44 protein-coding genes (2 of these 44 only partly in view) are annotated in these 57,671 nt (G+C 42.3%); 18 read left to right on the top strand and 26 right to left on the bottom strand.

The genetic code is table 11. From position 1 onward, the window contains the following. Positions 1 to 196: the 5' end (the start) of a ferredoxin--NADP reductase gene (locus tag Q0788_RS03550; protein WP_201566849.1), read on the bottom strand. 578 nt of this gene lie to the left of the window's left edge; the window shows 196 of its 774 coding nt (coding positions 1-196); it begins with the start codon at positions 194 to 196; the stop codon falls past the left edge of the window. A gap of 426 nt (positions 197 to 622) precedes the next feature. On the opposite strand from Q0788_RS03550, the gene tsaA reads away from it, so the two are divergent. The 8 genes from tsaA to gspK all read left to right on the top strand — a co-directional run bounded on the left by tsaA (position 623) and on the right by gspK (position 8,670). Continuing rightward, positions 623 to 1,480, top strand: a complete 858-nt coding sequence (tsaA, locus tag Q0788_RS03545; RefSeq protein ID WP_298807919.1) for a tRNA (N6-threonylcarbamoyladenosine(37)-N6)-methyltransferase TrmO — start codon at positions 623 to 625, stop codon at positions 1,478 to 1,480. Positions 1,481 to 1,539: 59 nt separating this feature from the next. Further along, positions 1,540 to 3,327 (top strand): GspE/PulE family protein, encoded by a 1,788-nt coding sequence (locus Q0788_RS03540; RefSeq protein ID WP_298807917.1) that lies wholly within the window; start codon positions 1,540 to 1,542, stop codon positions 3,325 to 3,327. 158 nt (positions 3,328 to 3,485) lie between these two features. Next, entirely contained in the window at positions 3,486 to 4,274 is a 789-nt protein-coding gene (locus Q0788_RS03535) for a TatD family hydrolase (RefSeq protein ID WP_298807916.1), read from the top strand. Positions 4,275 to 4,507: 233 nt separating this feature from the next. Next, positions 4,508 to 5,191 (top strand): TetR/AcrR family transcriptional regulator, encoded by a 684-nt coding sequence (locus tag Q0788_RS03530; protein WP_057759351.1) that lies wholly within the window; start codon positions 4,508 to 4,510, stop codon positions 5,189 to 5,191. A gap of 307 nt (positions 5,192 to 5,498) precedes the next feature. Then, a complete protein-coding gene (locus tag Q0788_RS03525; RefSeq protein WP_367179707.1) occupies positions 5,499 to 6,197 on the top strand; it encodes a prepilin-type N-terminal cleavage/methylation domain-containing protein in 699 nt (232 codons plus the stop codon). A gap of 38 nt (positions 6,198 to 6,235) precedes the next feature. Then, entirely contained in the window at positions 6,236 to 6,706 is a 471-nt protein-coding gene (gene gspI / locus Q0788_RS03520; RefSeq protein WP_298807914.1) for a type II secretion system minor pseudopilin GspI, read from the top strand. Next, positions 6,703 to 7,554: a type II secretion system minor pseudopilin GspJ gene (gene gspJ / locus Q0788_RS03515; RefSeq protein WP_298807911.1), complete on the top strand. Its 852-nt coding sequence runs from the start codon at positions 6,703 to 6,705 to the stop codon at positions 7,552 to 7,554. Before gspI ends, gspJ begins: the two co-directional genes overlap by 4 nt. A 48-nt stretch (positions 7,555 to 7,602) precedes the next feature. Next, the gene (gspK, locus tag Q0788_RS03510) at positions 7,603 to 8,670 is read left to right on the top strand and encodes a type II secretion system minor pseudopilin GspK (RefSeq protein ID WP_298807909.1); all 1,068 of its coding nucleotides are present in this window, start codon (positions 7,603 to 7,605) and stop codon (positions 8,668 to 8,670) included. Between the two features lie 10 nt (positions 8,671 to 8,680). Here gspK and Q0788_RS03505 read toward each other — a convergent pair whose 3' ends face one another. The 4 genes from Q0788_RS03505 to ychF form a co-directional block, all read right to left on the bottom strand. After that, positions 8,681 to 9,361: a TetR family transcriptional regulator gene (locus Q0788_RS03505; RefSeq protein ID WP_057759356.1), complete on the bottom strand. Its 681-nt coding sequence runs from the start codon at positions 9,359 to 9,361 to the stop codon at positions 8,681 to 8,683. Between the two features lie 104 nt (positions 9,362 to 9,465). Next, on the bottom strand, positions 9,466 to 10,881 hold the full coding sequence (locus tag Q0788_RS03500) for a deoxyguanosinetriphosphate triphosphohydrolase (RefSeq protein WP_298807906.1): 1,416 nt from the start codon (positions 10,879 to 10,881) through the stop codon (positions 9,466 to 9,468). 273 nt (positions 10,882 to 11,154) lie between these two features. Next, positions 11,155 to 11,784: a hypothetical protein gene (locus Q0788_RS03495; protein ID WP_298807903.1), complete on the bottom strand. Its 630-nt coding sequence runs from the start codon at positions 11,782 to 11,784 to the stop codon at positions 11,155 to 11,157. A gap of 129 nt (positions 11,785 to 11,913) precedes the next feature. Continuing rightward, positions 11,914 to 13,005, bottom strand: a complete 1,092-nt coding sequence (gene ychF, locus Q0788_RS03490; RefSeq protein ID WP_201547425.1) for a redox-regulated ATPase YchF — start codon at positions 13,003 to 13,005, stop codon at positions 11,914 to 11,916. A gap of 410 nt (positions 13,006 to 13,415) precedes the next feature. Here ychF and Q0788_RS03485 point away from each other — a divergent pair, with 410 nt between their 5' ends. The 3 genes from Q0788_RS03485 (at position 13,416) to Q0788_RS03475 (ending at position 17,624) form a co-directional block, all read left to right on the top strand. Beyond that, entirely contained in the window at positions 13,416 to 15,620 is a 2,205-nt protein-coding gene (locus tag Q0788_RS03485; RefSeq protein ID WP_298807897.1) for an ATP-dependent helicase, read from the top strand. 343 nt (positions 15,621 to 15,963) lie between these two features. Then, positions 15,964 to 17,211 carry an FAD-binding oxidoreductase gene (locus Q0788_RS03480; RefSeq protein ID WP_298807894.1) on the top strand — a complete coding sequence of 416 codons (1,248 nt, stop codon included), beginning with the start codon at positions 15,964 to 15,966 and terminating at the stop codon, positions 17,209 to 17,211. 74 nt (positions 17,212 to 17,285) lie between these two features. Then, the gene (locus tag Q0788_RS03475; protein WP_055124581.1) at positions 17,286 to 17,624 is read left to right on the top strand and encodes a RidA family protein; all 339 of its coding nucleotides are present in this window, start codon (positions 17,286 to 17,288) and stop codon (positions 17,622 to 17,624) included. A gap of 190 nt (positions 17,625 to 17,814) precedes the next feature. Here the strand turns inward: Q0788_RS03475 and Q0788_RS03470 are convergent, their stop codons facing one another. Then, the gene (locus Q0788_RS03470) at positions 17,815 to 18,627 is read right to left on the bottom strand and encodes an enoyl-CoA hydratase (protein WP_298807891.1); all 813 of its coding nucleotides are present in this window, start codon (positions 18,625 to 18,627) and stop codon (positions 17,815 to 17,817) included. Between the two features lie 232 nt (positions 18,628 to 18,859). Next, entirely contained in the window at positions 18,860 to 19,360 is a 501-nt protein-coding gene (locus Q0788_RS03465) for a lactoylglutathione lyase family protein (RefSeq protein ID WP_201566832.1), read from the bottom strand. A 107-nt stretch (positions 19,361 to 19,467) separates the two neighbouring features. On the opposite strand from Q0788_RS03465, the gene Q0788_RS03460 reads away from it, so the two are divergent. Continuing rightward, positions 19,468 to 20,337, top strand: a complete 870-nt coding sequence (locus tag Q0788_RS03460; protein WP_298807886.1) for a LysR family transcriptional regulator — start codon at positions 19,468 to 19,470, stop codon at positions 20,335 to 20,337. A gap of 111 nt (positions 20,338 to 20,448) precedes the next feature. Here the strand turns inward: Q0788_RS03460 and Q0788_RS03455 are convergent, their stop codons facing one another. The 8 genes from Q0788_RS03455 to ppsA all read right to left on the bottom strand — a co-directional run bounded on the left by Q0788_RS03455 (position 20,449) and on the right by ppsA (position 29,067). Beyond that, positions 20,449 to 21,585, bottom strand: a complete 1,137-nt coding sequence (locus Q0788_RS03455) for a glycerate kinase (protein WP_298807883.1) — start codon at positions 21,583 to 21,585, stop codon at positions 20,449 to 20,451. 112 nt (positions 21,586 to 21,697) lie between these two features. Continuing rightward, the gene (locus Q0788_RS03450) at positions 21,698 to 23,056 is read right to left on the bottom strand and encodes a GntP family permease (RefSeq protein ID WP_298807880.1); all 1,359 of its coding nucleotides are present in this window, start codon (positions 23,054 to 23,056) and stop codon (positions 21,698 to 21,700) included. A gap of 467 nt (positions 23,057 to 23,523) precedes the next feature. After that, on the bottom strand, positions 23,524 to 23,763 hold the full coding sequence (locus Q0788_RS03445; protein ID WP_179798876.1) for a hypothetical protein: 240 nt from the start codon (positions 23,761 to 23,763) through the stop codon (positions 23,524 to 23,526). A 354-nt stretch (positions 23,764 to 24,117) separates the two neighbouring features. Then, positions 24,118 to 24,624, bottom strand: coding sequence for a 50S ribosomal protein L9 (gene rplI, locus Q0788_RS03440; RefSeq protein WP_057759378.1), 507 nt, complete (start codon positions 24,622 to 24,624; stop codon positions 24,118 to 24,120). A gap of 20 nt (positions 24,625 to 24,644) precedes the next feature. Beyond that, positions 24,645 to 24,875: a 30S ribosomal protein S18 gene (gene rpsR / locus Q0788_RS03435; RefSeq protein WP_010198808.1), complete on the bottom strand. Its 231-nt coding sequence runs from the start codon at positions 24,873 to 24,875 to the stop codon at positions 24,645 to 24,647. A 16-nt stretch (positions 24,876 to 24,891) separates the two neighbouring features. Next, positions 24,892 to 25,296 (bottom strand): 30S ribosomal protein S6, encoded by a 405-nt coding sequence (rpsF, locus tag Q0788_RS03430; RefSeq protein WP_101205443.1) that lies wholly within the window; start codon positions 25,294 to 25,296, stop codon positions 24,892 to 24,894. A gap of 291 nt (positions 25,297 to 25,587) precedes the next feature. Further along, positions 25,588 to 26,568 carry an RDD family protein gene (locus Q0788_RS03425; protein WP_298807875.1) on the bottom strand — a complete coding sequence of 327 codons (981 nt, stop codon included), beginning with the start codon at positions 26,566 to 26,568 and terminating at the stop codon, positions 25,588 to 25,590. Positions 26,569 to 26,682: 114 nt separating this feature from the next. Continuing rightward, complete coding sequence (gene ppsA, locus Q0788_RS03420; RefSeq protein ID WP_102091300.1) at positions 26,683 to 29,067, bottom strand: phosphoenolpyruvate synthase; 2,385 nt, start codon at positions 29,065 to 29,067, stop codon at positions 26,683 to 26,685. Between the two features lie 755 nt (positions 29,068 to 29,822). Between ppsA and Q0788_RS03415 the strand changes: the two genes are divergently transcribed. Further along, a complete protein-coding gene (locus Q0788_RS03415; protein ID WP_180952637.1) occupies positions 29,823 to 30,656 on the top strand; it encodes a pyruvate, water dikinase regulatory protein in 834 nt (277 codons plus the stop codon). Between the two features lie 143 nt (positions 30,657 to 30,799). Next, positions 30,800 to 32,449, top strand: coding sequence for a Si-specific NAD(P)(+) transhydrogenase (gene sthA, locus Q0788_RS03410; RefSeq protein ID WP_057759390.1), 1,650 nt, complete (start codon positions 30,800 to 30,802; stop codon positions 32,447 to 32,449). Positions 32,450 to 32,556: 107 nt separating this feature from the next. Here sthA and Q0788_RS03405 read toward each other — a convergent pair whose 3' ends face one another. The 5 genes from Q0788_RS03405 to Q0788_RS03385 all read right to left on the bottom strand — a co-directional run bounded on the left by Q0788_RS03405 (position 32,557) and on the right by Q0788_RS03385 (position 38,933). After that, positions 32,557 to 33,747: an ABC transporter permease gene (locus tag Q0788_RS03405; RefSeq protein WP_298807870.1), complete on the bottom strand. Its 1,191-nt coding sequence runs from the start codon at positions 33,745 to 33,747 to the stop codon at positions 32,557 to 32,559. Beyond that, positions 33,747 to 35,054 (bottom strand): ABC transporter permease, encoded by a 1,308-nt coding sequence (locus Q0788_RS03400; RefSeq protein ID WP_298807867.1) that lies wholly within the window; start codon positions 35,052 to 35,054, stop codon positions 33,747 to 33,749. Before Q0788_RS03400 ends, Q0788_RS03405 begins: the two co-directional genes overlap by 1 nt. 3 nt (positions 35,055 to 35,057) lie before the next feature. After that, positions 35,058 to 36,257, bottom strand: a complete 1,200-nt coding sequence (locus tag Q0788_RS03395; RefSeq protein WP_298807864.1) for an efflux RND transporter periplasmic adaptor subunit — start codon at positions 36,255 to 36,257, stop codon at positions 35,058 to 35,060. A 48-nt stretch (positions 36,258 to 36,305) separates the two neighbouring features. Further along, entirely contained in the window at positions 36,306 to 37,172 is an 867-nt protein-coding gene (locus Q0788_RS03390) for a YihY/virulence factor BrkB family protein (RefSeq protein ID WP_114700932.1), read from the bottom strand. A gap of 102 nt (positions 37,173 to 37,274) precedes the next feature. After that, positions 37,275 to 38,933 (bottom strand): TolC family protein, encoded by a 1,659-nt coding sequence (locus tag Q0788_RS03385; RefSeq protein ID WP_298807855.1) that lies wholly within the window; start codon positions 38,931 to 38,933, stop codon positions 37,275 to 37,277. Between the two features lie 542 nt (positions 38,934 to 39,475). Between Q0788_RS03385 and glpK the strand changes: the two genes are divergently transcribed. The 4 genes from glpK to Q0788_RS03365 all read left to right on the top strand — a co-directional run bounded on the left by glpK (position 39,476) and on the right by Q0788_RS03365 (position 44,065). Beyond that, positions 39,476 to 41,086, top strand: coding sequence for a glycerol kinase GlpK (gene glpK, locus Q0788_RS03380; protein WP_298807852.1), 1,611 nt, complete (start codon positions 39,476 to 39,478; stop codon positions 41,084 to 41,086). Between the two features lie 247 nt (positions 41,087 to 41,333). Beyond that, positions 41,334 to 41,846 carry a hypothetical protein gene (locus Q0788_RS03375; protein ID WP_057759401.1) on the top strand — a complete coding sequence of 171 codons (513 nt, stop codon included), beginning with the start codon at positions 41,334 to 41,336 and terminating at the stop codon, positions 41,844 to 41,846. Between the two features lie 266 nt (positions 41,847 to 42,112). Continuing rightward, positions 42,113 to 43,135: an endonuclease/exonuclease/phosphatase family protein gene (locus tag Q0788_RS03370; RefSeq protein WP_298807850.1), complete on the top strand. Its 1,023-nt coding sequence runs from the start codon at positions 42,113 to 42,115 to the stop codon at positions 43,133 to 43,135. A 237-nt stretch (positions 43,136 to 43,372) separates the two neighbouring features. Then, a complete protein-coding gene (locus tag Q0788_RS03365; RefSeq protein ID WP_057759404.1) occupies positions 43,373 to 44,065 on the top strand; it encodes a TetR/AcrR family transcriptional regulator in 693 nt (230 codons plus the stop codon). A 115-nt stretch (positions 44,066 to 44,180) separates the two neighbouring features. On the opposite strand, the gene Q0788_RS03360 is transcribed toward Q0788_RS03365, so the two are convergent. The 6 genes from Q0788_RS03360 to Q0788_RS03335 all read right to left on the bottom strand — a co-directional run. Continuing rightward, a complete protein-coding gene (locus tag Q0788_RS03360) occupies positions 44,181 to 44,957 on the bottom strand; it encodes a hypothetical protein (RefSeq protein WP_298807848.1) in 777 nt (258 codons plus the stop codon). 155 nt (positions 44,958 to 45,112) lie between these two features. Next, the gene (locus Q0788_RS03355; RefSeq protein ID WP_298807845.1) at positions 45,113 to 50,431 is read right to left on the bottom strand and encodes a hypothetical protein; all 5,319 of its coding nucleotides are present in this window, start codon (positions 50,429 to 50,431) and stop codon (positions 45,113 to 45,115) included. Between the two features lie 135 nt (positions 50,432 to 50,566). Next, positions 50,567 to 52,717 carry a hypothetical protein gene (locus Q0788_RS03350; protein ID WP_298807843.1) on the bottom strand — a complete coding sequence of 717 codons (2,151 nt, stop codon included), beginning with the start codon at positions 52,715 to 52,717 and terminating at the stop codon, positions 50,567 to 50,569. Positions 52,718 to 52,797: 80 nt separating this feature from the next. After that, a complete protein-coding gene (locus Q0788_RS03345; RefSeq protein ID WP_298807840.1) occupies positions 52,798 to 53,262 on the bottom strand; it encodes a hypothetical protein in 465 nt (154 codons plus the stop codon). A 508-nt stretch (positions 53,263 to 53,770) separates the two neighbouring features. Continuing rightward, positions 53,771 to 55,774, bottom strand: a complete 2,004-nt coding sequence (locus Q0788_RS03340; RefSeq protein WP_298807838.1) for a hypothetical protein — start codon at positions 55,772 to 55,774, stop codon at positions 53,771 to 53,773. 488 nt (positions 55,775 to 56,262) lie between these two features. Beyond that, positions 56,263 to 57,671 carry the 3' portion of a hypothetical protein gene (locus tag Q0788_RS03335; RefSeq protein WP_298807836.1) on the bottom strand. Its footprint extends 205 nt past the window's final position, so only the last 1,409 of its 1,614 coding nucleotides appear in the window; the start codon falls outside the window, past its right edge — the gene reads right to left on this strand; its stop codon occupies positions 56,263 to 56,265.

The raw sequence follows: 57,671 nt of genomic DNA, 5'->3' as shown, positions 1-57,671 counted from the left end.
ATTCTAAATGATCTTCATAGTTAGGGCTGGCAATTGAATAAGCGCGTAGTAGTGGCTTGCCATCAACAACAAGTCCAATCATCGCAAATTCGCCATTACGAAAGCGCAAGCCATCGTCACGAGTGGTTTTGATACTAAATAGAGAATCATTCCAGTGATGAACCTCTGTGACCGTTTCGGTGCGAAGTTTTGACATAAAGTCCTCGTTAATAAGTTGTTATTTGTGTGTTAAGTTTGAATAAGTATTAAATCAGAATTTTCAATGTTAGATTGAACATTATAAAAACGTATCAGTCTTTTAATCGTTGTCGAAACTGCTATTTTTATGAACGAGTAAATGATGAGTAAGTGTAATACAGCTGGTTTATCTGCTTATATATAGCCAGCTATTACGTCATTAGACATAGTAAATTTGCGTCAACGATGACAGCATTACTGGTCATATCATCCAAATGTAAATGACTCTCATCAAATTTCTTGCTCATAATACCAAACTTTAAAATAAAAATCCGTCTAGCAGTGATTGTCTAGCATGATAAAATGGAATATCGTTAGTGAGTAATTTTGTATCATTTGGCAAAACTGCTTTATCAAGACAGTTTTGTATTACTGGAGTTGGTATATGCTTGATGAGAATCCCCTGTTAGATAACTACCATCAAGCTCCTGTCATTGGCTATCACCGTGCGCCGATTTCACAAAAATTCGGTGCGCCGCGCCAGCCAAACCTAGTAGCCCTGACTAGTGTCATTGAGATGTTAGCGCCATATGATACGCCAGCTGCATTTGATGGTTTGGATAAGTTTAGCCATATATGGGTGAGTTGGCAGTTTCATCATAATTATCGATATAAAAACAATAATAAAACCAGTAGTGACTTTCGCGCTCAAGTACGACCACCGAGATTGGGCGGTAATCAAAAAATAGGGGTATTTGCCAGTCGAAGCATGTATCGTCCTTCGGGGCTAGGTTTGTCTGTCGTCAAGCTCGAACAGGTCAAAATAATAAAAGGCCGTGTATTATTGATTATCAAAGGTGCTGATATGATAGACGGCACGCCAATCATCGATATAAAGCCATATGTGGCGTATAGCGATGCGCTTGTAGAGGCAGAGAGTGGATTTGCACCAACTGCTCCAGAGTTATTAACTGTGACCGTGACCGATGCTGCTAACGAACAGTTTATGATGTTAGTAAGCGCAGGCGAGCCTAATGATGCTAATAACGATGATACAAGTATTAAAGACGTAAACGCCGGATTAAGTAATGCGACAGTTGCGTCTACGATTCATCGTATACAAAATCAATTGATAGCCTCAGATATGAGCATTATCGAAGAGCTAATTGCCCAAGACCCGCGTCCAGCTTATCGACGGACAGAGGTAGCCACGCCATTTGTTATGCGCTATAAATCGGTTGATGTGAGTTTTCAGTTGATAGAATCAGGACAGCTACAGATAATCGCTGTGGTTACGGTGTAGCTGGTTTGCATTGATATCATTTTTGACAACACATTTTAAAATAATAGAAGAAGAGAGATATGTCTGCTCAACAGTACTCGATAGTGATTGATTTGCGTTGGTGTCTAGATGAGCTATTGGCAGATAAAGTGATTGACCAACGCGGCTATAACCTAGTCATTACTAGCCGTCGCGACAAAGCGCAGCACCCTCTACTAACGATTAGTGAATTTGGCTTGCCTAATGGCCATGCGACGAACAATAGCGCTGAAAATAAATTAACTTTGGCTTGGCTCAACCAGTGGTTGGCGGCTAAAGCAGATATGTCTCTCGTTCGTATTGACCCTCTAAAAGTTGATGTCCCTGCAGTCACACAATTGATGTCATTTGAATATGCACGTTCACAGCATATTCTACCGATTGAAGTCGCTGTAGACGAAGTGATTATTGGAACGGATCAGCCTTTTTATACTGACTGGCACTCAAGTATTGAAAAATTGATCAAATCAAAAAGCTACCGTACGGTCTATATCAATCCTGAGCAGATTAAACGCTATCGGCAAGAGTTCTATCAAGTCACCCAAGCGATTGCAGGCGCAAACAGTGTCCATAAGCGTGCAGCTGCTGATGTGACCAATGTTGAAGCATTATTGCAACTGGGTGACAATACTAATCCTGATGCCAATGACCAGCATATTGTTAGAGTTGTTGATTGGCTGTTGCAATATGCCTTTGAGCAACGAGCTAGTGATATCCATCTAGAGCCACGTCGTGAGACAGGTAAGGTTCGCTTCCGTATTGATGGTGTACTCCATACGGTGTATGAAATGCCATTGGCAATCATCGTCGCGGTGACCGCACGTATCAAAATTTTAGGGCGGCTAAATGTTGCAGAAAAGCGTAAGCCGCAAGATGGTCGTTTAAAGACGCGAACGCCGAAGGGACTAGAGACAGAGCTTCGTTTGTCGACTATGCCAACCGCCTTCGGTGAAAAGTTGGTCATGCGGGTGTTCGATCCTGAAGTACTGGTACGTTCCTTCGCTCAGCTTGGTCTATCAGGCAAGCAGCTTGAAACATGGCATGAATTGACTGCTCATCCAAACGGGATTATTTTGGTCACTGGGCCTACAGGTTCGGGTAAGACCACGACCTTGTATAGTACTCTCAAGCAGTTAGCAACTGAACAAGTCAATGTCTGTACTATTGAAGATCCTATTGAAATGATTGAACCTGCATTTAACCAAATGCAAGTGAATCCAGGTGTCGATTTATACTTTGCTGACGGCATTCGCTCTTTGATGCGTCAAGATCCTGATATTATTATGGTGGGGGAGATTCGTGATGCCGAAACAGCCAATATGGCAGTACAAGCCTCATTGACAGGGCATTTAGTGCTCTCGACACTACATACTAACGATGCGCCAAGTTCAATCACTCGCTTGCATGATTTGGGTATTCAGCCATTTTTGACATCAGCGACTATCTTAGGCGTAATGGCACAGCGTTTGTTACGTACGCTATGCCCGCATTGCAAAAAAGCGGTAGACGTTATGCCAGACAGCGAGGTTGCCATTCAATGGCAGGAGTTGGTACAACCTTGGCGTGCGCCTGCCCCAGCACAAATTTATATTGCTCAAGGCTGCGAGCATTGTCGACACACTGGTTATCAGGGACGAGTCGGCCTATACGAGATTATGCCGTTGTCTAACGAATTAAAAAAACTGGTTGCAGCCGATACAAACTTAGATGTACTCAAACAACAAGCCTATCGTGAAGGTTTACAGCCATTACGTCTATCAGGGGCAAAACGTATTAGTGAAGGTGTGACAACCATAGAAGAGGTGATGCGAGTCGTGCCTCTTAATTAGTCTTATGTATTAGGACATGGATTGGTGAATAGGTTTTTAAAAGTAGGAAATACGATGCTACTTGAAAACAGCTTCCTTTACAGCAATCAATATAATGAAAATTCAAATTTTTAATTCCCAGACTTTTAATTGAGAAAGTTTTAACAACGAGATTATTTATGTTTACAGATACTCATTGTCACCTTAACCGTTTAGATTTGACGAAATACGATGGTAAATTATCTGGCGCGATTGACGCCATGAAAACTGCTAATGTCAACCGTGCGATGGCAATCATGTGTGATTTTGCAGAATATGATGAGATTGCCAATATTGTGAGCACCTATGGTGACGAGACGTTAAATCTAGGGATGAGTGTAGGGATTCATCCTTGTGAGAATATCGAGGTACTGAAGTCAGCGACGGTTGAGCGTCTAATAGAGACTGCTGATAAAGATCATGTATGGGCAATAGGTGAGACAGGGCTAGATTACTATTGGTCTACAGAAAATAAAAAAGAGCAGCAAGCTAGTCTTGCACGTCATATCCATGCCAGTCAGCAACTAAAAAAACCGCTTGTCATACACATGCGTGACGCAAAAGAAGATACGATCGATATCTTAAAAAGTGAAGGCGCTGAGCATGGTATTATTCATTGCTTCACTGAAGATTGGGAGACTGCGAAACGTGCTTTAGATTTAGGATTTTATATCTCCTTCTCAGGTATTGTCAGTTTCAAGAGTGCCCAAAATATCCAAGATGCTGCAAGGCACATGCCTAGAGACAGGATCTTGATTGAGACTGACAGTCCATATTTGGCGCCTGTACCTAAGCGTGGTCGTCCCAATGAGCCTGCCTACGTACCTTATGTCGCGAGCTTTATCGCAGATATGTATGGTTGTGATAGTAACGAGGTTGGAACATTAACCGCAAAAAACTTTGAAAATTTACTGGCACAGTATCGCTAAAATGGTTATGCTATGACCAGTCAGTCATTTATGTGATAGTCGTATAGTTCAATCCCCTTTAGTATTTAATTTACTAAATGTAACTATATGATTATCAATGACTATTTGTAAATATAAGCATATCCCTTTTATGGTATTTCAGCAGTTCTTGTATAGTTTTATACGCTCATTGCCAAATGTACGCACATAATTGATGGTCATATGCTTAATCTTGTCATGTTTTAGGAGAGATTATGAGTCGTCAGCACCAGTTCAAGGCACGAGAAGAGAACATCTTAGCGATGGCAGAACAATTGCTACTTGAGTCAGGCGATGGTGATATCACTTTAGACAGTTTGGCAGATCAGCTCGATTTGGCTAAAGGCACCCTGTACAAGCATTTCTCCAGTAAAGATGAGCTTTATCTGCGTATTATTATTCGTTACGAAGAGCAATTGTTTGAGATTAACCGTATTGATGACTGCCCCTCGGCAGGCGTTGCCCGCATGATTTTTCAGCAGTTATTCAATCCGCAAAAAGCCATGCTATTGAACCAAATTGAAGAGCGTCTGGCAGCATCAGTGACTGGTCTCAATCGTTTGTTTGGTGAGTTATATGATATCCGTCGCCAGCGCATGAAACGTTTGATTGATATTATTAGTGCATACTTAAAAGACGAACACAGTAATTTGAGTACTCGTGATTATCTATCGTCTATTTGGGCGATTGGTCAGGGCGGTGCAGGACTACTAAACTCAAGCTTTTACCAACGCTACTTAGGTCGTCGTGATACGCTGCGTTACGCCTTTGTTCAGCAAGTACTAGAGTTGCCAAGCCATTATCCTGCTGACGATGAAGAGGTCATGGATGAGGACATGCAAGAGCTGGTAGAGCAAATCGATACTGAATCAGAAGAGCACCGTAATACCAACTACTAAAGTAGTTATTAATAAAGTAGCAAGTAATTTTTGGGTTGTGAACCTTTTTCGGCTTTAATAAATCGTGTTGTAATGCTTACTATTGCAGCACGAATTGCAGTATGAATTCACGTATCTTCTAATATTATTCAAAAACTCTTTCTCATTCTGCGACAATTAAAATTGGGCTTATAGGTGCAATATGCCGGTCAGTGTTAAGACGCAGTCCAGTTCAGCGGCTACTTGCTTTTTTACTCTAATTAATCAAACGTCTCAGTCAAGCTGCTTAGATACAAGACCTACAGACCATTGTCACAGCTGCGCCTCCATATCAAGAAATGCTTATCACTTATCATCATTCTCATCAATAAACAGTCGGACACAGACTGGTTTTACATTGGTAGAAATCGTGGTGGTAGTGGTTATCTTATCTATATTTGCTGGCATAATGAGTTTGTCTGTCGGTAGCAGTGAATCCCGCAAAAATCGCGCTTTTTATGAGCATCTGACCGATTCGTTGAGCTACGTTCGACTATTATCGGCTGAACGTATGCAGCCGATGGGTTTGCGTATGCAGGCAGATAAGCAAGGTCAAGTAGAGCCAGTCATTGTTACCCTATCAAATCCATATATCGCATACCAGACAACAGAGATGATGTCAGATAGCATCGACAGTCAGCCTAAAAATGCTATGGAGCTGTCGGCAGAGGTGGCTGGTCTATCAGGCTCTACTGATGAGCAAAAACCAACGCCAAGTTGGGAGGTCGAGTCAGGTGTTAGCTTACCTGAACTGCCTACTGGCGTAAGTATTAGAGTTCAAAATTTGGATTCTAGTAGTTTACAAAATATGGGACGAACCCAAACGTTACAGCCTTGGTTTAGCGACCAAAACGTACCACAAGTCTTGTGGTTTGGTACAGGACAAGCAACGCCCGTCACCATTGAAGTGCTTCATGATTCGCGTTTAGTGGGCGAGGTGATTACCATAATGCCAGATGGTGGCATGCGAATCGGACAGGGGTTATAGTGACTAAATTATACAAACCTCCTATGACAAGCCAGCCTATGTCACCAAAATATATATCACTCAAGCCTAGGCACGAGAGCGGCTTTACCCTTATCGAAGTGATGGTTGCTCTGGCTATTTTGGCAGTGGTAGCAGTCGCGGCGAGCCGTGCCAGTAGTGCATATCTGAGCTCAGTTGATATATTGCGTACTCGTACGCTTGCTCACTTCGTCGCCCAAAATGCCGCCGCTGATTTGCGTATTCAAGAGACGTGGCTGACAGCCAACCGCACCCAAACCGTTAATGCACAAGGGCGTGATTGGCAAATAGCAATGACAGTCGGTGACGCCATCACACCTGCCCTAAAAGAAGTAAATATCGCAGTTGCGCCTATTATAGATGGACAGACGCGTACATCGGTCACTGATATCACTGTGATGCTAAGTAATGCTGAGCAAGATACGGGCAGTTTGGATTTAAGTGGTCTAAGCATAGCAGGTGATAGCGAACAGGCAGGGGGCGGTCTGTGAGACATCAGCATGGTTTCACATTACTTGAACTAATGGTTGCGATGGCTATATTTGCGATGCTAGCCGTTGCAGGCTGGCAAGTGTTTGATGGGGTCAACCGTGCTCGTGAGCGCGCGCAATTCCATGCTGACAATCTGGCTGTCCTGCAGTACGCTTATTTACAGTTACAGCAAGACATGGGTCAAATTATCCCTTATCAAGCGTCGACCCAAAGTGTCAGTGCAGCGAACAATAATACAAGCAACAGTACTAGTTCAGGTAATAATACTCAATCAAGCGAGCAAATAAACGAAATAGCGCCTGAGCCCTTTATGAGCTTAGATGGCGAGCATGTCAGCTTTGTACGCTTTGCCGATCCTGATCCACGATATCAGAGTAGCAATAGTCTCCAACGTATTGAATATATTTTTGCGGATGAGCGTTTGATACGTCGCCAGTATACCAGTATGGAAGACGGGCGTGACAGCGTCAGCTTGGACAGCGTATTGCTTGAGGGTGTCACAGGAGGACGCTGGCAAGCCTATCTACCAGAGCTAAGTACCAAGTTTCCAAATGATGATGCTAGCAGTGGTAGTAGTACAAACGCAGCAGTAGGACAATCAGCGAATACAGTGAGTCCTAAGCCTACATCTGTTTTATTACCGAAAGGAATCGCGGTCAGCTTTACATACCAAGACATGCCAATCACTTGGCAATGGGCACTTGCTCCGCAACCGATATCGTATAGCAATAGTCAAAGCACAGCCAATGATACAGATGGTGGTAGCAATGATAATGCCAATGCCAATAATGACAACAGCGGTAATGATGATAGTGACAATAATAGCAGTGCGGGAACGAATAATTGAGAAGGTAGTAGTTAAAATGCATCAATTGCTCAATAACAAAGGCTATGTATGTCGATGACTGCGAACTCTCAACGCGGTGTTGCACTGCTGACTATCTTATTACTGGTAGTAAGTATTACTGTGGTTGCCGGATCGATGCTTGCTAGCCAAAAAATTGCAATTAGGCGTAGTGGGCTGTTATTCGATCAAAATCAGTTGCTGCAAGATATCGATGCAGGTCAACAGTTGGCAGTGACGATGATTCGCGCTGATAGCAACCTCAATGATACGGATAGTGCGCAAGATATCTGGGCGCAGCCTATACCACCTTATACATTGGCTAATCATAGTGTCAGCATCGAGCTACGCGATGAGTCTGGTCGTTTTAACATTAACAACTTGTATCAAGATGGGTCGGCCAATACCACTGCTTTAGCAGTATTCCAACGACTACTCACGCAACTAAATCTAGAGCCTGATATTGCTATTGCTATACTTGATTGGCAAGATGCAGACGGTGAGGTATACCAAGATGGCGGTGATGAAAGTACGGTATATGCGCAGCAGTCAAATGCTGTAGCAACAGATGCTTTGCCAAATCAACCTTTTGTCAGTATCGATCAGCTACTAGAAGTGACAGGGGTGAGCGATGAAACTCTAGCAGTATTACGGCCTTATCTTACCGCAGTGCCTTATTATGTGCCGATCAATATCAATACTGCCAGTCCTGTATTGTTAGCAGCACTAATTGATGGTGCTAACAGCCAACAGATGCAATCACTGGTAGATATGCGCGCACAGCAGGCGCTGACGTCTATTGATGCAGTATGGCAATTACCGATATTTGGCAGTGTGAATGATGAGCAACGAAAAGCCTTAACACCCATGCTCGCCGTTGATAGCCAAGCATTCATGGCGCTTATCACAGCGACTGATAATGCAACTGTCGGTCAAGCGAGAGAGCGTTTTGCTACTGTTTTGATTAGTAAAACTGTCGTTGATAATAATCAAGTAGTTAATAGTAGTGAGGCTGCTAGTAATAATCAGGCGAGTAACAGTAGTGAGGTAGACGGTAAAATGCCCAAGGAAGTCAAAGTAGTGACACAGCGACTATGGGCATTTCGTCCGAGCTTTTAGCAGATGGTATTTAGTCTTTGAGGCGTGTTTCTTCACTAGACTTCCAATTATATGCTCCGTAAAAAAGCATTTGTGCTTGACGAGTACAGTTATGTAGCATTAGCTGCTTGTTCTCTTCGATTTCGTTTAGATCAATTTCATCATCGTGATCTTCCGTGTAAGTCAGCTCTAGCCAATCAATAATCCAAGAGAAGAACATATTCACGCCAGCCTCCGCCAATAGGCGACGGTCATAAGCATTGATATGGGTAAACGCTGGCTGCAACGCTAAGTCGTCGGCCAACCCTTGAGCATGTATCTTAATCAACTCATTGATGGCTTTGCGTACTGCTTCTGATCCACCATAACGCTCACTGACCAAGAACTGCCAGTAGTAAGGCTGATCGCTGACCATATACAAGAATAGCTGAATACTTTTTGCGATTTGACGATCGAAGCTACGTTTGCGCCCAATCTGCAGGCTATCACTTAACGTGGCCAACGTACCGCCCAATTCCTCAATGACCAAAGCGCGCCCGAGTGACTCCATATCATCAAAATGGCGATAAAACGCCGTCGGCACAACGCCAACCTCGCGTGTTACTTGTCTGAGACTGATAGAGCTAAAAGATTGCCCTGTCATACATAAATCGAGCACAGCATTAAAAAAGGCGTGCCGAGTTTGAAGTTTCTTTTGTTCGCGACTGCTCATAATATTTCAAAATTGTCCGGTAGGTGTTTATCATACTCATTTCAACGTATAAATACGACTGAAATACGCCATTCGTGTTAATTTACTAAACCTGCATTGGTCTTTTAAACCACTGTGCCCCAATGGCCTTGCAATTCTTGCGCCAGTCGATAAGCTTCATGGTCATTCATACCTGTAATAAAATCCAAAATATTTAAGACATTATGATAGATATCGTCAGACAAGATGCGGCGATGTTCGTCAAGATGAGGCTGTAGTAATCTTAACAGACGTTGCTGCTCAAAAGACATCGGCGGCTGCATAGTAGCAGATTGAGACCCTGTCCAAGCGAGTGGCATAAAGGCATTCAATAGGCTATGTAAGCACTGATTGGCCATCAGCTCCATTCTTACTTTGCTCGGATGGTTAAATATTTTTTCGCGTGCCAGCTGCTTAGCTTGATTGATACCATTCTGCACACTGGTATCGCAATGGGCAAATAGGCTGCCTTGCAGCGTTCCAGTTAGCAATGCATCACTATTGGCTACAAAAGCATCGGTGACGGTATTGACCAAACGCATCATGGCTCGTGCCCGCAGGGAGGCTAGGCTTTGTCTGACAGACATATGCGCTGGCAAGTTTACGCTGCTTGGACGTTCACCAATCAGCTCATAAAATATCGTAGCCACTTCGCTATAGGTTAGCATATTCAGATTGATGCCATCTTCTAAATCGATTAGCGCATAACAGATGTCATCTGCTGCTTCTAGCAGGTAAGCCAATGGATGGCGCGCAAAGCCATCGTGTTGCTCTGAGCGTGGTAAGTGCAAACATGCCGCTAACTCTTCTAGTTGAGACGCTTCGCTATAAAAGCAGCCAAATTTCTGCACATTATAATGGTTGTTATTGACATCGTTGCTGTGAGTCGCCAACCACGGATATTTCATAAAGGCGCCCAGCGTGGCACAGGTGAGCCGCATACCACCCTTGTCAGGATGATGCTCATTACGTGCCAATAGGCGAAACCCTTGAGCATTACCCTCGTATGCCAGTAAGTCTAATCGCTCGTTGCTGCTTAAATTTTGCAAAATCGCTTGCGGTTCAGGCTGCCTAAACCAATCACGAATCGCATACTCTCCAGCGTGGCCAAAAGGTGGATTGCCAATGTCATGAGCGAGACAAGCCGCTTGTACAATCACGCCGACATCTGCTGGTGAGACTCCTGCTGGTAGGCCGCTACCTAATGCGTCATGAATTTTTTCGGCGGCCATCATTCCCAAAGAGCGACCAATAGAAGACACTTCTAGCGAGTGAGTCAGGCGCGTATGAATACCAAGCTGATTGGTCAATGGATGGACTTGGGTTTTCTGATTTAACTGGCGAAAAGAGTGAGAAAATACCAGTCTGTCATAGTCTTTATGAAACTGAGAGCGAGTACTGGTATTGGCGTTAAATTTTTTGAAAGCACCAAGACGCTGTGAGTTGAGGAGATGTGACCATTGTGCGGTAGGGGACGACGAAGAGGTTGGAGTACTTAGCATATTAAACATCCGGAACCAAGGGAGCCTCTAGCATAGCAAAATAGAGCCCTTGGTACAGCTGTATAGTCAGAGAACTACTAAACGGCTACGATGTTACCCTCCTTAGAGGTACTATTTGTATAATCTGCAGTCGGCTGCCTTGTACCCGTTTTAGACTTATTTGACTAGAGTTAATGCCCTATAAATCGGATGCAGTGCCAGTTTCGCTTAGCCTACTACTGGTAGTAACTTCACTCGCTTTGCTTGTATCCAAATTATATTGAATCGACTATATTAAGACTTTTGACAGTTAAAAATTACGTCTTCTTTGTCGATAGCTACATCGCTGTCCAGTGTCTTATTGAGCAATGTGGCCTTGTCTCCATTTACTTGCCATATGATGCCGTGGGTATCGTCTAATCCAATATCGCTGGTATAGATGCCCTTATCAGCATCAGTTTCACTATTAGCAGTAGCTGTCAAATCGTATTCGATACCATCGATGAGCAAATGCGCTGTCTGCGGTGTACTGTCGCTATGATAAGAAACGCCGATAGTAGCAGCAGGCTCACAAGAGAAAGGAGTGCTGCTGCTGGCATGAGCTGCATGATCGTGACCTGCGTGCGCATGTTCTTCGTGGCTATGACTCTCATGATCGTGTCCTTCATGATTAGGCCCTTCATGATTAAGCCCTTCATGATCGTGTTCCATATCACTATGTTCTTCGTGGCCGTGATCTTCATGCTCTTTATCGTCATGCATCTCATGACCTTGTTCATGCTTGGCATGATTATCTATTGGCGCTTTTTCAGATACCACTGCATCGGTATCGCTGTTTGGCTGACAGCCCAATAGAGAGCCTGCCATCACACTACCTAATATAGTAATACCTGCAAGTTTAGAAAAAGAAAAATAATTAGTCACAGTTATAAATCCTTAAATAAGCAAAATAAAGATATGTTATAATATAACATTTAATATATAAAATAAAGCCGATGATGGAGAAGATCCAACATCGGCTAATTAACTTTAGACAAGCTATACTATTTAAAGTTACACGTTAAATCTAAAGTGCATCACGTCGCCATCTTGTACGATGTAAGTTTTACCTTCTAGACGCGATTTACCGGCAGCAGCAGCGCCTTTCTCACCGTTATATTCGATAAAGTCATCATACGCAATGACTTCAGCGCGAATGAAACCACGCTCAAAATCAGTATGAATCACGCCAGCTGCTTGCGGCGCTGTCGCACCAATAGCGACAGTCCAAGCACGTACTTCTTTTACGCCAGCGGTAAAGTAAGTCTGCATATCAAGTAAATCATAGCCACCGCGAATGACTTGATCAAGACCAGCTTCTTCCATGTCCATTTCAGCTAGGAAGTCTTTTTTATCGTCTTCATCAAGCTGAGCGATTTCAGATTCGATCTGGTTGCATAGGGCGATGACGATAGAGTCTTCACCAGTGGCATAATCACGAACAGCGTCAAGGTATGGGTTGTTTTCAAAACCATCTTCAGAAACGTTAGCGATATACATGGTTGGCTTTAGCGTGATTAGACCATAGCTTCTGATCAGTTTTTTCTCATCAGCATCTAGGTTAGCTGCACGAGCCGCTTTGCCTTCTGCTAGCAATGGTTCAACTTTTTTGAACACATCAAGCAATGCTTGCGCGTCCTTATCACCACCTTTAGCCTTTTTGGTTTGGTTGTGGATTGCGCGCTCAACAGCTTCTAAATCTGCAAGTGCCAGTTCAGTGTTGATGGTTTCGATGTCATCAATCGGACTAACGCGACCATCAACATGGACGACGTTATCATCATCAAAACAGCGCACGACGTGAGCAATCGCATCAGTCTCACGAATATTAGCTAGGAACTGGTTGCCCATGCCTTCGCCTTTTGACGCGCCTGCGACCAAACCTGCGATATCAACAAACTCCATGGTCGTTGGTAGAACGCGTTCAGGATTGACGATATCAGCCAGTTGCTTTAGGCGTGGGTCTGGTACTGGCACGATACCCGTGTTGGGATCTTTGGTACAAAATGGAAAGTTTTCAGCGGCGATACCCGCTTTGGTCAACGCATTAAACAAGGTGGATTTACCCACGTTTGGTAGGCCGACGATGCCGCAATTAAAACCCATAACATTCTCTCAATGTATTAATAAAATCAGTTGGTATAAAGTTTGGTTAAATGATAAATCAAAATTGGGCACATTGTAGCAAATTTACCTGAATAGGGGTGAGGTTGTTACGGTATATGCTCAGGTTTTTACCCAATGACAATATGCATCTTTACGATAAAAGCAGGTCATATTAGAGGCTTAAAAATGAATAAGGCGAATCAATACGAGTGACACATAGTTTATGTGAGCTGATAAATCCTATTTTTTAATATGGTAAACTGTCACGTATAGATAAGGACTCAAAGTTGACGTAAATTCAGCACCTATATTCTGCTAGGTTTAGCAAATCATACTTATTCTAAAGCTATAAACAGTCAGACATACGCTGATAATATCGCCAAAATAAAAATGTAAGGCAATTTTAGATAATGACAACCTCGATTTTTGACACACGCCACTATAAATACCCACAGAACTTCCTTGAGATGAAGCCTAAACTGACTCGACTTGAGCAGGCTATTAAAAAGTTAGAAGCAAATTTAATCGATACTGCTGAGCCGAAAAACCTCAAGTTATTAAAGCAAAGGCTAGATAGTGGTTTGGAGTTAAAGGTCGATTATGCCAGTGAGTTAAATTCCGATCAGCTAATGGCCGCGACTACGATCGAGGGCAAAGTATTGGTCATTGCTGGAGCTGGTTCGGGCAAGACTAAAACGCTCACCTATCGGACCAGTTATCTATTGGAAAATGGGGTGTCGCCTAAAGAAATTTTGCTACTGACCTTTACGCGTAAAGCCGCAAATGAAATAAAGGAACGAGCGAAATCTTTGCTGGCAAGCAGTCTTTCAAATCAAGAACTATCAGATGAAGAGCTGGCTGAGGATAAGCTGCCAACCGATAGGGCATTGAATAGCATCACTAGTGGTACTTTTCACTCTTTTTGTAATATGTTGCTACGACAATATTCAGGGCTGCTCGGTATCAATCCGCGATTTACGATTCTGGATACTGGCGATAGTGAGGATGCTATCGACTTGGTGCATAAAGAAAAAAAGTATCCTAATCAGACCAAGTCACAAGCCTTTCCGCGCAAAAAAACGCTGCAAAATATCATATCGACGTCTAGAAATAGACGTATACAAATTCGCGACTTAATCGAAAGTAACTACCCAGATATTGCCGTGCACATTCCTATCATCGAGCAGCTGGCAGTTGACTTCCATGAGTATAAACGCGCCAATCACTTATATGATTTTGATGACATAATTAGCCAAGTCGTACGTCATTTAAAAACCAATGACACTTTTCGACAGCTACTGCAAAGCCAGTATCGTTACATTATGGTTGATGAGTATCAAGACACTAATATTCCGCAAAAGCAGCTAATCGACTTAATATGTGAGCCTGAGTCGGTATCGCTGATGGTAGTCGGTGACGACAATCAAAGTATTTACGCGTTTCGCGGTGCCAATTATGAAAACATTCTGCTGTTCGGTGAGACTTATCCTCATGCCAAACTTATTAAGCTTGAGCAAAATTATCGCAGCTCGCCATCCGTTTTAAACTATATCAATGCGTTGTCCGCGCAAATCACGCTAGGCTATCAAAAGCAGCTGCATTCTGATGCGCCGATAGAAGGACACAAGCCAGTATTTCGACGACTCAGTGATGAGCCAAAAGAAGCGGGCTATATCACTGATAAGATTGTCGCGCTAAAGTCAGAGTATGATTACAACGACTTTGCGGTATTATGCCGTACATCATTTCAGTCCAATTACGTACAGCTAGAGTTTATGGCGCGCAACATTCCCTTTATCGTGGTGGGCGGTATCAAGTTCATTGAAAGACGTCATATCAAAGACGTATTGGCCTTTGTCAAAATACTCTATAACCCAAATGACACGATTGCTTGGTATCGTATTTTAACTTTGTTCAAAGGGGTGGGTGCAGTGACGGCGACGCGCTTAACCCAAGCCATTACTGCTGACAATAATGCATTTGAATCCTTACTGGCAGCGCCATTTTCGAAAAAAAGTGATCAGCTAGAGCCTCTATATCATGCGCTTACCAAGGCACAGCAAGCTGAATCGGTCGAGACAGCCATTGAACATATTCTTGAGTTTTATATTCCAGTGTTAAAGCTGATTGAAGAAAATTGGCGTGAGCGTACCGAAGATTTTCGGGTGCTAAAGAACTTAGCGACAGAGCACACAAGCCTTGATAGCTTTTTAGAAAATCTCGCTTTGGACCCACCTAATGATTCGGTTGCTGTCATGGGTAATCTGGATAATGGACAAGACAGTAGCAATGACAAAGTTACTATCTCGACTATTCATAGTGCTAAGGGACTTGAGTGGCCAGTAGTGTTTATTAACTCATTGGTAGATGGCATCACGCCGCATCATCGTTCTTTAGATGACTTTGAAGCATTAGAAGAAGAGCGTAAGCTGTTTTATGTTGCCTGTAGTCGTGCGAAGACGCAGTTATATCTGACAGCACCAAATTACTTTTCTAGTTATTCTGGATATTTTGATAAGCCGTCACGTTTTATCGCTGAGCTATCTGCGGATGAGGTCACGGTTGAAACGACAAGGCGAACCATGATAGAAGACGATGATCCCATTTGGTGGTAATATTCTATGTTTAGTTGATTATCCAATCAATTAAACATAAGCTAATAAAACCGTTCAGTAATATAGATAAGTGAGCTTTCGAATACTTGAACTTTTTATAACCAAGAACATTAGATAACTTATCGTTATTTTCACTAAAATTGTTGCTAGATTATTGCTCAAGGCCAGTATTATTCCTATCAAAAATACCTTCTCAAAAACCCCATAACCAAAAGTATGTGACGCGAAAATATTTCTCAGATAAGGGTTTCAAATTTATCCTAATGCGTTACTATTACCACCTAATTCTGTTAGACCCTTATATTTGATACTCTGTATTAACACCCTAAGAAAAGGATAGGTTATGCGCTACGAAGTTATCGTTATCGGTGCAGGTATGGTTGGCACGTCAATCGCGTGGCATCTACAAAAAAATAACTCAAATGTATTATTGTTAGACAAAAAGTTGCCAGGGTCAGAGACCTCATACGGCAATGCAGGATTGATTCAGCGCGAAGCCATTCATACACATCCTTTTCCTCGTCAGCTGACAGAAATGATCAGAGTGTTGCCAAACCAAGGTACCGATATTCGCTATCGTATTCCGGCAATTCTACGTTATCACCAAGCCCTGCTTCAGTACTGGAAATACTCTACGCCTGCTTCAGTCAAAAAAATCGAATCAGAGTGGCAGACGTTGATTGAGCATTGTACTAGTGAGCACCAAACCATGATTAGCGCTTCTGGTGCTGATGAGCTCATTACTCGTGATGGTTGGTTGCAATTGCATCGCTCGGAAGAAACGTTCAAAGAAGCGCAAGTATCAGCCATCGACGCGCGTAACCAAGGTGTTGAGCATAACGTACTAAACCTTGAAGAGCTCAAAGCAATGGAGCCTAGTGCCAATTTTGAAGGTTTCGTTGGCGCAATTCATTGGAAAAACTCTTGGCAAGTATCAAACCCAAGCTCGCTAGTAAAAGCATACGCAAAAAACTTCCAAGATATGCAGGGTACGATCAAAGAAAGCGATGTGAAAGAAATCGTTCAAGATGGCGAAGGCTGGAAAGTTATCACGGATAACGATACCTACTATAGTGACAAATTGGTTATCGCAGCAGGCCCATGGTCTAATGATTTGATCAGACCCCTTGGCTATAACTTGCCACTATTCCCAATGCGCGGCTATCATCAGCATTTCAAAGTGACAGAAAAGAACACCATCAATCATAGTATGTTTGATATGGACAAAGGCTTTGTGATGGGGCCGATGCAGCAGGGTATCCGTATCACCACTGGTGCTGAGATGACCACGATGAATGCGCCAAAGAACTTTGGTCAGTTAAAAACCGTATTGAAGCTTGCTAAAAAAATCTTGCCATTAGAAGATGCAGTTGAGAGTGAAGCATGGGCAGGCTCACGTCCTTGTATGCCTGATATGAAGCCAGTCATCGGTCCTGCTGACAAGCATGACAAACTATGGTTCGCATTTGGTCACAGCCATCAAGGCTTTACCTTAGGTCCAATGACAGGGCGTCTGGTTGAAGAGATGATTCACGATAAGCCTACATTGGTCGATCTTGCACCATTTAGTGCCCAGCGTTTTTCTAACTAAGCGCGTATCTGATATATAGTGGATTGACTATAGTTAGCACAGAATTAAATTAATAAATAAAAGGTATAGACATGATTAAGAAGCTACACAGCAATCAACGTATGAGCAAAACCGTAATCCATAACCAAACTATCTATTTGTGTGGTCAGGTAGGTAATGCAGAAGACGATATCAAAGCGCAAACATTGACTTGTCTAGAAAAAATTCAAACGTTGCTAGAAGAAGTTGGTAGCGACAAATCAAAGCTACTATCAGTCACGGTTTGGATCAAAGACATGGCTGATTTTGCTGCTATGAATGAAGTCTATGACCAGTGGTTTGAAGGTATTCAGCCACCGGCTCGCGCTTGTGGTGAGTCAGCATTGGCACGTCCTGAGCTATTGGTTGAGATGATCGCCATCGCTGCTGAGTAATAGACGGCTCGCAGTACTTGTAGTATCGGTATTAAATAGAAATAGAAAAGGCCATGATAATGATATCGTGGCCTTTTTTATGCTTGGCAATACGCCAGTTTAATTATTGAAAAAGGGCGTGCTAGCTTTCTAGATAAAGCCTACGCTGTATGACGTCATCTAAAAAATACAATGATTAGTGTCATAGGTACTAGCACCCTTTCCATACCGCTTGGCGCTTCTCAATAAATGCATCAATCCCTTCACCCACATCGTCTGCCATCATATTGTATGTCATTACTTCACTGGCATAGTCATAAGCATCTTCGATGTTCATACCCAGCTGCTTATAAAACATATCTTTGCCAGTTTTTACTGCCACCGGAGACTTGGTAGTAATCGCCGTTATCAATGATTGTAGTGTTTGATTTAGTTGCTCTGCTGGTGCGACTCGATTGATCAATCCATATTGCAAGGCAGTATGCGCATCGATGAACTCACCTGTGATTAGCATCTCAAACGCTTGCTTACGAGGTAGGTTACGGCTGACAGCAACGGCAGGCGTGGAGCAGAACAGTCCAACATTTATCCCAGAGGTGGCAAATTTTGCATTATCAGCGGCAACGGCCAAGTCACAAGCGGCGACCAGCTGACATCCTGCAGCGGTAGCAATCCCTTGTACTTTTGCAATGACGACTTGTGGCATACAGTTGATAGTAAGCATCATTTTGCTACATTGCTGGAATAGCGCACGATGAAATGCTGCATCTGTGTGTGCGCGCATTTGTTTTAGATTATGACCAGCACAGAACGCCTTGCCTGTCGCTTGAATAACCACGACTCTGATTGTATTGTCTTGAGCGATACTGTCTAGCTCTGCTTGCATAGCAGACAGCACTTCAACGGATAATGCATTAAATTGCTTGGGTTGGTTTAAGGTGAGCGTGACGACGCCACTGTCTTTATTGTCTTCTCTAATAATCAGAAGGTCGTCTAGGTCTAGAGTGGTGCCTAATTGAGTCATTTATCATCCTTGATAATGGGTGGTTTGATTTGGCAAAGGCTGCTATTTATAAAGTTATATAAATCGTTGTAAATAGTAGCATGGCTCATATTCTATACAATAAGTGACTGACATAGAAAGCTCACGAAAAAAATAGCGCACTCAGATGATGAGTACGCTATTGGTTTTTCAGTCAGATATAAGCTAAATCTATACTAGGTTAAATTTATACTAAGCTGTATTTATACTGAACCTAGTATGCGCCTTCGCTATAGATAAGCTCGTAGCTGTGGCTATAAATCTCAACGATGTTGCCGAACGGGTCTTCCATATAAATCATGCGGTAAGGTTTTTCGCCAGGGTAGTAGTAGCGTGGTTTTTCCATACGCTTTTTACCACCTGCGGCAACCATACGCTCAGCCAGATCTTCAACATTTGGATCTTGAACGCAGAAGTGAAAGATACCTGTTTTCCAATATTCAAAGTTGTTTTCAGGGTTCTCTTGATTTTTGAATTCAAAAATCTCAACACCGATACGGTCACCAGTAGATAGGTGAGCGATACGGAAGCTGCCCCAACCTGCACCGAATACTTCAGTACACATCTCACCAATCGGGCTGTCATCTTCGACAATCTCAGTTGGTTCCATGATGGTGTACCAACCCATCACTTCAGTATAAAATTTTACGGCGGCATCTAAGTCAGGGACTGACAGACCGATGTGCGAAAAGCTTCTTGGATAAACATTGTTCATAGCTTGTGCTCCTGTTTGCTGTATTCTTGTTTAACGTGAGGCCAGTATACAAATGCACCTTCATTATGTAAAATTATCAAATATTATATAAATAAGTATGAAACGTAATGATAAATATTACATGGCTACGAACTTTCTGTACGCTTGCCGAAGTTGGGCACTTCACCCGCACAGCTGAACGTCTATATATGACGCAGTCCGGTGTGAGCCAACACATAAGTAAGTTAGAGGAGCAACTAGATACAGACTTGTTGATTCGACAAGGAAAGCAGTTTTCATTGACCAATGCAGGTGAGCAGCTTTATAAAGAAGCAGGCGAGATATTGCAGCGATTATCAAATTTAGAACAGCGCATCGGTGAAGATCCGCCTTATGAAGGATTGGTGCGTTTGATGTCACCAGGTAGTGTGGGACTTAAACTATATCCGCAGCTTTTGTCTTTACAGCAGCAGCACCCAAAACTAGTCATTGATTATCGTTTTGCTCCAAATTCTGATATTGAGCGGGCACTGGCAAATCACGAGATTGATATTGGCTTTATGACGGATATCTCAGACGATGAAACAGTTAGCTGCAGGCCTATGGCACAAGAAGCATTGATACTAGTAACCCCTGCGGCTACAGTAGAGCCTAGCTGGGAGCAGCTTATCGAGCTTGGGTTTATCGATCATCCAGATGGAGCCCATCATGCAGGCATGCTACTGACTGCTAATTATGAGCAATTCCAGCATATCAATGATTTTGAGAAAAAGGGCTTTTCGAATCAGATAGGGTTAATCTTAGAGCCCGTCAGCAGAGGAATAGGTTTTACTGTCTTGCCAGCACATGCAGTGGCTGCTTATCCAAAGCCTGATCTGATTAGCAGTCATCATTTACCAGTTGCCGTTAGCGAAACGCTATATCTGGCAGTCAGAAGACAGCAGGCACTTTCTAACAGAATGCATACGGTCATTGATGAAGTAAAAAAATGGCTATAGGTATGTTGAGAATGATAAATGCACAGCTAATGAAGGGTTAATCGAAAGTTCAATAGCTGTGCGTTTAACAAAAGATGTTCATTGATAGATTGCGACTATAAAAGATTGCGTCTATTTTAAAGTCTGACCAAGTTTGATACTTGCAGCGATATTAGCAGCAGTAGTCTCAATATTGTTATAAGCAGAGCCTAACACGTTATCAATCGTGTCTACTTTTTGGATACTCGGCATGACCACATCGAACTGGCTGGTCTGAGCAGGTTTTAGCCCATCGACGCTGCCGCAGATAGCGATAACAGGTGTACGGCTGGCGTTAGCGATTTGGCTGATACCGCCTGCCACTTTACCCATGGCTGTTTGTGCATCTAGTTTGCCTTCGCCAGTGATGACAAGATCAGCCTCTGCGATATGCTGTGACAGGTGAGCCACTTCGGCCACCGTATCAAAGCCTGACTTCAGCTGAGCTTGAAAGAATGTCATCATCGCATAGCCAAGACCGCCAGCAGCGCCAGCGCCTTCAGCGTATTGACAGTCTTCATAGCCATGCTGTCCACATATGGTCGCAAAGTGACTGAGTGCCTTGTCCAAAGTATTGACCTGCTCTGGGCAAGCGCCTTTTTGTGGCCCAAATACTGCGCTTGCACCCAGCAGACCGCATAATGGATTGGTCACATCACAAGCAACTTCAAATACCGTGTCTGATATCTTTGCATGCAGGCTAGTGTTATCGAGCTTATGTAAGCTAGCAAGTGCGCCACCACCATGAGTGAGCAGGCTATCATTAATATCATGAAATGTTATGCCTAGCGCCATTAGCATACCAAGTCCTGCATCGTTGGTCGCGCTACCACCTAGACCAATAACGATACGCTTAGCACCTTCTTCTAACGCATCTTCGATCAGCTCCCCAACACCATAGCTACTCGCAATAACAGGATTACGCTCATCAGCTGTCAGTAGGTGCAATCCGCAGGCTTGGGCCACTTCGATAACAGCAGTCGCATTAGGCAATAACAGATACTTTGCCGTAATCGGTCTCATCAATGGGTCATGTACTCTGACTTCTTTCCAGCGCCCGCCTAATACATAAGACAATACCGCTGAGGTGCCTTCACCACCATCGGCCATTGGCAACAGCTTATAGTCAGCATCTGGAAACACTTGACTAAAACCAGATTGAATTGCGTGGCACACGTCCAGCGCTTCTAAACTTTCTTTAAACGAGTCAGGAGCGATCAAAATTTTCATACGGCTCTCTTTGAATATTTTAATGACACAATCATTGCGATAGTGTTATGTTTTAAAACGTTTACTTAGTAATAATCAAATAAACGTGTGTATAAATACCCAAGTTCATGAACTAGATAAACACTAGGGTCAACAACCAAATAAATACGATGCTAGTCACACCTTGGATACCAGTGGCCATTGAATGAGCTTTGTACGCTTGTGCCACGCTCATACGACTAAACTGGCTAACAATCCAAAAGAAGCTGTCATTGGCATGTGAGATGGTCATGGCACCGGCACCGATTGCCATCACGCAGAAGACGCGGCCAAGCTCGCTGTCTAGGCCAATCTGGCTCAATAGTGGGGCAACCATAGCAGAAGTAGTAACCAATGCGACTGTGGTTGAGCCTTGTGCTGTTTTTAGCGCAGCAGAAACGATAAATGGCATGAAAATACCTAAACCCAAAGCAGATAGCGTCGAACCTAAGTAATCACCGATCGGCGTCACTTTCAGCATGGCACCAAACGCGCCACCAGCACCAGTGATCAATAGGATAGGGGCTGCCACTACTAAGCCTTGCGAGATACTATCACTGATTTCTTGCGTTTTTTGGCTTGATTTAATCAAGAAAAACGATAAGAACAAACCGATAAGTAACGCAGTCAATGGATTACCAATGAATATCAAAATTTCAGCTACCATGCTACTGCCAAACGGCGCACTTGGGAAATTAGCAACCGAAGACAGGCAGATTAATATGATAGGAACGATGATTGGTAAAAACGCCATTGTTGCTGAAGGCAAGTGATTATAATCATCACGAGTTTTCATTCCTTCAGGCATTGCGGCTGTAGGAGCGTCTGCCGCATTGATATTGTCAGGAGTGGCGTTAAGAAAGCGATTAGACCACCACCACCCAGCCAGTACCGCAACTGCTGTCACGACCACACCGACCATAATGACCAAGCCTAAGTTTGACTCTAGACCTAAGTTGCCTGCCGCTGCAATTGGGCCTGGCGTAGGCGGGACAAAGGTGTGGGTAGCGTATAGACCAGTGGCCAAGGCAATGCTCATCGCGACACTTGATACATGTAAGCGCTCAGCTAAAGACTCTTTTAGAGAGTTCAAGATAATATAGCCAGAGTCACAAAATACAGGGATCGAAACGACCGCACCGACGATAGACATGGTCAAAGTAGGGAAGCGTGGCCCCAATACTTTAATAACGGACTCCGCCATTACAATAGCAGCACCCGTTTTTTCAAGGATTAAGCCAATAATCGTACCAAATACAATCACAAGACCGATATAGCCCAAGATACCACCGAAACCATCAGAGATCGTTTTTGCGACAGTATTAAGCGGTACTTGATAAAATAGCGCGACCAAAAAAGCAGAGAGAATCAACACTAAAAAGGGATGCCACTTTAGTTTTGCGGTAGCGAAAATAATAAAAAGAATGGTCAGCACAAGCCAAAATACAATCATCACTGTCTCAATATGGTTTATATCTTAATTGATTACCAATGCAATACAGCCAATTATATCGAGATTAAACACGGTATATCGCGTGCTAAGTCTACTCTGTGTAGTACTTTCACAGGCTTTTACCATGTCTACATTTAAACGATATCGAACCAACTATCTGCATCACTAACGATACGAAATTTTAAAGGGGCATATTTTATAGCAAATAGACGCCGCTAGGAAATAGATTCGTTAAATAGTTGGCGCTGTTGACAAAAAATCGAGAGATACTTAATTTTGAAATGACGGAAGTTAGTAAGAAAACGTCGAAGAATCTAATGGAAATACTTGTATAACTAGCAATTGCTAATACTTCAAACCAAAAAACTGGCCATTTATAATGACCAGTTTTTGTCTAAACAATGTTTACCTACCTGAGTAATAATTATTTTTAGGATAGGTATTCTAAGAAGCACCCTTATTGACAGTTAGGCAATCTTATCAAAGAAAGCTTTGTTATTGGTAGCAGTTGCAGTATCAAAGCTGACGTAAATGCCCTGATCATCCAACGTGGCATACCAATGATCATCATTGCCACTGGTCAGTAGCTGAAAGTATTTGTCATTGACTATTCTGCCAACTGTATACACCTCACCTTCGGAGTAGTATGCATTACCTTGAGTACAGATAAGCTTGTCATTGGTATGGATGTTATTATTTTCTTTCATGTTCTTGCGCCCTATTAGTACATTAGATAGCAGTAGATTATCAATTCTGCTAATAGTAATAAAGATGATTATATAGGCAGTATCTTGTTGTTTGGTATAGCGTTTTTGAGGTAGTTGTTGCAATTAGTTACTACAACATTGCATAGCTAACACCGCTATCATAGCAATAGATTTTTTGAGAATCCTAAGCTGTTTAGGAATATATAAAATCCTTATTTATCGAGATAAAGAGGTGTAAGTTAGCGATATAGATTGTCTAAATACATAAACTCTAATGTCAAAAATGACACACGTAAAAAAGCCAGCAACCTAAGTTGCTGGCTTTTTGCAGACTGAGTCTAACTACATAGAAGATTACTCTTCAGAATAGTCTTCTTCAGCAGCTTCTTCGTCAGCTGAATCTTCGTTGTTACCATCTTCAGAAAGAATAGTAACTAAGATGCTAGCAGTAACGTCATGGTGTAGCTGAATATCAACATTGTATTCGCCAACTTGACGTAGAGTGCCTTCAGGTAGCTTGATTTCAGCACGGTCTACTTCTAGACCTGAGTTAGTCAATGCTTCAGCGATATCGCGAGTACCGATAGAGCCGAATAGCTTGCCTTCGTCACCTGATTTAGCACGCATGATAACATTAACGTCAGTCAATGCATCAGCACGCTCTTGAGCAACAGCGATCTCTTTTGCTTCTTCAGCTTCAAGTTCAGCACGACGTGCTTCGAACTTTTCAATGTTAGCTTTAGTAGCAGGTAGCGCTTTGCCCTGAGGGATAAGAAAGTTACGTCCGTAACCTGGTTTTACATCGACAGTTTCACCGAGTTTACCAAGGTTGACGATACGCTGTAACAAAATAATTTGCATGAGTCATTCCTAGTTAGCGGTTAACCTTGATGGTTATCAGTGTATGGAAGTAGCGATAAGTAACGAGCTTGCTTGATAGCAGTCGCTAATTGACGCTGATATTTAGTAGATGTACCAGTAATACGGCTTGGTACGATTTTACCATTATCACTAATGTACTGTTTTAGCAATTCAACATCTTTATAGTCGATGTGAGTGATGCCTTCAGCAGTGAAACGGCAGAATTTGCGACGGCGATAGAAACGTGCCATGAGTATTCTCCTTTAATTAGTCTTCACTGTTGTCGTTGTCGTCATTATCGTTTTCACGATTATCTGGACGACGAGTAGTTGCTTTGCGTGCGCGTTTTTCATCGGCATTCTTGGCTAACTGCGACTCTTCAGTGACAGCTTCGTCACGGCGCATAACTAGACTACGAATGATCGCGTCGTTATAACGGAATAATTCTTCAAGTTCAGCTAAAGTTTCACCGTCAGTTTCAATGTTGAAAAGAACGTAATGAGCTTTGTGAATCTTGTTGATTGGATAAGCCAGTTGACGACGGCCCCAATCTTCTAGACGATGGATAACACCGTTGTTGTCTTGAACTAACTTGATGTAGCGCTCAACCATGCCGACCACTTGATCGCTTTGGTCTGGGTGTACAAGTAACACCAGTTCGTAATGTCGCATTATGACTCCTTACGGATTAGTAGCTATTAACCCTATGTTAATAGCAAGGAGATTTATAAGGTAAGCCCAATTCTAATCATATTTTATAGAAAACAATCAAGAATAAGCTTAGTTTATAAAGCGCCGTATTATAACAGTACTCGGCAACTAACACAAAGGTTAATCACTAAGCTACTGTCAATAAAATATAAAAAGAGGCTAAATAAGCTTTGATAAATAAAAAAGCCGCGATAGTACGCAGCTTTTTTAAGTATAACGAGCTATAAAACCAATAACCAAATCAAAATACCGTTATTCAGGTTTTGATTTTTTTACCAACTGGCTACTGTCTGCTTTGACCACTAAGGTTTTGGCAAGTTTGTCATGCCAACCAATATTTTCAGGGCTTTTCGATGCCATGTAATAGTGAATAGCAATAATCACAAAACCTAAAAAGCTCGTGAATGAGAATAGCAAATTATAAATAATAAATAGCAGCAATGTACGCATGCCGATGAGCTTGATAAAAGAAGGCAGACGATGCGTGGTTTGATCCACGACGCGAATACCTGTAATCAGCTTGCCTAGCGATTGACCGCGCATGGTAATAAATACCAATTGTAAAGCAAATAGACCAAAGACCATCACTTGTGACATCATTAATGTGCTACTAGGAAGGCTTTCCATCAGCGTCATTGAATATTGATAGGCGGCGTCCATATCTTGAATGTTTTGGAACTTGGTGTAATCCACATCCATCTTAGTCAATGCCATTACTAATGGCAGTATGGCCAATATATAAAGCAAGCCATTCAATGCAGTCGCCAATACGCGTGACATGATTGGCGCAAGTACCACGTTGCCGACGACTTTGTCATTGTCTGCAACAGCCTTTTTGAGAGTAGACTTGTTTAATGAGACATTGTTGTGCGGCGTTTGATGACGATTGGTCGTCATGTCGGCTTTCACGTTTTTAGGACGTTCAGGCTTGCCATATAGTCTGTCTAACGATACTGACTTATCATCTTTCGCTTTATTGGTATCTTCAGGGAAGACGGTCACGTTATTGATGATAGAGTCGTTTACTTCAGGCGTGTTAGCACTGGTCGGGCGATAAACCGTTTGGTTATTAGTAAGATCACCTACGCGCTGCCACTGAGCTAAGCCTTCATGCCACATCAGATCATCAAGCAATACTTCACCAGATGCCAGCATGATATTCAGCTGCTCCAATTGATATGGGCCAGCTTGTACGTTATTTCGAGCAAGGAAAATCTGCATAATTGCCTGCATAGTTAGTCATGTCTTAGAACATTATATTAGGGTCTATTTGAAAAAATCAAATAGACCCTAATAGTGGTATCTTTAATGACTGTGTGAATGACCGCTGTGACTAAACGTAGCGGTTTACTTCGCTTCTTCACCAGCTAAGAAGAACCAAGTATCTAGTACTGAGTCAGGGTTCAATGACACTGAGCTGATACCTTGCTCCATTAGCCAGAACGCTAGATCTGGATGGTCTGATGGGCCTTGACCACAGATGCCGACGTATTTGTTTTGCTTACGGCAAGCTTCGATAGCCATAGACAATAGTTTCTTAACAGCAGGATCACGCTCATCAAATAGATGAGAGACGATACCTGAGTCACGGTCAAGCCCAAGCGTTAACTGAGTCAAATCGTTAGAACCGATTGAGAAACCATCGAAATGCTCTAGGAACTCTTCTGCCAATAGGGCGTTGGTTGGTAGCTCACACATCATGATGACGCGTAGACCATTTTCGCCACGTTTTAGACCATTTTTCTCAAGTAACTCGATGACTTCTTTGGCTTCGCCGACAGTACGTACGAATGGAATCATGATCTCAACGTTGGTCAAGCCCATGTCATCACGTACACGTTTTAGTGCTTTACACTCAAGCTCAAAACAGTCACGGAAGTTATCAGACACATAACGGCTAGCACCGCGGAAACCAAGCATTGGGTTCTCTTCTGATGGTTCGTATAACTTACCACCAAGCAGGTTAGCGTATTCGTTTGATTTAAAATCTGACATACGAACGATCACTGGCTGATCCATAAAGGCAACAGCTAGCGTTGAGATACCTTCGACCAATTTATCAACATAAAAGTCAACAGGTGAGGCATAGCCTGCGATACGCTCTTGGATTGCTTGCGCAATTTCACGTGGCAAGCTGTTCATGTTTAGCAAAGCTTTTGGATGGACACCAATCATACGGTTGATGATGAACTCTAGACGTGCAAGACCGATACCTTCGTTTGGCATTTGGGTAAATGAGAACGCGCGATCTGGGTTACCAACGTTCATCATAACTTTGAATGCTAGCTCTGGCATAGACTCAACAGAGTTGGTCTGTACTTCAAAGTCGATTTGGCTTTCATAAATGAAACCAGTGTCACCTTCAGCACAAGAAGCAGTTACGTCTTGACCATCAACCAATAGCTCAGTTGCGTTACCACAACCAACGATAGCTGGCACACCTAGCTCACGCGCGATAATAGCAGCGTGACAGGTACGACCACCGCGGTTAGTGATGATAGCAGAGGCGCGCTTCATAACTGGTTCCCAATCCGGATCAGTCATGTCTGATACAAGTACGTCGCCTTCTTCTACTTTGTCCATCTCGTTTAGGTTGCTAACGATACGCACTTTACCTGAACCAATACGCTGACCGATTGAACGACCTTCACACAATACTTTTGCGCCAGTCGTGTCGATGACATAACGTTCCATCACGTTGCTGTCTTGACGGCTCTTAACAGTCTCAGGACGTGCTTGAACGATAAAGATCTCGTTAGTATCGCCGTCTTTTGCCCATTCGATGTCCATCGCTTGGCCATAATGCTGTTCGATCGTTACCGCTTGCTTGGCAAGTGAGGTTAGCTCTTCAGTAGATAAAGAGAACTGCATGCGATCTTGTTTTTCAACATCAACGGTTTTAACTGATTTAGCGGTGCTGCCTTCATCACCATAAACCATTTTCTTATGCTTGCTACCTAGGTTACGACGAATAACTGACGGTTTGCCATTGGCTAGTAATTTTTTAGAGATATAGAACTCGTCTGGGTTAACTGCACCCTGTACAACCATTTCACCTAGGCCATAGCTTGACGTGATGAATACCACTTGATCAAAGCCACTTTCGGTATCTAGCGTGAACATAACACCAGCAGCACCAGTCTCTGAACGTACCATACGCTGTACGGCAGCAGATAGTGCAACACCTTCGTGCTCAAAACCTTTGTGTACACGGTAAGAGATTGCACGGTCGTTATATAGAGAGGCAAATACTTCTTTAATAGCAATTAGGACGTTATCAATACCGCGAATGTTCAAGAAGGTTTCTTGTTGACCAGCAAATGACGCATCTGGCAAATCTTCAGCAGTGGCAGAAGAACGGACAGCAACAGCGATGTCTTCGCCGCCGCTCATGGTTTCAAATGATTGACGTACTTCTTGCTCAAGATCTTTTGGCAGTTCTTGTTCAATAATCCAAGTACGAATCTTTTTACCAGTAGCCGCAAGCTTATTAACATCATTTACGTCTAGTGTCTTTAGCTCGCTGTTGATTTTGTCAAGCAAGCCGGTTTCAGTCAAAAAGCGGTTGAATGCATTTGAAGTGGTGGCAAAGCCGCCTGGAACACTAACGCCTAAATCAGAAAGATGGCTGATCATTTCGCCAAGCGAAGCGTTCTTACCACCAACCATTTCGATGTCGTCTTTTCCTAGCTGATCAAGATTGATTACAAGTGCTGTAGATTGCGCTGCCATGATAACTCCAGAAAATAAGGTTATTTAGTAAAGATTATAACGGTGAATTATACCGCCATATTAGGACAATTTCGAGGGTTTTCACCAAAAAACTTGTTAAAAATATACAAATTGTGGGGTTTGCTACATAAATTAGAGCAAGTCCGATCAAGTTTCTTATTTACTCAGACAAAAAATATCATCGTTAGTGACAATGTTATGCACTTTCAAAAGCCAAATAATGCATAAAATAGACGTATTCAAATAAGCCACATTCCAAGCATTTTCATAATTTATGTTTCAATCTTATGTATCTGTATAAAAAAAGCATAATAGAAGAAGCATAAAAAAACGCCTTAATGAGAGGCGGATTAGCTATGCCAACAAGATGAAAAACAATGTTGGTGCTAAGTGTACGCCTGTAACATTGATTTCTATTAATAGGCTAATATGCGTATAATGTAGCGCATAGATAGGTAATGCACATTGCATGTTAAATGTGCGGTATAGGTGCTGAAAAAGGCTCGTTTTAAGAAGGCAGTTATAAAACTTAGTTATACGAGTTATAAAGGCAACTATAAGAAGCCGAGTAAAATTCACGCTATTAATAGTCAATAACTGCTAAGCGTTTACCAAGTCTAAATTATTACTAAGATCTATACCAAAAACTAAATGAAGGTCACTATTGAGTTTTCAACCGAGGTGTCAACGATATGTACTCAAGTAATCCATCTGAACAAGTTAAGTCCACTATCCAAAATCGCCATGCGCTAAACTTGGACAGCTCACAAGCCATTAGAACAGCGTTTTTTATCTCAGATGGCACAGCGATTACAGCTGAGACACTTGGACGTGCTATTTTGAGTCAGTTTGCCTCAGTTCCTTTTGAGACAAGAGTATTGCCATACGTCGATAGCTTAGAGCGTGCTGAAGATGCGGTTGAACAAATCAATATGGCGTATCAGCGCGATGGTTCGTTGCCATTGGTTTTCGATACGATCGTCAATCCTGAAATTCGTGAAAAGATCAACTCAGCACACAGCTGTAATTTAGATATGTATGAAGGTCTGATTGGTCGTGTTGCAGAAGAGACTGGTGTGGAGCCAGATGGTCATTCAGGGCATGCACATGATGATGTCGATTCTGAAACTTATAAAGAGCGGATCGATGCAGTGCATTTTGCTTTAGACAATGATGATGGCGCGCGTACTCGTCACTATAATGCAGCCGATATTATTTTGGTGGGTGTGTCGCGCTCTGGCAAAACGCCAACTTCTTTATACTTAGCATTACAATTCGGTATTCGAGCGGCTAACTATCCTTTGACAGAAGATGATTTGTACGACAATCAGTTACCGAAAGCATTGCGTGAGCATAAAGACAAACTATTTGGCTTGCTCATTGATACCGATCGCCTGGTAAAAATCCGTCAAGAGCGCCGTGCAGGCAGTCGGTATTCTAGCTATCAGCAATGTCAGCAAGAGCAGCGCGCGATTCAAGGTATCTATATCACGCATGGTATTCCGAGCTTAGATGTATCAGAGATGTCTGTTGAAGAGATTGCCACACGTATTTTGCAGATGACAGGTCTCAAACGCCGTATTGGGTAATTAGAGGCTTTGGTAGTGGTTACTCCATGCCAATGTTGTAAAAACCACACTCACGGCTTATGGTGAGCTAAATTTCAATGGCTTGCCTAAACTTAAGAATATTAACTCGTACACAAATAGAATCAACAAATAAAGAGGACATCATGGTAAGTAAAAGTGCAAGCGACGAGACCAACGATACTGGTAAAGATATTCATACCGAAGTATCAAATAAATCTAGCGGACACGTGCCAAGCCCTGAACATACCGAAGGTAAGAACAAAAAAGAAAAGATAGAGCAGACTCATGAGCAAGTGACTGATGATGTTATGCATCATCCTGACTTAGTGAATCCGCTCGATGACACACGAATCGATATTAAGTCTGGCTTTACCAAAGACTCTCGTCGTCTAAAAAGTGACGACCATGAGTATGAGTATGATGCCGTTGTTTTAGGGGCGGGGCCTGCTGGTGAAGCCGCTGCTATGAAGCTGACCAAGTCTGGTAAAAGAGTGGTCGTCGTCGATCCACGTGATCAAGTAGGGGGTAACTCTACTCACGTCGGTACGATTCCAAGTAAAGCACTGCGCCAATCTGTATTTAACTTGATTAACTTCCGCCGCGATCCAATGTTTACTAAGGCGATGGAATATAAGCAAGTACCGCTAAATGAAGTACTGGCCAAGGCGCGTCAAGTTATCCGTCGTCAAGTCAGTACCCATACACGTTTTTATGAGCGCAACCGTATCGAAGTCATTCAAGGTTGGGCAAGTTTCATTGACGCACATACGCTACGTATTGAAGTCGATGAAAATGTTTATGAAACCATCACTTTCAATAAAGCTATCATTACTGTCGGTAGTCGTCCTTACCGTCCTGAGATTTTAGACTTTAACCATCCACGCGTTTTTGACTCTGACAAAATCTTGCAAATGGATTATGTGGTCAAAAAAATCATCATTTATGGTGCAGGGGTGATTGGTTGTGAGTACGCGTCTATCTTTACTGGTCTTGGCTACAAAGTTGATCTAATCAATAACCAAGATCAGTTGCTCAATTACTTAGACAGCGAAATCAGTGATGCCATCGCGCATGACTTTAGACAGTTCGGTGTGCTTATCCGTAGTAACGAAGAGATTGATCATCTTGAGACTCATGATGATTATGTGGTCTTGCACTTAAAGAGTGGTAAGCGCATCAAATCTGATGCCATTCTTTGGTCAAATGGTCGCTCAGGTAACACCGAAGGCTTGAACTTAGAAGCTATCGGGCTAAAAGCAAATGGTCGTGGTCAGCTAAAAGTAGATGACACTTACTGTACGGATGTCGACAATATCTATGCTGCGGGCGACGTAATCGGTTGGCCATCACTAGCCTCTGCTGCCTATGACCAAGGTCGCTGTGCGGCTGCATTTATGGTCGGTGATAGTGATGCCGAGCCAGTATCTAGCGTACCGACTGGTATCTATACGATTCCTGAAATCTCTTGTATCGGTAAGACAGAGCAAGAGCTAACAGATGAAAAAGTCCCATATGAAGTGGGTCAGGCGTTCTTTAAGCATTTGGCACGTGCACAAATCATTGGTGAACGTTCGGGCGTATTAAAGATATTGTTCCATCGTGATACGTTAGAAATTCTAGGTATCCATTGCTATGGTAACCACGCTTCAGAAATTATCCATATCGGTCAAGCAGTGATGAAGTGTAAGAGCAACAATACGCTTGAGTACTTTGTAAATACGACTTTCAACTATCCAACGATGGCAGAAGCATATCGCGTGGCGGCATTGAATGGTTTGAACCGAGTGTTTTAAAACAAGCTTATTCAAACAAGGTTATATCAATAAAAAAGCGCCTGCTACTATATTATTAATAGTGCAGGCGCTTTTTTTATGCTCATAGACTTCATTAATTTGAAGATTTATAAGTAGGCTCTTGGTTGCGGAATACGCTTGCGTAAAAATAGCAATAAAACAAAATAGAGCAACCATAAGCCAGCCAACGCATAAAATCCTATAGCGACTTGAGAAACACTGGCACCCATTTGGTTAAGCTGCACAGAGGTATTGATTGCAGGCGTGGTCGGTACCAGCCAACGTATTACTTGTAATACTTGAGGCAATTGGTCTGCTGGCCAAGGGTAGCCGCTTAAGAAGAATATCGGTAAGGAGATAAAAATTAATATCTGCATGCTGCGCTCACGCTGCCGGAACCATAATCCGAGTACGCAGCCGAGCGTTGCGACTGTCGGACAAAATAGTGCCAAAAATAGCAGCGTACCAAGCATGTTTTGTCCGCGTGGATAATGATGTAGCTCAAACGCCCACCCATAATAAAAGCAGCCAACGATAAAGCTAAGCGAGCTCAAAGCTCCGATACGTCCTAGCCAGCCACGTACACTGGTACTGTGACGGCGCTGCTCATACCATGTGCCAATCAGCATTGCTGTCGCCATCAAAAGTGTCTGCTGTAAAATAATAACAGAGACAGCAGGTACGACATAAGCACCATAGCCTTCGGTTTGGTTATACAGTGGCATAATCCGTAGCGGTACAGCTTGCGTGTTCTGTGCTGCGGTAGATGCATAAGCGCCTTTCGCAATACTTTTCTTTACCTTGATACCAGCCGATACCGTACCTACTGCTTGAGAGAAACCCAATTGGACGTTTTTATTTAAAATAAAATAACCGCCGTTACCCAGTACGCTGACGTGCGCTTGCTCTCCAGACTGAACTTGCTCTTCAAGACCAGTTGGAATCACCATATAGCCTGCAATTTGATCTGACCATATAGCTTCTTTGGCAGCCTGCTCATTGATAAATCGTTCAGTGTCTAAATATGGACTAGCACTCGCATAGCGTACGAGAGTACGCGATAAGTTGCTGTTGTCATGATCAATGATACCTACTGGCACATGATTGACCACCTCAGACGAGTAAGGCCAAGGATAGAAAAACCCATAGATGATAGGGGCGATAATCAACATCAAAAGTACGCCTTTATCGCCAAAAACGTCTTTGAAAGTTTGGATAAAACTGTTCCAAAAGCTTTGTGAAGCCAGAGTGACCGTTGATGTAGTTTTTGAGTGTGTATTATTCGATTGTGCAGACATTAGCGTGCTCCCCAACGTTCAGGATGCGCCAATGCGCGTTTGGTTAATAGTGCCGCAAGTACTAGCGCTATTATGACCGCAAGCATGAGGCCATAGACAATAGGTAAGGAGATGGCGATCGGTGCTTGCATTTGTAACTGTGCAATATGGAGTTTGAGATAATGCGTTAGCGGCAGGGCATTTGACCAATATTGCGCGCTATCACTAATCGCAATATAAGGAAAAGTAACACCGGCGAAGGCGTAAGAAGGCGCTGAAATAAATCCAGTAGTCGATAGACCCATACGTAATGAAAAAGAATTCAAAGTAAAAATAGCACCTAACCAAAACGACAACATCATCAGGCACAAAAACCCAGCATAGACTGCCATGAGAGACATGATGTTGATATTCTGATTGGACGTTGCCAACCACAATATCAACGCTGACCACAAGCTATATGCCAGTATTGGCCAAAAGTATTTACCCAATAGACCAAATACTAAAACTGATAAGCTGACGGAATGGGGCATTTTTGCATTCGATGATGTTTTGTTATTGCTGCTATCTTGTTTGGTTGATAGCGAAGATGTCGTTTTTGAAGCTCTGGATAACGTTAAATGAGGCTTTCCTGTATCAATAAAACGGTACCAGCGACCGATATTCTTATCACGTAACTCGCGGCCAATCGTGGTTGCGCCAATGACCATTGCCAATATATGTAACAAGGCAGGTATGACGGTCGATGCCAAAAACTGCTGATAATTGGTCGCAGCATTGAATAAGCTAATACGCTGCACACTGATAGGCGCGTAAGCCGTCATCGCTTGTGATGGCGCTACGCCTTGTTTGACCAAACGTTTGATCTCTACACCTGCGGATAATGTGCTAGCGACCGCTTGGACACCTGCCTGAATAATACCAGAGTGCGTACCGTACTGTGCATTAACTTGTAGAGTCAACGGAGCAGGCTGGCTCGATAAGATATTACGAGAAAAGTCCTCTGGGATAATGACGACAGCGTAAATGTTACGCTGTAAAATGGCAGCCTCTGCATCCGCTTGGGAGTAATACAGCTGTTTGACCGTCAAAGTAGGACTGGCCTCTAAGTAACGCACGGCAGTATTGGCAACAGCGCTATTGTCTTTATCGATGACTCCGATAGGCAAATCGGTAATTTGAGTCTGTGAAAATATCCACCATATTAGCAGTACCGTTGCCAGTGGTATCCATACCACCATGCTAAAGTCCCAGTGATTTTTTGCCAAAAAGCGGCGCTCGTAGGCTGCACTGCGTAAAAAAGCCTCACTTAACTTAGTCAAGTGCATGGCTTACTCTTGGTTCTGATTAACAAGAGCAGAGTTGATACGTACGACCACACTCATACCCGAGCGGATACGAGCATCGGGCTTAGACGGTCGGGCCTTCACTTCAAAAGTACGCACATCAAAACCATCATCATTATTGGTCGGACGCCAAGTGGCAAAGTCTGATAGAGTCGATGTCGCATAGACGGTAAACTGTTTCGTATAAGGTTTATCCGCTGATGACAGCGCTGGAATAGTACCCGTAAATGTCTGACCAATAGCAAATTGATTTAAATAAGACTCAGTGACGTTAAGTACTACCCATTGGTCGTTGGTATCCACCAACGTCAGGAGCGGAACCCCTTGTCCGATGACTTCTCCAGCACTGACAATGACATTGTCAACGATACCAGCGATAGGACTTCTTAGGTTCGCTTCCTCTTTTGCTACTAGCGCTTCATCGAGTTTTGCATCGACCTGTGCGACTTGTGCAGTGGCCGCTGACTTATCTTCAGTACGTGCGCCTTCTAGCGCCAGATCATACTGCAAGCGGGCTGCTTCGGTTTGGTCCTGAGTAGCAAGATATTGAGCATACGCCTCATCGCGCTTTTGTCGCGCCATCAGTCCTTCTTCGTAAAGGCGATTGACACGCTGATAGGTATTTTCTGCCAAGTCAGACGCCGCTTTATTGGCTTGCCAAGCAGCTTTTGCTTGGGCGATTTCTTGCGGGCGCGCACCATTTTCTGCTTTGTCTAATTGACTTTGCGCGATTTGCTTACCAGCACGTGCTTGATTAATCTTGGCATTAATCTCAGGCGAATCCATCTCAACCAGTTGCTGACCTGCTGTTACCGTATCACCCTCTGTTACCATAATTTGGGCAATACGCCCTGGTACTTTTGCAGCGATCGACGTTTGCTGCATTTGCATTTGCCCTTGTATCGTAATAACTTCTGGCTCGCTATGCGCGTTACTTTTGTATAAGCCGTACGCAATCGTACCAAGGACAATCAGTATGAATAGTGCAAGTAATGCTTTTTTTATACGCGCAGATTTGTCAGTTTTAGAGGCATCACGATTATAAGTAGGTGTCGGTTGCTCTGGTTCAATATCAGACACGTTTTCTACAGGATCGACTGAATTTTGTGTATCGTGAGAGGTCGCTGACTCGGTTGCATCAGCTGATTTATTTGAGTCGTCTGATTCGCGTGGTAATTCTGTCATGACAATGAGATTCCTAAAGCAACAAAGTTGAAAATAAAGGGTTTATTACTAGTACACTCGAAACGCATAAGGTTTGGCGTTGTCTATAGTTTCAGAATTAAAAATAGCACCAAGAGCGACGATAAATGCTGAGTAATATAGCCATAGCATAATGACCACAGCAGCTGAAAGCGCGCCAAACTCAGCACTATAGTTATTAAAGTTTTGCACATAAATTGAAAATAAGATGGACAATATAATCCATAAAACCGTTGCCAGCGCAGCGCCTGGCATTAATTTTTTGAGGGCGACGGCATCACGATTTGGGGCTAGACGATAAAGACCCAAAAAGCTTAAGAATATGATACCTGTTAATATGGGCCACCTGCTCCAAAGCGCAATCGTCTTGGCTATCTGAGGGAAAGGGAAGTAGGCCGCCCCCAAAGGAATAATCGCGATAGAGGAGACTGCGATAATCAATACGACTACTGCTGCAAAGGTCAGACCAACTGCGCGGATCGTGCTTTGTACAAAACTACGCTCTTGAGTGATATGAAACGCAAGATTAATAAGAATAATTAAAGACTTAATACCTTTAGAACCCGCATAAAGTGCGAGCAAGGACGATATAAGCAGGCTGAAAGTCAGAGCAGACGTAGTTGTAGAAACCAACTCGCTCAGACGGGAGTTGAGCACTTCATATACTGTATCAGGTATAAATTGACTCAAAAGCGAGATTTGCTCTTGCATTTCGGCAGGAGAAAACGCGAGACCATAAAGCAGGACGAATACAGCCATCACTGGAAAAATTGATAAGAATCCAAAGAAACCTACACTTGCGCAATGCGCCCAAACATTAGAGTTGTTGGCAATACGCCACGTTTCTAGTAACGTCTGTAGCCAGTTTTTTATCGATTTAGAGGTCAATTTTTTCATAAAAGCAGCTGTTCGTAATAGGGTTGGTAATAGTATTTTTGATGTCGACTTCATGGTAATACAAAGCGTTTATCAGCACGACTCATGGTTTCTCACATCACATTATTGCTCAGTATATAAAGTAGGTAATTGAATGTCAGCGGCATTGAGATAAGCATTAAAAGCAAGTGGCGTACCACAGCTTTGCATAAGGGCAGCCAATGATTGTACATAGTCATTAGCAGCTTGTGCTTGCTCAGTACGTGCCTTCAGCGATTGCGTCTGTGCTTGCACTACGTCAACGGTGGTATTTACACCTTCTTGTAATCCTAAGCGTCGTAATCGCAATACTTCTGCTGCCAAATCAACATTACTTTGCAGTGCCTGATAGCGTGATTGAGCATTATTGACATCGTGCCAGTTTTTTTCTACCAGTAGCAATAAATTGTCACTGACTTCAATCTCAGAGAGGTCGGCCTGACGAATTTTGGCACTACTGGATGCTAGTGATGCGGCTTTATCGAGTCCGCCCCATAGTTTCCAACTGGCAGAGATACCGGCGACCCAGCTTGGATCTTTCTCTACCTGACCATAACCGTATAGTAATACCGTAGGCTTGTAGCCCGTATCTGATAGCGCATGTAATTGCTGAGCCTGTGCCCGCTTGGCTGCAACTTTTTGCAGTCCGGGATGGTTATTTAGTGCCAAGTCCTGAAAGTAGCTCACATCTGGTAGAGGGCGACTAGAGACAAACAAAGGTGTGGTTGGTTTGATACGGTAGTCGGTACGTAGTAGACGCTGTAGCGCAATCATGGCTAGGCGCGCATCATTATTGGCATTGACGGATTCACTCTTGGCATCCGCAAGCGCAGACTGTGCTTCTAGTCTATCGACACGTGAGATAAAACCTTCTTCAAACAGACGCTCGGCCATATGGTCGGTCTGCTGCAATGTATCGTAAGCGTCTTCTCGTAAGTAAGCGACGATAATCGCTAACTGTGCCTTAAAATAACGCTCAATTAACGTATTATAAAGCTCATTTTTATCCAGTACACTATCAGCCATCGCTTCTTGTGTACGTGCATCCGAGGCGCCAGTCAATGCGTCTGTACGTCCAGCAGTATAAATAGGCCAAACGACTCCAAGACCTGCGCCTGATGTAGAGCCTGAGCGCTTGAGGTTGTAGGAGTCGGGAATACGCTCACCAACCAGCTCACCAAAATCTGGTAAGTCTGCTGTAGGAGGGACTATATTATCTACCCCATTGTTTACTTCGTTGACGATACCGCTCCTAAGAGAAGATAAATCTATATCCTCATCTAAATGATAGGCACTGGCAGATACTCGAGCAAATACGAGCGGATTGTCGATAGTTCTGAGCGCGTCAGTTTGGTATTCGCTAGCGGCAATCGCTGCTTGATTGGCAGCGATTTTAGGTGATACTTGTACCAGCAGCTTTTGCGCTTGCTCTAAGCTCAAAAAGCTTGAGACGTCTAGTGCGTAGCTGTTATCGACTGCTTTATGTGTAATAGGGTCAACAAGCGTAGACAATGCCTGCGACTCAACGTTTTGAGGGTTTGGTACTGTATGAAAAGGCGCTACAGCTGGTTTATCATTATCAGTTGGACTATCAGCATCTATGATTTGTGTCACAGCCACTGGTGTAACATCATCTGACATTTCTATACTGTCAGCGTCAGTGCTCGCGTAAGTCATGACAGGCACGCTCATGACTGCAACTGTCATCATAGCAGTCGGTAGCGCTGATAAAATGAATTTCATAAGTCACATAAGCCATTAATTAGAATGTAAGGTATTATAAAATAAGGAACAGCACCGATAGATTTCATTGCTCAGGATATAAAGTTGCTGAACTATTATAGACTATTTGCCAGCTAGCAAAAAAATGATGCTCAAATAAATCATTCATATTCTAATATAAAAATACGTCTATATTAAAAGCGCTAACAAGCAGTCATTCGTCATAAGAGGTACACTGTAGAGCCACAATGGTGACGGGTCAATGCTCAGTATTTTGCCGTTTTCTATTGTGTGACCAGTAGCGGTATGATAGAGGATTGATTTAATTTTTAAATATCTGTTTATAAGTAACAACATAGCCAATAAAACGTTTTCAATTCAAGCGATTTATCTTTAAATAGATTTTGTTTTTAATCTCATTATGAAAACATTTAGGCAGTAATTAACAAATAAAAAATGCTCAATAAGCATCAGTCAATCAGTAGCAATTAATAAGTAGCAGTCAATGAATAGTCACTAAATGGCTATTAAGTAGAATGAATAATATTAGTAGAGGGTGTGTCATGGCAGGGTATATTTTAGCGTTGGATCAAGGGACTACGTCAAGTCGAGCGATATTGTACGATGATCATGCGCGTCCTATCAAAATGGTACAACAGCCAACGACGCTGCAAACACCAAGAGCTGGGTTCGTTGAACAAGATGCACAGCAGATTTGGCAAACTCAGATTAGCTGTGCACACGATGTTATTAATCGGGCAGGACTGCTTGCCACTGACGTTACCAGTATCGCAATTACCAATCAGCGCGAGTCAATTGTGATGTGGGATAAGCAAACTGGCAAGCCACTGGCTCCTGCCATTATTTGGCAAGACAGGCGTACTGCAAATTACTGTAAGACACTCGCTGCTGAAAGCGCTGTCAATAGTATGAATGACCCTGTGCATCAGGGTGTTGATAGCGTCAATATGGCACATGAAGTTCAGCGTATTACAGGCCTGCGTTTAGATCCGTATTTTAGTGCCAGTAAGATTGCTTGGTTGCTCGAAAACAACCCGAAGCTGAGTGTACGAGCCAGCAGAGGGGAGATAGCGGTTGGCACGATTGATAGTTGGCTGATTTATAAGCTTACAGGCGGGGAGCATGTCATTGATGTGACTAATGCTTCTCGCACATTGTTATTCGATATCCATAAGCTGGCATGGTCAGAAACACTTTGTGACCGATTTGCTATACCTATGCATATATTACCTAAAGTGCTACCGTCCGACGGCGATTTTGGCAAAACCAAAAAAGGCCTGTTTGCAAAGCAAATACCCATTCAAGCAGTATTAGGTGATCAGCAAGCAGCGCTCTTTGGACAAGGTTGCCTTGATGCAGGCATGGCCAAAAACACTTATGGCACAGGCTGCTTTATGCTAATGAATATTGGCCAGCAGCCAAAATTGAGTGAGCATAAGCTACTAACCACCATCGCATGGCAACGCAAAACGTCACCAATTCGTCCGGACAATTTATCATTTGACCAAATCGTACAATCAGGCAAACGCATGCTACAACCGCCCAAAAAGGAAGTCACTTATGCCTTAGAGGGCAGTGTCTTTATGGCGGGGGCTATCGTTCAATGGCTGCGTGATAATTTGGGTATGATTCAGCAGAGTAGTGACGTCGAAGACTTAGCCCGTCAAGTAAACAGTAGCGAAGATGTCGTTCTATTACCTGCTTTTACTGGATTGGGCGCGCCTTACTGGCGTTCGGATATTAGCGCTAGCATCACTGGTATGAGCCGTGGCACTACTAAGGCCCATATTGCTCGCGCTGCATTGGAGGCCGTTGCTTATCAAACCTATGATGTGCTTATCGCTATGCAAAAGGACAGCCCTCATCCTTTGACTGAGCTGAGGGTAGATGGCGGCGCTGCAAATAATGATTTACTCATGCAGTTCCAGGCAGATTTGTTGGGTGTTCCGGTATTACGTCCTAGAGATACAGAGATTACAGCGAAGGGCGCGGCACTACTCGCAGGTTTAAAGACTGGGCTATATGACGAATCGACCATGAAAGCTTCATGGCAGGTAGATCGCGTGTTTGAACCAAGTATGTCGGCTGATGCTCGTGAGCGACATCTTGCTAAATGGCAACAGGCTATCAAAAGGTCTCTGATGCCGTTATAAGATTGATTTACTTAATAAATTTATTGTGATCGTACATTTATAATTACTCAAAGTATGAGGCTGCCGTACACAAATGTGATAAAGATACAGGCTGTAACGCAAGATAATCGCAATACGGACACAGTTTACAAAATCGGCCTATCTGTCCTTACCTATAAATTTCTATACTTCAATTGGATTTAGTAAGACCGCTAATAATTAGCAAATAAATAATTCAATAAATAATAAATAACTTAAGGACAATACTATGAGTAACCATGATGCTATCGATCGCAGTGAAGTAAAACATATGTCAAAAGAGACAAAAGAAGACTTAAACGCAGACATCATTACCGGTGAGCCAGGTTCACATCCAGTAGGTACAGGTATCGGCGGTGTAGGCGGTGCAGCAGCAGGTGCAGCTATCGGCACAATGGCAGGTCCATTAGGTACGCTAATTGGTGGTGCTATTGGTGCTATCGTTGGTGGCGGCGCAGGTCATGCAGCAGCAGAAGCTATTGACCCAACTCACGAAGAAGCGTACTGGCGTGCAGAGTATGCAAACGCTGACTACCATAGAGAAGAATACGATTTCGATCGTGACTTGCATCCAGCATATGCAGTCGGTTATGCGAACCGTGCTCGTTATCCAGTAGATGCTCGTTTTGAAGATCATGAAGCAGATTTAGAGCGTTCATGGCACGAAGTAAAAGGTGAGTCTCGCATGGAATGGAACGAAGCGCGTCAAGCATCACGTGATGCATGGAACCGCGTATCATAAGAGAGGTTAAATAACTAATAGAACGATTAGGCAAACAGCCTGGCAACCAATGTATTTAGTAATTAGCTAGTATCAGGGATTGCTATACCATTACCTAAAATAGATTAATTGTATGTCCAGTTCTATTAGTAAATCTACTTATCAACATTTATGCTATTTTAAAACTTCCAAAGTTTAACTTTGGGAGTTTTTTTAGGCATAAAATTTGCAGCATATACACATACGTGAATATTATGTACTATAATAATGAGAACGATGGGGAATATATGAGTAATAACACTGAAAGTCATAAACAGTTTTATATCGCAACGGCCAACCTGCTGAACTTTGCGAACCCTAATCGAACTTATTATGAAAATGCGCCAGCTTATAACGATAAAGCCTACGAACATAAGCTGCGAGGTCTTACAGATTTATTGGCTAAAGCGCATGCTGATATTATCGCAGTACAAGAGGTTTGGGATAGTGACGCATTAGAAGCGTTGGCTATTTCACTAGGATTTAAGCCTGAGCAGGCGGTCATTCCACTTGCAAGTAATGATAGCGCCAGCGTATATACCAAAGGCATGGGTGCACAGAATACACCTGCTGTCGGTATTATCAGCAGATTTGAGCAGTTAGAAACCAGTTTGCTAGAAGATATAGCACCAAAAGCCATTATTGATGTACCTGATATCGGTCCTTATCAACGCTTCAACCGTCCTCCATTAGTGTTACGTGTTGACGCGTACGGGCAGCCCATTACAGTTATTACAGCGCATCTAAAAAGCAAACGTGCTTTTTTCTTACGTGACGAAAGTGGTGACCTATTAGAAGATATGGACGATCCAAATATTCGTGTTCGCGCCAAGCTTCGTAGTTTATGTATGCGCGCGGCAGAAGCGGCCTCTATCCGTATGTCTATCATAGAGCGATTGCAACATACCCGTGAACCATTGATTCTATTGGGCGATATGAATGATGTTACAGGTAGCGTGACTACTCAGTTGATGACAGAAACTGGGGAGGTTAATTACGATAAAAGTATGCGTGATGTTGCACTTTTTGATGCCGCTCGTATTCAGGCACGATATGGCTGGATGAAGGATGTTGCCTATACCCATATATATCAAGGCATGCCAGAAGTTATTGACCAGTTATTTGTCTCAGAAGAGTTTTTGCCTGATAGTAAGTTTTCGCTCGGTTATGTCGAACGAGTCGATTATTTTAATGATCATTTGAAGTGGGACTATGCCGATAGAGTCACTGATCATGGTATTATAAGGGCGAAAATAAAACTCAATGATTAACTTTATAAAATTAGACGGTTAGCTCTATTAAATTGCTGATCGTAGTATTATTTTTTAACCTATTCATGTCCCTTGCTTGATAATGTGCAAGCGTTTATGATGCCTCTGCATTGAATAGGGTAGTGACCATACAGGCTTTATATTTTAGCTGACAGTCAACCATCCTTTATCTGAGGATAAATACTATTCAATGAAGATTATATTTATAAAATAGGGCGCAACATTAAGAGATTCACAATGAGTGATAATAAAGACGAAAAGATTGAAGATGTGTTGGTAGATTCGGAATTGGCAAAAAAGCTTGTACCTAATAAGTTTAAGTTTACTAGCCAGCAAGGCCGTGCACGTCGTCAAAAACTATTGGCTGGTGCCAAAAAATTGAGTGAAACGCATGCTATTAACGATATTACGTTAGCAGCTGTGTGTGAAGAAGCGGGCATACCAAGAGCTTCTGCTTACCATTTTTTCCCGAATATTGAAGCAATATTTTTAGCATTGCGTTTTTTGAATGCGATTGAAATATTAGAGATGGTAGAGACGGTCGATATTGGTAACTATGATAGATGGCAAGGGTATTTAACGGCGCTTATCGATCGTTGTATTACGATATTCCATAACGATGAGACAAAAGCCAAGCTTATCTATGACACCAATACACCTGATTTTGAAGGTGACAGCTTTGGTGAGGATATGGATCATCAAATTGTTGATCTGGTCTATAAGCGTTTGTCAGAGCGTTATGAGATGCCAAACTTCCATGATATCCAAGATACCTTATTGATTGCTTATAGCATCGTAAATGCTATCTTTACGTTGTCTTATCGCCGTCATCAGAGTATCACTGAAGAGTATATCCAAGAAGCAAATACAGCATTTATTGCTTATTTACGTTGTTATCTACCAGAAAAGTTGCCACGTAAAAACCGCTAATTGAACTTGAGTTAAACACGAAAAGCCGACAAATATGTCGGCTTTTTTATGTTTAGTCTTTAGCATAAGATTGAAAGTTATAGAAAGTCATATTTTTAATAAAACAGCGACTATTCTAACGGTTAGACGTCAAATCTTGTCCACGGCAAGTATCATCGCTCGCGTCTAAAGGCGAGTACTGTTTATGATAACTGGCTATTGACTTCTCTAGCGCTACATTGGTCTGTGAGTTATTGGCATTGACATAAGCTTCGCGGGCTTGTTCAAGCCAGCGATCAGCCATGCGAAAATGCATGCTAGATTCGCGCCAGCCTCGTGCGCATTGATTGGTTGCTGCCCAAATTAAAGCCACTTCACTAAATGCCATCTCACGTGGTGCTGATGCTATGCCATCGCCGTCTTTAAGTGCGCTTAAAGTTGCCCATAGATCAGGACGCATTAGAGCAGAGGTAGACGGAATATCTTGATGCAAGCCCAAGTCTTGTAACGTATCATTATCTAGCGCTTGCAATATAGGATCTGCCATTTCTAACGCAACTTGACCAGCAGATGAGCGGCTATTCATACTGTCTTGATGAATAGCATAGTTCAACCACGCTTGCGCTTTATAAGCGAAATACTGTTGAGCTGCTGTCTTGTCTTTTTGCTGATAGGGTTTTAATTGCGTGACCATACAATTTAACAGGCGCTGTTGTTCGCTTTGATATCTATAAGAGCGTACTTGAGTCTGACTATCATCGCGGCAGTATTCAGCCATGCTAATTGAGTGAGCCACTTGGACAGTCTCACTCTTAGCTAAAGCTGGTTGTATAAAGGTTAACGAAAATAAAGCTGACAGTGTAACGCATACTGAGCGCTTGAAAGGTGCTGCTTTGATGGCTGAATCAAACATGGTGTAAACCTTATGTTAAGGTAATAAACGTTGGTATTATTTACCATTACTAGGGCTGACTTAGTTGTTTATTGAATGACAAAATAATTCATCATAAGACAAGCATGATACTGTCATAAGGTTGTACTTACGACAGTATCATTAGTATCAATCAATTAAAATGCAGAATTGCTGCTTAGACGTTGGTTCTTACGTGGGTCTTCACGTTTAAATAAGTCTTCATCGAACTTAAAGCGCAATCTAAAGTAAGCACCTTGCTGAGTACTGTCGTCATAAGCAATATCTTCATCTTCAAAGCCCATGAAGTTATAACCAAGTGATAACCAAAGGTTGGTCATTGGGCTATAACCCACTTCTGCACCAAGCATATAAGCCAAGTCATTCGCCTGATCATTCCAGTAAGTACCTGCTTGTAAACCAATATCCCAACGCTCACTGATGTCATAAAGACCGCGGCCATAAACAGCGTGAGCCGTATTATTGCTAGTTAAGCTGTCTGCTTCGTATTCTGTATACTTACCAGCATAACGTCCAGACAACGTTAAAGGACGCGTAGGATGGTAATTACCATTCCATGACCAAACCATAGTGTCTTTTTGATAAGCGTCATCGCCAGTATTATTATCATCCAAACGATATTCGAATTTTGCAAGCATATCTAACTGATTGCTATCGTAGTCACGATACGCAGCACCTAGCTGAAAACGATTGATAGTGCGATCACCATCACTATAGTCAGTGCGTGAATAGATATCTTTGGCTAAGAAGGTAACCTCATCAGTATAGCGATAGGCGATACCAGCACTACCAAGTAGCGTATCACTTGTTTCGCCCCAACGTTTTTCAAAACGTCCTGATGCTTTATAATTCTCTTTTGCAAGATATTCAACACCGATACCTGCCGCTGTTGCAGTGTTACTTTCTTCACCTTCCAGAGATTCAACACGCTCAAATAACGTATTTAAAGTTAGACCTTCTTGAACATACCACTTGTTTTTTAGACCAATAGCTGCTTCTGCCTCACGTGCACTGATGGCGTCACGCATGCGGTATTCGCTATAAACCTTACCATCTTTCATGTAAGTCGCGTCAAAACCAACAGTGGTACGTTGACGCTCATCTGTATCATCAAGACCATAAGTACCAGATAGGCTATTAATCAAATCATGACGTGCGTATAGTCGACCTAGATTTCCGAGCGGTGTCTCACCACCGATAGAAGTTGCATTACGTGAGCTGTTTTCGATATCTTGCTCATACTCTGCAAATACCAAGCTGTTATTCAACTTAGGTAGACGAGAGGTAATACGAGCACGAACAGTCGTACCTTCAATATCTTCTTCAGCGTCACTAACACTACTTAACGCTGACTGATTGATGATGTCATCATTAAACAGAGTGTCGTCTGTAATATCTACAACGTCTGTCGCTGCTTGAGTATTACGTGAGGCAGCAGTCGCGTCTTGTTTGTAATAACGAACCCCAATTTCACCAACGATGTTTTCACTTAAACGATGCTCAACGCTTGCTTGCACGCCTTCGCGGCTAGCGTCAGTAGTATGCTCTTCTGTGCGTATGCCTTCTAACTTAAGAGCAGTTTTCTTATCATTTAGAGTATGAGTAACCTCTACACCAGATTCAGTACGTCCAGCAGTAAGCGGTGATGCACCAGTGACGAAACCTTCATCAGCATCATTATAATAAGCTTTAGCTCGCGTATTTTTCTTATTATCAAAATCAAGCTCAATACGTAGTGCGTTACCTTCAACATCACTATCAGTCAATTCTGTCGCGTTGATTTGATTACTTGACTGAAAATTTGGGTTCTCAGCTTTGTTCATCGCATATTCAGCGACCAGCTTTAGCTTATCATTGAATTTAACAACACTATTAACACTAGCCAACTCTTCTTTGTTCAGTGGGTCATCGCTATTCACATAGCTACCACCGATGGCGACTTTGTTCGTTAGTTGCTGCTTCGCTGCAATACCACCGACGAAGTAATCTTCACCGCCTTCATCAACTTCTACAGTGACACGGATATAGATAGGGTTGCCTTCAATGTCTTGACTAGCAATCGGTGCCGTCAAGAATAAGCTGCGGCTGATTGGGTCAATCTCATAATCAGCAAAGCGAGTAAGCGTCTCACGATTGATAATAAGCCCAGGGTTGTTGGCGTCACGAGTAATAACTTCAACCGTTTCAGAGTTTTCTAATACCGCATCGAAGTTCTCAGCCAATGGATATGGGCCTGAAATGCCCAAACCGCGAGTCTCATTTACCCGTTGGCTAGTACTGGTCTCTGCTAAAAAGGCAGTAACACGAGTGTTGCTATCTTCAAATTGAGCTTTTAGACCAGTTAATGTACGGTTGTATTGACCAAGCTTGATACTTTCATCGTTATCAATTTGCGTTTTCAAATCACCATACATAGCGAACGAGCGACCTTTATCAAGGCGCACGTAAAGCTTGCTAGTAGACTGCGCATCGAAGCCTTTGGCTGATGAGTCGCCATAGACAGGATAGTATTCGCCAGGCTCGATATCACGGAATAAACGCTCGCCTTTTTTATCACTATCATATGCAAGTGTTAGCAGATAGTCGCCGCGTACTTTTCCTTTGAGGAACATCGCGGCACGACCAGAAGCTGTGTAATCATCATTACCAGCAAAGTCATTTAGCTCTTGTTCAAATGCACCTTGAGCATCGGTAATGCTGCTACCATCAAAGTCTTTTAGAGAAATAGCACCTTCTACAATACCAACAGCAAGTAGTGGACGTAGTTGAGCTGTAAACTGTAACGGAATGATTTGTTTGCTGCTACCAGTGTCAATTACTAGCTCGCCCTTACCTGGTACGCTAGGTGCAGTTACGGGTATTAATAGCTCACCACCAGATACGATTACTTGAGTACCAGATTGGTCTTTACTGCTATCCTTTAGATTAACTCGGCCGATATTCGTATCGATAGTAATCGGAGTTGATGCAATATATGGACGACCATCACGATCTTTTAGACTAATAACTACCTGATATTCACTAATGCCATCAGCTGGTACTAACTGTGCTTGAGTACGGTAATCGATAGCTTGTAAGCTATCAGGCGTTAATACCTTGATCGTTTGCTCAGAGATGACCTGACCATTTATATCAGTCGCAACACCGCGTAAGGAGTTTTTACCACGTTGTAAATCAACAGCATAGTAATCGAAAGCTACAACACTCTGCTTTTTCTGCTCAGCAGTTTTACCGATCTTCTGTTCTGATACTGGCTTGCCATTGGCATACAAGGTGAAAGTTGAGCCTAGTGGTGCCTGAACTTGGACCATTTGTTTATACGTGCTAAGTTGCTGACCTTCGCTGAGGTTAATGAAGGCAACATTATTACTCGCCACTTCTTTCAAGTATTCTTCGAGCTCTTTCTCTACTGGCGGCGCAACAGTGGTCACCGTCATATCAACATGGCTATCTGCTGGATTGACCATGTCGTTAACGATAGCTGAATCACAGCTATTACCAAGGTCTAAGTCACCATTGATGTTACAGCCACTAGCATCTACATTGTCAGTATTGTCGGTATCATAGTCTGGCTCTAGTGTTAGCTCAGTCTTGATAGCTTGCTCAAGGGTATCGTTCTTAGCACCTACTGACTTGCTACGAGCAATTAGCTCAGCGTTTAAGCGCTCAGTGCTATCTGCCATACCACCAACGATTGCAAAATCCGCACGATGCAATTCGCCGTATTTCAAATCAACAAAACGACTACCGGCATCACCAGCATTGCGATTGCTTTGAGTAACCAGTTCAGTTTCTCTAGGAATAGTAGTACGATCGACCTTTAGTACATGTGTTTTAGCACTGATACCATAGAAGTTATATTTACCTTCAGGATCAGTCACGATGAAGTTGCCGTTCTCCATGTAGATACGTACACCAGCGACACCAAGCTCGCCGTCTTCTTTTTGCTGAATGCCGTCGCGGTTGATATCGTGATAGACCTTACCGACGATAATACCATCAGTATTCATCACGCCGCGCTCTACATCAATCTTCCACTGCGCTTCTCTTGAGCCTACGCTTTGACCTTGGTCATTTCTAGCAACTGCGGTAGCGCGGTTAATACCATCGCCGCCTAGCGATGACGCACCGATGAGCACACGATAAGTAACTTTTTTACTTTCGCCAACTGCCATGTTTCCTAAGTTCAATACCTGATATTTACCATCAGCTTTAAACTCGGTAGTCTGTGCTTGATTGATATCAAGATTAGTCGTTGGGCTAACACGTACACTGTTCTCAACGTAGTCGAAACCACGCGGTAAAGCGTCTTTTAGTTGTACATCGTAAGCAGTCGATTTGCCGTTATTGGTAATATCGATGGTATAGCTGACATAATCACCAAGCTCTGCAGTTTTGACATCACTTTCTTTCGTGACAACCAAACTGGCACTATTATCAATGATACTTACTTGAGAACTCAGATCCTCGATAACTACAGTAAAATCGCTATTACTTGGTAGCTGATCAGCATCTGTACCAACAGAAGGAGCAATACACGCTTCTAGACTAGCAGTTAAAGTATCGTTAGCTAATGTCTGAATGAACTTATCATTAATAGCATTGGCGTTGTTTTGTGTCGGTGCAGTTAGACGATATTTGCCTGTATTATTACCAGTTTCAATTCCTTTAAGAGAGTAGGTATCACCAGTCATTGGCGACTTAACAGTAATCCATACTTGATCAGGCTTATCAGATTGTACATTACACTGCGCGTAACTGGCATCAATATAAACGTTGTCGCCGATTTGTGAGGTAGTTTTAGTACCGTCAAATTGAGGCGTGGTAAAGTTGATTTTAGGTTCAACAATAACCAGTCTGTCAATTGCTTCGACAGCTGCTATTGATGGATCTTCTAGTATGATAGCGCCAATCTTTACATCAGCGGTATCGCCATCTTCACCCTCGGCATCTGATAGAGCCTGTACGATAAGCTGAATACTCTCACTCTGACCCAGTTTGATCTGAGCGCTCAGGTTATCGAGCATGATTTGTCGATCTTCTGAATCGACTTCTCCGTTATTATTAAGGTCTTGATAGACTTTTAAATTAGAAAAAGTTGGTGATATAGCAAGTGTCAATTCAACAGTCTGATCACTATAGCTGGTGTTACTCAGTACGTTGACCCAACTTACCTGTGTATTAGGCATGACTGTACGTAAAGCATGCTGAGTCAAACTAATACCATATTCAGGTAGATCTGATACTTTGGTCTCTACCTGATTTGAAATGCCGTTTTGTTTGAGAGACTCAACAGCATAATCTGCATTAGCAATGTTATGGATAGTTTGTACAAGAGCATTTGGCGCAGCAAAAGCCATATTTGATTGCATAAGCAACATTGCAGCCGTCAGCGCAGAGATCTTCGCTGTATGCAACGTAGTACGATTAGACGGTGTCATGATAGATAGAGTCATATGTCGCTTATCCAATAAAACATAGAAGAGTAGGGTAGTAACTCTCTAGCTTGGTTCATCAAAATCGATTAGGTCAAGCTAGAGCGTTTATCTATGAGTAGCATTTACTACTCATAGATAAATAGATTGAATTATTTATTGATTAGTACCAGTTTGTGAAGGTTTTGCAGAGAATACAACGTTAGCGGTTGTACCAGCATTTACCGTTGCAAATGTAACCTTTATCGTCTGACCAAGAGATTGGTTAGTTGCTGTCGGCGAAGCTGAAAAACTGTTGGCTTGGTAGGTCAGTTTGTCGTCTAATGTATCTGATACAACAAGATTATTAATAACTTTAGCAGTATCGGTAAAAGTATTTTTAGCTTCTAACTTATAGAAGATACATTGGGCAGCAGTCGCTGTTGCATTGTTAATAGACCAAGCAGCAGAGCTAACAGCAGGATTTGCCCCGCAGTCAGCTGCTATTTGGTATTTTGCCAGATTAACACCCTGCATGGTCGTAGTAGACGTTGTAGACAAGGGATTATCAGAAGTACTAGTAGGTACAGCGGTACCGTTAACTGGGCCCTTAGGTTGAATAGATAGTGTCAAAGTCTCAAAATCGCCTATGTTGTTTACATTAGCTTGTGGAGAGTTTGGATCGTTACTACCTTCACCTGACGTGGTAACTTGCACGCCAATTTTGACACTTTCGCCAGGAGCCAGGCCTTTGCGATTGGTGGTACTGCCTGTCACAAATGGAGTAGCCGCATTCAACTCATAAATACCGTTTACGCCTACAAGTTCAGTTTCACCCGTGTCAAACTTACCGTTATTGTTGGCATCTACATATACACGTGTAATATTGATATTAGGATCATCGATAATGCCATTATTTCTAGTCGCAGTTGGCTTGATAGAAAGTTTGACAGAACTATCATTATCACCTGTGCCTGCTGCTTCCGTAATATCGGTACCGTTGTTTGTAATGGTATAAGTATAGGTGTTGGCAACTTCATTGTTAGTTGTAGGAGTGACTAAAGCCACTTCTTTGTTCGCACCTGGGGTGATAGCAATAGCACGAGTCTGATTAGTCGTTGTTACTGTCGCGTTGGTATTGTCATCCTTACCTATTAGAGGTGTGGCTGTATTTTCATAAGTGCTTTCTGTTAGGCCACCTGGCGTCACACCATCATCAGATCTATCGATGATATCAGGGGTGTTAGCATTTACATCACTATTAGTATTATCTCTAACAACTGCATAGTTGGTAAATAAGCTATTAGATGTTGCATCAGCTGCCTTTTTCGCACGGAAAGTAACTGTAATAGTTTCGCCTACTTTGATGTTTTGACCGGCTACAGTGATTGTTTTGTTACTATTCGAGAGGACAGCAGTACCCACCGCACTACCATTAGATGTTGCAACAGAAGGTGCTTTATAGTTTTGCTGTCCTGATGCTATCGCTACTAAACCTGATGGTAGGTCATCTGAGATGCTAATTGCAGTACCACTGATATTACCTTCGTTTTTGACAGTAATAGTGTAGTCAACAAAAGCCTCGGTATTGTTTAAGTCAAAGTTTTTGTTACCAAGATTGGTCGTAGCTGACTTGGTAATCGCATAGATTGGTGTCTTAGTTAATGCATTATCAGTATTGACGGCTGTATAATTAGCAGGAGCTGTATTTGCAGAGTTCGCTTTTAAGTACGTACTTTCAGCTGTCACCGTTAGTATGCCGTTAGCATCGGCAACACGCTTAGTATCAGCTTGAGCAGTAACTGTAATTAGAGCTTTTTCACCTGGTGCTAACGCAATTGAGTCGTTATTAGCAATAATGACTTCCCCACCAACGTTGGTGCCAGCAGCATTGACCTTTTGATACTTTATGACACTATTGCTAAGGTTATAATCGAAGTTATCACCGCCTGCATTAGCAAGGGTTATCTTGTAAGTGTCGTTAACGTTACCACCATTAGTTAGTGTATGGGTAAAGTCTACTGTTGAGCTCGCTTGCGCATTAATGGCACGGTCTTTACCAAAGTCATCATCCTTTACGTCATCAACGACTGTTGAGATCAAAGAGAATGAGCCAGTTTCTTTAACGTTGACTGTTACGACATTAGATTCTGCACTCTGTGGAGCATCACTACCTGCAACTGTATAAGAAGCTATCGCTTTGTTAGTAACATTAAAAGAGCCTGAAGTGCCGCCAGTAGGGGTTGCAGCAATCGCTCCAGTAGATAGACCCATAACAGCCGCAACACCGACAGCAAGCACACTGTAGTTAAAAGTATTTGATTTCATGTAATGCTCCAAAAAAAATAGTAAGGACTTAGATTAAAAAATAGAGTTTTAAAAAAGTTGAGGGCTTGATAGCTACTGAACTAATTGACGGTGGTATTAAGAGCAACGGCTGCAGATTTCTTAGCTGGTAATAGCTTAATATTCCAGCGTAACATACGGTATTCAGAATATGGAACCTTGACCATTTTGCCGTCTATTTTACGCATCAGCGGCATGTCAGCGTAGTTTTTACCATCCGTGCTGGCTTGTGCGCTTGCAGGGACTGATTCACCAGTAAATGTCATGTTAGTAGGAATAGGCAGAGTTACCATCAGGTCATTAATATCTTTGTTGATGGTATTGGTATAAGTTGCCTTATATTGAATTACTGTACCTGCTGGTGCGGTACGTACTGGTGTATAGATCGTTTTACCTTCCGAGTTTTTTACGACTTGATTAGACGTTAACTCCATTTTTAGAGCATCATCAGCATATGCTACACTTAGTAGACAACTAGAGGCTAAGGTAGCTAATAAACTGATACGTAAAGCGTTAAAAATTTTCATATTCTATTCCTTGCTAAAATCAAAACTGTTAGTAAGATTTTTATCCATCGTTAGCTAAGCAATAAATGTGCCAAAATAACTTAAGATAGATTGTATGGTTACATGATGACAAAATAAATATTCTATATTTACATTATTACAAACGAACTACTATTAGTCATCAGATATGTGATAAATGGTAGTTTAAAAGCGCTTAATGGCTTACATTCGCAAAGGTAGTATTCTAAATACTGTTTTTAAATTATTTAGAGGCCTCTTCATCAGACAATTTACATACATCGGCTTACTATCCAACAAACTGATTTGTACCAATCACAGAAAGCTGGATTTATAAGAGAGAGGCGCGAATAAGAGAGGTGGAAAGAAGTACGAAGTTTTTTGAGGATAAGAGATGCGTAAAAAGTAAAATAGCTAAATAAAACAGGCTCAGTTTTAGATGTATTTAAAACCGAGCCTGTTTAGTATGTAATTAAACCGTTGTAGCTACTTAGGTCAAACTAAGTACTAATTATGAACTTACTTTGGTGGAAAAAATTAAAGTACCTGATGCTCCGCTAGCAAGAGTTGCAAAAGTAGTAGAAACTTTTTGAGCATCACCAGTTCCTGTCAAACCAGTATTACTAGAACCGTCAGATCCAACAGCATTATTTTGGTAAACTGCTTGTACTCTACCATTCGCGTCCTTCCATTGACTGGTTGAGTCAGACACAACCACATTGTTCAAACTTAATGTGGTAAAGGTATTGGTTGCTGTAATTTTATAATAAACACAATCACCTGGGTTGCTTTTGAAAGTTGCTGTTGAGTTAGAACCTAGCGTTCCTTCATATGCGGTAATCGCTCCAGTACAACCAACTTGTAATGCCAACTGCTTTAGTAATGTTAGACCTTTAATAGTTGTCGTATTTGAAACAGCGGAAACAGTCGGAAAGGTTGAGTCAGCAGTAGCACCTTGGGGTAAGACAACTTGTAGACTGTTGGTTTCTGATTTACCAAGGTCTGCATTTGTACCGTCAGAGACTACCGTATAGCTAATCTCGACAGTGGCGTTTGGAGCCAAAGTAACGCCTATAGGTAGTTTATATTTACCCGTAGCAGCATCGATAACCTCTAATGCAATTTCGTTGCCATTTGTAAGTTTGTACTTAGGGTTTTTGACTTCAAGAGGTTTTGTGGTATCTGGATCTATGATAGTAATACCGATGGGACGGTTAACGCCACCTTCTGATGCATTACCAGTATTGGTAAGGGTATGGGTATATTTTACCTCGCCACCTAATATAGAAATTTCTTTAGTCGTACCAGCCGTAATGGTGAGCTTGCGATCAGTGAAAGTGATAGTAGTGGTAGTATCGGCACCAGCTGTACCTGTGCCTTCGTCAGGAACTTTTGTGACGTTATTAGTAGCTATAGTATCTGTACTATCGACGATATCATAACCATTAGTATCAGTCCCAGGTACTGGTACAGTGTTGCTGAATCTGTCATAGACAGTAGCATGGTTGGTTGCTGAACCTGCTGCAGATAGAGTTGTTTTATTAACAGACACCTTGAAGCTAATTATAGTGTTAGAACCAACAGCCAAGCTTGGAACAGTGATATCGATGATCTGTCTATTGCTACTATCTTTACCCGTTGAAGTGATGGTAGCACCAGTGGTGGACACAGTCACGTTACCAGACAATGTCATACCAGCAGGAAGCACATCTCTAATGATAAAATTGTCAGCAGCGACACTATAGTCAGTAGTGGCGTTAGTTACTTTAATACTGTAAGTGATATCAGTATTAGCAGCATTCAGATCGAGACTGCTACAATTTGTAGAGCTTTGACATGTTGCTGTCTTTTCTATCTTAAATACAGGTAACTTGACGATGCTTTGGTTTTCATTGACTAAAGTAGGCTTGGTAGAGTTTGCGGTAGTAAAAAAAGCACTGGTTGCAGTTAATGTACCTACACCCTTGTGGTTACCTAGTTGAGTACTAGAAGTCAATGCTGCATAAGAAAGTTCAGCGATTGTCCCTGGTATTAGTTTGATACTGCCACCATTCGCGATCGTACCTGTCGTGGTAGCTTGACCAAACTCAGACAAGGCTGTTTTTTGAGCATCTGTTAAAACATTACCACCTGTTTGTTTGATGACAAAATTGATGCTTGCTACACCAAGAGGGTAGTCTTGATTGGTTGTTATGATATTAGGATCATTATCCCCTGTTGTTTTAATCGTATAAGTATCTCTAACGTTACCAGTATTACTTAGAGTATGAGTAAAAGTGGTAGTACTGCCGGGCGTTGCTATTTGGTTTATATTTGCATCAGCATTGCCACCAGCGAGCGTGGCTATTAAAGAAAAGTTTGCTGTCTCGGTAACATTTACTGTGACAGTATTAGATTCGACGGCAGGCTGAGCTACCGTACCGATACTATAACTTGCGGACGCTTTGTTATTAATCGCTGCCGCCGGAGCGCTGACAGCAGTAGCAGTAGCAGCATTTGCTGTATTCAAGCTCATAAAAGCAGCGATACTAATAGTTAGGAGACTATAGTGAAAGCATCTTGATTTCATAGAAATTCCAAATATAAAGTAGATTTTTACCAAGCTAATATAGTGAATCAGGGTTTCAATAAACGTTTTATGATCACTGATCTTTATTTTTAGTCTTTCAGCGGTCACTGAGTTTATGGCTTATGCTTTAAAAGTATTTATGGTCGATACCGCAAAAACTATTAACATAGTCAATGTATAGAGCCTGAAATACTTCATATTCTTCTCTTATAGAAGTGCTGAAAATGAAGTGTTTTTCAGTAAAATCATAATCACAAATCATTTACAAAAAGTCACTATTAAGACGATAAAAGGTGATTTGAGTTAACTAAGTGGCAATAGTTCCCAGTTGGAAGTAGGGGTGGTGTGACAAATTTTAAAGAAGGGAGAAAAACAGGTTAAGACTATAAGAAGCTCATCTAATCATTATTTTAGATAAGCTTCTTAAGCTAACTCTATTGAGTAGTGCCATATTTAGTATTGAAGTAAAAGTCACGTTTGGTTCTTGGACTTAAAACGAAGGTTTTAGTTTTTACTTCACCATTGGCTCCAATCGCTGGATTATCGCTAGAATTATAATCAACTGTAGAAAGTGCTGGATTAGCAAGTACAGATGTTACAGTAGCGCCATTGATGCCTTTTTGTTGTAAGGTATCTCGCATAATAAAACTGTCAATGTTCACATTGGCACGATTGGTAGCAGAAATTTTATAAGCAATACATCGACCAGGTTCAATATTACTTATACTTGCTGTACTAAAACCTGTATTGGGCGTACTAGTTTCACTGATAGAGGTATAGGTTAGAGTAGAAGGACAGTCGTTCAAATATTGGTATTTTTTTAGTACTAATCCGACATTTTCAGCAATTACTCTACCGAAATTATTGTTTGGGTAGCTATATGTACTGGTCGCAAATGAGATAGTTTTACTATCGTTATTAGTACGCAGCGGATATGTAGCGCCAGTGCGCTCTTCTACCAAGCAAAGGTTATTAGTATTACCATTTAAAGTACTAAGCGGCACACTGATTTGATATTGTCCTATAGTTGTTCCACTCCCTGTTACTGATTGTGTGGAATATACTGTGGAAGTATTCGTACAGCTCGCAAGTTTGACAGTGCTACCGCTAATACCTGTTTCAGGTGCAGAAGGATTATATATGCCGTTGAAATAGTTTGAGTTATTTGCATAAACACCGCTAGTAATATCAGCATTAGTTGCACTTGCTTGAGCTACTGTAATACCACCATTGTCATCAAATACTGTACCAGAAAAAATATACTGAGGAACATAGCAGTAATTGTCTACTCGAAAATCAATCTCTTGATTAGAGGTGGTTGAGAGGCGGCCTGTATTAGTATAGCGAACCTTTACTGATGAGACTGGTTGGGAAAACTGTACGGAACCTTGACACTGTGTGCCAAGATCTTTTGCGGGACAGTTAGCCGCGCTAGTCGTGTATAAACCTCTGAAATAAGTAAGATTTGAACCGCTTATTGTTTGGAAAGATCCCTCTATTGAGCTACCACTTTCAGTAACTCCTGTAATTTGGACATAGTCATCGAATGTATTGCCTGAGCTATTGGCATAGTCAACGTCAAAGGCGCTAAGCGCTACATTGGTCAAGTATAAAGGTTGGGCCGTTATGCTATTACGGAACTCAAGCGTGATATCCGTAAAATCTGTTGTAGTAGGGAAGGTTCTTCTTATATTAATAGCGTTAGTACCAGATGATGTGATTACACCAAAGTTTGATTTGATGGTAGAAGAACTAGATTCCACTGTATTCATCTTTATTTGTAATGGAATACTGCCCGAAGCATTGCCTGCGATGCTTACATAGTTATTAGTATTAACAGCAG

The organism is uncultured Psychrobacter sp. (assembly GCF_947500265.1).
Lineage (GTDB): Bacteria > Pseudomonadota > Gammaproteobacteria > Pseudomonadales > Moraxellaceae > Psychrobacter.
The sequence above is the reverse complement of the archived record's forward strand: the minus strand, read 5'-3'. Positions and strand labels throughout refer to the sequence as shown.

Coding starts and splice junctions, on each gene's coding strand:
- tsaA (WP_298807919.1), top strand. CDS start 623: ATGCTTGATGAGAATCCCCTGTTAGATAACTACCATCAAGCTCCTGTC.
- Q0788_RS03540 (WP_298807917.1), top strand. CDS start 1,540: ATGTCTGCTCAACAGTACTCGATAGTGATTGATTTGCGTTGGTGTCTA.
- Q0788_RS03535 (WP_298807916.1), top strand. CDS start 3,486: ATGTTTACAGATACTCATTGTCACCTTAACCGTTTAGATTTGACGAAA.
- Q0788_RS03530 (WP_057759351.1), top strand. CDS start 4,508: ATGAGTCGTCAGCACCAGTTCAAGGCACGAGAAGAGAACATCTTAGCG.
- gspI (WP_298807914.1), top strand. CDS start 6,236: ATGTCACCAAAATATATATCACTCAAGCCTAGGCACGAGAGCGGCTTT.
- gspK (WP_298807909.1), top strand. CDS start 7,603: ATGTCGATGACTGCGAACTCTCAACGCGGTGTTGCACTGCTGACTATC.
- Q0788_RS03505 (WP_057759356.1), bottom strand. CDS start 9,361: ATGAGCAGTCGCGAACAAAAGAAACTTCAAACTCGGCACGCCTTTTTT.
- Q0788_RS03500 (WP_298807906.1), bottom strand. CDS start 10,881: ATGCTAAGTACTCCAACCTCTTCGTCGTCCCCTACCGCACAATGGTCA.
- ychF (WP_201547425.1), bottom strand. CDS start 13,005: ATGGGTTTTAATTGCGGCATCGTCGGCCTACCAAACGTGGGTAAATCC.
- Q0788_RS03485 (WP_298807897.1), top strand. CDS start 13,416: ATGACAACCTCGATTTTTGACACACGCCACTATAAATACCCACAGAAC.
- Q0788_RS03480 (WP_298807894.1), top strand. CDS start 15,964: ATGCGCTACGAAGTTATCGTTATCGGTGCAGGTATGGTTGGCACGTCA.
- Q0788_RS03470 (WP_298807891.1), bottom strand. CDS start 18,627: ATGACTCAATTAGGCACCACTCTAGACCTAGACGACCTTCTGATTATT.
- Q0788_RS03465 (WP_201566832.1), bottom strand. CDS start 19,360: ATGAACAATGTTTATCCAAGAAGCTTTTCGCACATCGGTCTGTCAGTC.
- Q0788_RS03460 (WP_298807886.1), top strand. CDS start 19,468: ATGATAAATATTACATGGCTACGAACTTTCTGTACGCTTGCCGAAGTT.
- Q0788_RS03455 (WP_298807883.1), bottom strand. CDS start 21,585: ATGAAAATTTTGATCGCTCCTGACTCGTTTAAAGAAAGTTTAGAAGCG.
- Q0788_RS03450 (WP_298807880.1), bottom strand. CDS start 23,056: ATGATTGTATTTTGGCTTGTGCTGACCATTCTTTTTATTATTTTCGCT.
- Q0788_RS03445 (WP_179798876.1), bottom strand. CDS start 23,763: ATGAAAGAAAATAATAACATCCATACCAATGACAAGCTTATCTGTACT.
- rplI (WP_057759378.1), bottom strand. CDS start 24,624: ATGCAAATTATTTTGTTACAGCGTATCGTCAACCTTGGTAAACTCGGT.
- rpsR (WP_010198808.1), bottom strand. CDS start 24,875: ATGGCACGTTTCTATCGCCGTCGCAAATTCTGCCGTTTCACTGCTGAA.
- rpsF (WP_101205443.1), bottom strand. CDS start 25,296: ATGCGACATTACGAACTGGTGTTACTTGTACACCCAGACCAAAGCGAT.
- Q0788_RS03425 (WP_298807875.1), bottom strand. CDS start 26,568: ATGCAGGCAATTATGCAGATTTTCCTTGCTCGAAATAACGTACAAGCT.
- ppsA (WP_102091300.1), bottom strand. CDS start 29,067: ATGGCAGCGCAATCTACAGCACTTGTAATCAATCTTGATCAGCTAGGA.
- sthA (WP_057759390.1), top strand. CDS start 30,800: ATGGTAAGTAAAAGTGCAAGCGACGAGACCAACGATACTGGTAAAGAT.
- Q0788_RS03405 (WP_298807870.1), bottom strand. CDS start 33,747: ATGTCTGCACAATCGAATAATACACACTCAAAAACTACATCAACGGTC.
- Q0788_RS03400 (WP_298807867.1), bottom strand. CDS start 35,054: ATGCACTTGACTAAGTTAAGTGAGGCTTTTTTACGCAGTGCAGCCTAC.
- Q0788_RS03395 (WP_298807864.1), bottom strand. CDS start 36,257: ATGACAGAATTACCACGCGAATCAGACGACTCAAATAAATCAGCTGAT.
- Q0788_RS03390 (WP_114700932.1), bottom strand. CDS start 37,172: ATGAAAAAATTGACCTCTAAATCGATAAAAAACTGGCTACAGACGTTA.
- Q0788_RS03385 (WP_298807855.1), bottom strand. CDS start 38,933: ATGAAATTCATTTTATCAGCGCTACCGACTGCTATGATGACAGTTGCA.
- glpK (WP_298807852.1), top strand. CDS start 39,476: ATGGCAGGGTATATTTTAGCGTTGGATCAAGGGACTACGTCAAGTCGA.
- Q0788_RS03375 (WP_057759401.1), top strand. CDS start 41,334: ATGAGTAACCATGATGCTATCGATCGCAGTGAAGTAAAACATATGTCA.
- Q0788_RS03370 (WP_298807850.1), top strand. CDS start 42,113: ATGAGTAATAACACTGAAAGTCATAAACAGTTTTATATCGCAACGGCC.
- Q0788_RS03365 (WP_057759404.1), top strand. CDS start 43,373: ATGAGTGATAATAAAGACGAAAAGATTGAAGATGTGTTGGTAGATTCG.
- Q0788_RS03360 (WP_298807848.1), bottom strand. CDS start 44,957: ATGTTTGATTCAGCCATCAAAGCAGCACCTTTCAAGCGCTCAGTATGC.
- Q0788_RS03355 (WP_298807845.1), bottom strand. CDS start 50,431: ATGACTCTATCTATCATGACACCGTCTAATCGTACTACGTTGCATACA.
- Q0788_RS03350 (WP_298807843.1), bottom strand. CDS start 52,717: ATGAAATCAAATACTTTTAACTACAGTGTGCTTGCTGTCGGTGTTGCG.
- Q0788_RS03345 (WP_298807840.1), bottom strand. CDS start 53,262: ATGAAAATTTTTAACGCTTTACGTATCAGTTTATTAGCTACCTTAGCC.
- Q0788_RS03340 (WP_298807838.1), bottom strand. CDS start 55,774: ATGAGCTTGAATACAGCAAATGCTGCTACTGCTACTGCTGTCAGCGCT.